The organism is Pseudoalteromonas sp. SWXJ133, from assembly GCF_015864365.1.
GTDB lineage: Bacteria > Pseudomonadota > Gammaproteobacteria > Enterobacterales > Alteromonadaceae > Pseudoalteromonas > Pseudoalteromonas arctica.
In genome coordinates this window covers 57,672-115,342 of record NZ_JADYXJ010000006.1, presented here as the reverse complement: position 1 = coordinate 115,342, position 57,671 = coordinate 57,672, and the positions used below count along the sequence as shown (strand labels likewise).

General features: G+C 39.0%; 50 protein-coding genes (2 of these 50 cut by a window edge). 20 read left to right on the top strand and 30 right to left on the bottom strand.

The genetic code is table 11. The features are described from left to right. The 3 genes in view from metH to I6F40_RS06420 are tightly spaced (at most 9 nt apart) and all read right to left on the bottom strand, a layout consistent with a single transcriptional unit that may run on beyond the window. Nucleotides 1–1,168: the 5' portion of a methionine synthase gene (gene metH / locus I6F40_RS06430; RefSeq protein WP_197192672.1), read on the bottom strand. The gene continues 1,463 nt to the left of window position 1, outside the view; 1,168 of the gene's 2,631 nt are visible here — the first part of the coding sequence; the start codon lies at nucleotides 1,166–1,168; its stop codon lies off the left edge, out of view. Nucleotides 1,169–1,177: 9 nt separating this feature from the next. Further along, entirely contained in the window at nucleotides 1,178–2,251 is a 1,074-nt protein-coding gene (locus tag I6F40_RS06425; protein WP_166378502.1) for a homocysteine S-methyltransferase family protein, read from the bottom strand. Beyond that, nucleotides 2,241–3,188: a homoserine O-succinyltransferase gene (locus I6F40_RS06420; protein WP_007376156.1), complete on the bottom strand. Its 948-nt coding sequence runs from the start codon at nucleotides 3,186–3,188 to the stop codon at nucleotides 2,241–2,243. Before I6F40_RS06420 ends, I6F40_RS06425 begins: the two co-directional genes overlap by 11 nt. A gap of 222 nt (nucleotides 3,189–3,410) precedes the next feature. Here I6F40_RS06420 and ettA point away from each other — a divergent pair, with 222 nt between their 5' ends. The 4 genes from ettA to I6F40_RS06400 all read left to right on the top strand — a co-directional run bounded on the left by ettA (nucleotide 3,411) and on the right by I6F40_RS06400 (nucleotide 7,137). Beyond that, a complete protein-coding gene (gene ettA / locus I6F40_RS06415) occupies nucleotides 3,411–5,084 on the top strand; it encodes an energy-dependent translational throttle protein EttA (RefSeq protein WP_197192671.1) in 1,674 nt (557 codons plus the stop codon). A 156-nt stretch (nucleotides 5,085–5,240) separates the two neighbouring features. Further along, nucleotides 5,241–5,609, top strand: a complete 369-nt coding sequence (locus tag I6F40_RS06410; RefSeq protein WP_024593523.1) for a PilZ domain-containing protein — start codon at nucleotides 5,241–5,243, stop codon at nucleotides 5,607–5,609. Between the two features lie 53 nt (nucleotides 5,610–5,662). After that, a complete protein-coding gene (locus I6F40_RS06405) occupies nucleotides 5,663–6,571 on the top strand; it encodes a histone deacetylase family protein (RefSeq protein WP_197192670.1) in 909 nt (302 codons plus the stop codon). 62 nt (nucleotides 6,572–6,633) lie between these two features. Beyond that, the gene (locus I6F40_RS06400; RefSeq protein WP_024610672.1) at nucleotides 6,634–7,137 is read left to right on the top strand and encodes a TlpA family protein disulfide reductase; all 504 of its coding nucleotides are present in this window, start codon (nucleotides 6,634–6,636) and stop codon (nucleotides 7,135–7,137) included. A gap of 1 nt (nucleotide 7,138) precedes the next feature. Here I6F40_RS06400 and I6F40_RS06395 read toward each other — a convergent pair whose 3' ends face one another. After that, nucleotides 7,139–8,140: an AraC family transcriptional regulator gene (locus I6F40_RS06395; RefSeq protein ID WP_081473423.1), complete on the bottom strand. Its 1,002-nt coding sequence runs from the start codon at nucleotides 8,138–8,140 to the stop codon at nucleotides 7,139–7,141. Next, nucleotides 8,124–9,044: a GGDEF domain-containing protein gene (locus I6F40_RS06390; RefSeq protein WP_197192669.1), complete on the bottom strand. Its 921-nt coding sequence runs from the start codon at nucleotides 9,042–9,044 to the stop codon at nucleotides 8,124–8,126. Before I6F40_RS06390 ends, I6F40_RS06395 begins: the two co-directional genes overlap by 17 nt. Nucleotides 9,045–9,341: 297 nt before the next feature. On the opposite strand from I6F40_RS06390, the gene I6F40_RS06385 reads away from it, so the two are divergent. From I6F40_RS06385 to I6F40_RS06370, 4 genes are all read left to right on the top strand, one after another. Continuing rightward, nucleotides 9,342–11,645, top strand: coding sequence for a TonB-dependent receptor plug domain-containing protein (locus I6F40_RS06385; RefSeq protein WP_166378510.1), 2,304 nt, complete (start codon nucleotides 9,342–9,344; stop codon nucleotides 11,643–11,645). A 61-nt stretch (nucleotides 11,646–11,706) separates the two neighbouring features. After that, the gene (locus tag I6F40_RS06380; RefSeq protein WP_166378512.1) at nucleotides 11,707–12,681 is read left to right on the top strand and encodes a metallophosphoesterase; all 975 of its coding nucleotides are present in this window, start codon (nucleotides 11,707–11,709) and stop codon (nucleotides 12,679–12,681) included. Nucleotides 12,682–12,693: 12 nt separating this feature from the next. After that, a complete protein-coding gene (locus I6F40_RS06375; protein ID WP_166378514.1) occupies nucleotides 12,694–14,676 on the top strand; it encodes a phytase in 1,983 nt (660 codons plus the stop codon). 184 nt (nucleotides 14,677–14,860) lie between these two features. After that, complete coding sequence (locus I6F40_RS06370; RefSeq protein WP_166378516.1) at nucleotides 14,861–15,523, top strand: hypothetical protein; 663 nt, start codon at nucleotides 14,861–14,863, stop codon at nucleotides 15,521–15,523. Between the two features lie 101 nt (nucleotides 15,524–15,624). Here the strand turns inward: I6F40_RS06370 and cyoE are convergent, their stop codons facing one another. From cyoE to I6F40_RS06340, 6 genes are all read right to left on the bottom strand, one after another. Further along, the gene (gene cyoE, locus I6F40_RS06365) at nucleotides 15,625–16,509 is read right to left on the bottom strand and encodes a heme o synthase (RefSeq protein WP_007581172.1); all 885 of its coding nucleotides are present in this window, start codon (nucleotides 16,507–16,509) and stop codon (nucleotides 15,625–15,627) included. Between the two features lie 9 nt (nucleotides 16,510–16,518). Next, nucleotides 16,519–16,875: a cytochrome o ubiquinol oxidase subunit IV gene (gene cyoD / locus I6F40_RS06360; protein WP_166378518.1), complete on the bottom strand. Its 357-nt coding sequence runs from the start codon at nucleotides 16,873–16,875 to the stop codon at nucleotides 16,519–16,521. Then, a complete protein-coding gene (gene cyoC / locus I6F40_RS06355) occupies nucleotides 16,875–17,501 on the bottom strand; it encodes a cytochrome o ubiquinol oxidase subunit III (protein ID WP_007581168.1) in 627 nt (208 codons plus the stop codon). The genes cyoD and cyoC overlap by 1 nt, the downstream gene beginning before the upstream one ends. Beyond that, a complete protein-coding gene (cyoB, locus tag I6F40_RS06350; protein ID WP_007581166.1) occupies nucleotides 17,498–19,486 on the bottom strand; it encodes a cytochrome o ubiquinol oxidase subunit I in 1,989 nt (662 codons plus the stop codon). The genes cyoC and cyoB overlap by 4 nt, the downstream gene beginning before the upstream one ends. A gap of 2 nt (nucleotides 19,487–19,488) precedes the next feature. Then, nucleotides 19,489–20,448, bottom strand: coding sequence for a ubiquinol oxidase subunit II (gene cyoA / locus I6F40_RS06345; RefSeq protein ID WP_024608764.1), 960 nt, complete (start codon nucleotides 20,446–20,448; stop codon nucleotides 19,489–19,491). Nucleotides 20,449–20,768: 320 nt separating this feature from the next. After that, nucleotides 20,769–21,188 carry a hypothetical protein gene (locus I6F40_RS06340; protein WP_007581161.1) on the bottom strand — a complete coding sequence of 140 codons (420 nt, stop codon included), beginning with the start codon at nucleotides 21,186–21,188 and terminating at the stop codon, nucleotides 20,769–20,771. Between the two features lie 766 nt (nucleotides 21,189–21,954). Between I6F40_RS06340 and I6F40_RS06335 the strand changes: the two genes are divergently transcribed. Further along, on the top strand, nucleotides 21,955–23,517 hold the full coding sequence (locus I6F40_RS06335) for an alpha/beta hydrolase-fold protein (protein WP_197192668.1): 1,563 nt from the start codon (nucleotides 21,955–21,957) through the stop codon (nucleotides 23,515–23,517). A gap of 954 nt (nucleotides 23,518–24,471) precedes the next feature. Here the strand turns inward: I6F40_RS06335 and nqrM are convergent. From nqrM to I6F40_RS06280, 11 genes are all read right to left on the bottom strand, one after another. Beyond that, nucleotides 24,472–24,684, bottom strand: coding sequence for a (Na+)-NQR maturation NqrM (gene nqrM, locus I6F40_RS06330; RefSeq protein WP_007376137.1), 213 nt, complete (start codon nucleotides 24,682–24,684; stop codon nucleotides 24,472–24,474). A 101-nt stretch (nucleotides 24,685–24,785) separates the two neighbouring features. Next, complete coding sequence (locus I6F40_RS06325; RefSeq protein WP_197192667.1) at nucleotides 24,786–25,817, bottom strand: FAD:protein FMN transferase; 1,032 nt, start codon at nucleotides 25,815–25,817, stop codon at nucleotides 24,786–24,788. 109 nt (nucleotides 25,818–25,926) lie between these two features. Next, the gene (gene nqrF / locus I6F40_RS06320; protein ID WP_007584893.1) at nucleotides 25,927–27,156 is read right to left on the bottom strand and encodes an NADH:ubiquinone reductase (Na(+)-transporting) subunit F; all 1,230 of its coding nucleotides are present in this window, start codon (nucleotides 27,154–27,156) and stop codon (nucleotides 25,927–25,929) included. A gap of 19 nt (nucleotides 27,157–27,175) precedes the next feature. Then, nucleotides 27,176–27,784: an NADH:ubiquinone reductase (Na(+)-transporting) subunit E gene (nqrE, locus tag I6F40_RS06315; protein ID WP_007584892.1), complete on the bottom strand. Its 609-nt coding sequence runs from the start codon at nucleotides 27,782–27,784 to the stop codon at nucleotides 27,176–27,178. A gap of 10 nt (nucleotides 27,785–27,794) precedes the next feature. Beyond that, entirely contained in the window at nucleotides 27,795–28,427 is a 633-nt protein-coding gene (locus I6F40_RS06310; RefSeq protein ID WP_007584891.1) for an NADH:ubiquinone reductase (Na(+)-transporting) subunit D, read from the bottom strand. Further along, nucleotides 28,427–29,179: a Na(+)-translocating NADH-quinone reductase subunit C gene (locus tag I6F40_RS06305; RefSeq protein WP_024604967.1), complete on the bottom strand. Its 753-nt coding sequence runs from the start codon at nucleotides 29,177–29,179 to the stop codon at nucleotides 28,427–28,429. Before I6F40_RS06305 ends, I6F40_RS06310 begins: the two co-directional genes overlap by 1 nt. Beyond that, the gene (locus I6F40_RS06300; RefSeq protein WP_166378526.1) at nucleotides 29,172–30,374 is read right to left on the bottom strand and encodes an NADH:ubiquinone reductase (Na(+)-transporting) subunit B; all 1,203 of its coding nucleotides are present in this window, start codon (nucleotides 30,372–30,374) and stop codon (nucleotides 29,172–29,174) included. Before I6F40_RS06300 ends, I6F40_RS06305 begins: the two co-directional genes overlap by 8 nt. A 4-nt stretch (nucleotides 30,375–30,378) precedes the next feature. Beyond that, nucleotides 30,379–31,722 (bottom strand): Na(+)-translocating NADH-quinone reductase subunit A, encoded by a 1,344-nt coding sequence (locus I6F40_RS06295; RefSeq protein ID WP_166378528.1) that lies wholly within the window; start codon nucleotides 31,720–31,722, stop codon nucleotides 30,379–30,381. A 363-nt stretch (nucleotides 31,723–32,085) separates the two neighbouring features. Then, nucleotides 32,086–33,279 (bottom strand): enoyl-ACP reductase FabV, encoded by a 1,194-nt coding sequence (gene fabV / locus I6F40_RS06290; protein WP_197192666.1) that lies wholly within the window; start codon nucleotides 33,277–33,279, stop codon nucleotides 32,086–32,088. 104 nt (nucleotides 33,280–33,383) lie between these two features. Beyond that, complete coding sequence (locus I6F40_RS06285; protein WP_197192665.1) at nucleotides 33,384–33,695, bottom strand: BolA family protein; 312 nt, start codon at nucleotides 33,693–33,695, stop codon at nucleotides 33,384–33,386. A gap of 62 nt (nucleotides 33,696–33,757) precedes the next feature. Further along, a complete protein-coding gene (locus tag I6F40_RS06280; protein ID WP_024589283.1) occupies nucleotides 33,758–34,369 on the bottom strand; it encodes an alpha-ketoglutarate-dependent dioxygenase AlkB family protein in 612 nt (203 codons plus the stop codon). 42 nt (nucleotides 34,370–34,411) lie between these two features. Between I6F40_RS06280 and I6F40_RS06275 the strand changes: the two genes are divergently transcribed. Genes I6F40_RS06275 through I6F40_RS06260 form a run of 4 tightly spaced genes read left to right on the top strand, consistent with a single transcriptional unit; the run spans nucleotide 34,412 to nucleotide 38,167 of the window. Continuing rightward, nucleotides 34,412–35,554 (top strand): methyltransferase, encoded by a 1,143-nt coding sequence (locus I6F40_RS06275; protein WP_197192664.1) that lies wholly within the window; start codon nucleotides 34,412–34,414, stop codon nucleotides 35,552–35,554. Further along, a complete protein-coding gene (locus tag I6F40_RS06270) occupies nucleotides 35,555–36,115 on the top strand; it encodes a YajG family lipoprotein (protein WP_166378536.1) in 561 nt (186 codons plus the stop codon). It begins immediately after the preceding gene. 2 nt (nucleotides 36,116–36,117) lie between these two features. Beyond that, nucleotides 36,118–36,738: a peptidylprolyl isomerase gene (locus I6F40_RS06265; protein WP_165721273.1), complete on the top strand. Its 621-nt coding sequence runs from the start codon at nucleotides 36,118–36,120 to the stop codon at nucleotides 36,736–36,738. Nucleotides 36,739–36,787: 49 nt separating this feature from the next. Further along, complete coding sequence (locus I6F40_RS06260) at nucleotides 36,788–38,167, top strand: AmpG family muropeptide MFS transporter (protein ID WP_007584875.1); 1,380 nt, start codon at nucleotides 36,788–36,790, stop codon at nucleotides 38,165–38,167. A 70-nt stretch (nucleotides 38,168–38,237) separates the two neighbouring features. On the opposite strand, the gene I6F40_RS06255 is transcribed toward I6F40_RS06260, so the two are convergent. After that, nucleotides 38,238–38,477 carry a helix-turn-helix domain-containing protein gene (locus I6F40_RS06255; protein ID WP_007584874.1) on the bottom strand — a complete coding sequence of 80 codons (240 nt, stop codon included), beginning with the start codon at nucleotides 38,475–38,477 and terminating at the stop codon, nucleotides 38,238–38,240. 452 nt (nucleotides 38,478–38,929) lie between these two features. On the opposite strand from I6F40_RS06255, the gene I6F40_RS06250 reads away from it, so the two are divergent. Then, a complete protein-coding gene (locus I6F40_RS06250) occupies nucleotides 38,930–39,118 on the top strand; it encodes a hypothetical protein (protein ID WP_197192663.1) in 189 nt (62 codons plus the stop codon). 48 nt (nucleotides 39,119–39,166) lie between these two features. Here I6F40_RS06250 and erpA read toward each other — a convergent pair whose 3' ends face one another. Then, nucleotides 39,167–39,505 carry an iron-sulfur cluster insertion protein ErpA gene (gene erpA, locus I6F40_RS06245; protein WP_002958911.1) on the bottom strand — a complete coding sequence of 113 codons (339 nt, stop codon included), beginning with the start codon at nucleotides 39,503–39,505 and terminating at the stop codon, nucleotides 39,167–39,169. A gap of 322 nt (nucleotides 39,506–39,827) precedes the next feature. On the opposite strand from erpA, the gene I6F40_RS06240 reads away from it, so the two are divergent. From I6F40_RS06240 to I6F40_RS06220, 5 genes are all read left to right on the top strand, one after another. Continuing rightward, nucleotides 39,828–41,510, top strand: a complete 1,683-nt coding sequence (locus tag I6F40_RS06240; RefSeq protein WP_007584866.1) for a chloride channel protein — start codon at nucleotides 39,828–39,830, stop codon at nucleotides 41,508–41,510. Between the two features lie 15 nt (nucleotides 41,511–41,525). Next, nucleotides 41,526–41,960, top strand: coding sequence for a CopD family protein (locus I6F40_RS06235; protein WP_007584864.1), 435 nt, complete (start codon nucleotides 41,526–41,528; stop codon nucleotides 41,958–41,960). Nucleotides 41,961–42,073: 113 nt separating this feature from the next. Continuing rightward, nucleotides 42,074–43,090, top strand: a complete 1,017-nt coding sequence (locus tag I6F40_RS06230; RefSeq protein WP_007584862.1) for an aspartate carbamoyltransferase — start codon at nucleotides 42,074–42,076, stop codon at nucleotides 43,088–43,090. A gap of 33 nt (nucleotides 43,091–43,123) precedes the next feature. Further along, a complete protein-coding gene (gene hemL, locus I6F40_RS06225) occupies nucleotides 43,124–44,404 on the top strand; it encodes a glutamate-1-semialdehyde 2,1-aminomutase (protein WP_166378544.1) in 1,281 nt (426 codons plus the stop codon). Nucleotides 44,405–44,582: 178 nt separating this feature from the next. Continuing rightward, the gene (locus I6F40_RS06220) at nucleotides 44,583–46,424 is read left to right on the top strand and encodes a methyl-accepting chemotaxis protein (protein ID WP_166378546.1); all 1,842 of its coding nucleotides are present in this window, start codon (nucleotides 44,583–44,585) and stop codon (nucleotides 46,422–46,424) included. A gap of 72 nt (nucleotides 46,425–46,496) precedes the next feature. Here the strand turns inward: I6F40_RS06220 and I6F40_RS06215 are convergent, their stop codons facing one another. The 5 genes from I6F40_RS06215 to I6F40_RS06195 all read right to left on the bottom strand — a co-directional run bounded on the left by I6F40_RS06215 (nucleotide 46,497) and on the right by I6F40_RS06195 (nucleotide 55,492). Beyond that, nucleotides 46,497–49,517 (bottom strand): TonB-dependent receptor, encoded by a 3,021-nt coding sequence (locus I6F40_RS06215; RefSeq protein WP_166378548.1) that lies wholly within the window; start codon nucleotides 49,515–49,517, stop codon nucleotides 46,497–46,499. A 457-nt stretch (nucleotides 49,518–49,974) separates the two neighbouring features. Next, nucleotides 49,975–52,320 (bottom strand): penicillin-binding protein 1B, encoded by a 2,346-nt coding sequence (gene mrcB, locus I6F40_RS06210; RefSeq protein WP_197192662.1) that lies wholly within the window; start codon nucleotides 52,318–52,320, stop codon nucleotides 49,975–49,977. A 150-nt stretch (nucleotides 52,321–52,470) separates the two neighbouring features. Further along, nucleotides 52,471–53,700, bottom strand: a complete 1,230-nt coding sequence (locus I6F40_RS06205) for an ammonium transporter (RefSeq protein WP_197192661.1) — start codon at nucleotides 53,698–53,700, stop codon at nucleotides 52,471–52,473. Between the two features lie 9 nt (nucleotides 53,701–53,709). Then, entirely contained in the window at nucleotides 53,710–54,048 is a 339-nt protein-coding gene (locus I6F40_RS06200; protein ID WP_004587162.1) for a P-II family nitrogen regulator, read from the bottom strand. Between the two features lie 220 nt (nucleotides 54,049–54,268). After that, a complete protein-coding gene (locus tag I6F40_RS06195; RefSeq protein WP_166378554.1) occupies nucleotides 54,269–55,492 on the bottom strand; it encodes a response regulator in 1,224 nt (407 codons plus the stop codon). A 367-nt stretch (nucleotides 55,493–55,859) separates the two neighbouring features. On the opposite strand from I6F40_RS06195, the gene I6F40_RS06190 reads away from it, so the two are divergent. Further along, nucleotides 55,860–57,377 (top strand): S10 family peptidase, encoded by a 1,518-nt coding sequence (locus I6F40_RS06190; protein WP_166378556.1) that lies wholly within the window; start codon nucleotides 55,860–55,862, stop codon nucleotides 57,375–57,377. A 39-nt stretch (nucleotides 57,378–57,416) separates the two neighbouring features. Here the strand turns inward: I6F40_RS06190 and I6F40_RS06185 are convergent, their stop codons facing one another. After that, a protein-coding gene (locus I6F40_RS06185) for an ATP-binding protein (protein WP_197192660.1) crosses the window boundary here: on the bottom strand, nucleotides 57,417–57,671 show its end. 1,977 nt of this gene lie beyond the right edge of the window; 255 of the gene's 2,232 nt are visible here — the last part of the coding sequence; its start codon lies off the right edge, out of view — the gene reads right to left on this strand; the stop codon is at nucleotides 57,417–57,419.

Here is a 57,671-nt window from a genome sequence, read left to right as displayed (position 1 = left end):
TTTCAAGCTCAATGTATGGGTCTAGGTAGGCTACGGCTCGCTTCATTACGCGCGCCGATTTAACAACTTGTGGTAAAAACATTTTACCTGCGCCAAATAAATCACCTACCACGTTCATGCCGTCCATTAACGGCCCTTCAATTACGTGGATAGGTTTAGCTGCTGCGGCGCGGCATTCTTCGGTATCTTCATCTATGAATGTAGTAATGCCTTTTACAAGCGCATGCTCAAGGCGTTTTGCAACAGGCCATGTGCGCCACTCTAAATCTTCTACTCGCTCGGCTTGCGCCATACCTGAGTATTTTGGTGCAAGCTCTACTAAACGCTCGCCTGCGCCTGAGTCGGTGTTAAGTATTACGTCGGTAACGGCTTTACGTAGTTCTTCTGGTATATCATCGTAAACGGCTAGTTGCCCCGCATTTACAATACCCATGTCCATACCAGCTTGAATAGCGTGATATAAAAACACCGAGTGAATGGCTTCACGTACGGGGTTATTACCCCTAAACGAAAACGATACATTTGATACACCGCCCGACACTTTACAGTGCGGCAAATTTTGTTTAATGCGGCGTGTGCCTTCAATAAATTCTACGGCGTAGTTATCGTGCTCTTCAATACCGGTGGCTACGGCAAATATATTAGGGTCGAATATAATATCTTCTGGCGCAAAGCCAATATCTTCTACCAATATTTTATAACTGCGCGCACATATTGCGAACTTACGGTCTGCCGTGTCGGCTTGTCCGTCGGTATCAAATGCCATTACAACAGCGGCTGCACCAAAGCGTTTTATTATTTTAGCTTGGCGAATAAACGGCTCTTCGCCCTCTTTTAACGATATTGAGTTAACAATTGCCTTGCCTTGAATACACTTTAAGCCTGCTTCTATTACTTCCCATTTTGAGGAGTCGACCATAATTGGTACGCGAGAAATATCAGGCTCTGAGGCTATTAAGTTTAAAAACTTAACCATGGCGGCTTTTGAGTCCAGCATGGCTTCGTCCATGTTTATATCAATAACCTGTGCGCCGTTTTCTACTTGTTCGCGTGCCACTGTTAGCGCGGCTTCAAAGTCTTCTTCCATGATTAAACGTTTAAACATGGCAGAACCCGTTACATTGGTACGTTCGCCGACATTAGTAAATACTGCTATTTGTTTGGTCATGCTGGCTCCTTAATTTAAGTTACAGGCTTCAAGGCCTGATAAACGCATGCGTACTTCAAGCTCCGGTAGTTGGCGTGGTTTAACGCCCGCTAAACCTTTTGCAAAAGCGCGAATATGCGCAGGCGTGGTGCCACAGCATCCGCCTACTATATTAATAAAGCCCGATTTACCCCAATCGATAATTTCAGTTGCCATATCGCCCGCTTCTAAGTCGTATTCACCAAACTCATTTGGTAAGCCTGCATTAGGGTGTACCGATGTAAAGGTTTCGCACACGCGCGATAACTCTTCTACATACTGGCGCAGTAAATCAGGACCAAGCGCACAGTTTAGACCAATTGAAATAGGCTTAATATGGCGAATAGAATTATAAAATGCTTCGGTTGTTTGCCCCGAAAGCGTACGGCCAGAGGCGTCGGTAATAGTCCCCGAAATCATAACTGGTAATTTACGCCCTGCTTGCTCAAAGGCTTCTTCTACGCCAAACGAGGCGGCTTTTGCATTAAGGGTATCGAATATAGTTTCGATTAGTATTAAATCGGCGCCGCCTTCCATTAATGCAAGTGTTGATTCAATATACGCAGTAACCAGCTTATCAAAGGTGACATTTCGGTAACCCGGATCGTTTACGTCTGGCGAAATTGAACACGTTTTAGATGTCGGCCCTAAAACACCGGCTACGTAACGCGGTTTTTCTGGCGTTTTAGCCGTAAATTCATCACAAATGGCGCGTGCTAATTTAGCCGACTCTAGATTTATTTCACGACTTAGGCTTGCCATGTCGTAATCTTCCATCGAAATAGTGGTCGAGTTAAACGTATTGGTTTCGATAATATCGGCGCCCGCTGATAAAAAACCACGATGAATATCAGTGATTAAATCGGGCTTGGTTAGGCTTAATAAATCGTTATTGCCTTTAATTAATACATGCCAGTCTTTAAAACGCTCTCCGCGATAGTCTTCTTCTTCTAGCTTATGATCTTGGATCATGGTGCCCATAGCGCCATCTAAAATTAAAATGCGTTCTTTTAATGCGGCGCTTATTTCGGCTTGCTTATTATTTGTAGGAGCGTTATTCGGCATAGTTGTTAGTCCTCACGTCTTGGCTAACTAAATTAATATCATACGGTGTGGTTTGGTACACGTAGTAATTTAACCAGTTCGAAAAAAGTAAAAAAGCATGGCTTTGCCACGTTTTTGAAGGTTGTTTGGTTGCATCGTCATCCGGAAAGTAATTTTCGGGTTTTGGTGCATTAGGGCTTTTTTTACAATCGCGCTCGTATTCTGCTTTTAGCGAGTCGGCGTCGTACTCTGGGTGGCCGGTTATAAACACTTGGCTACCCGATTTATTTTTAAGTAAGTAAGCCCCTACTCGCTCAGAACCAGCCAGTACAACTAGCTCATCACAAGCGTTTATTTTATTTATATCAATGTGGCCGTAGCGTGAGTGCGGTACCAAAAAGGTGTCGTCGAATCCGCGAGTCAGTGCGCCGTGATCAAAGTAACATTGGTGGGTAAATACGCCACACAGTTTGTCGTCTTTTAAATCGCGCTTTAAATTGTAACGGTGATATAACGCTGCATGTGCTGCCCAACACGAAAATAACGTAGAGGTAACGTGTTGCTCAGCCCAATCAATAATGACTTTTAGCTCATCCCAATACGCTACATCGTCGTATTCTAAATGCGCAAGTGGCGCGCCAGTTACTATTAATGCATCGTAATTGTTGTCTTTAACCTCAGAAAAATAACGATAAAAGGTATCAAGGTGCTCTTCTGAATTACTGCTACTGCGGTGGGTGTCGAGCCGCAGTAGTTCTACGTTTACTTGCAAAGGCGAGTTGGCAAGCAAGCGAATAAACTGTACTTCGGTTTCTACTTTATTAGGCATTAAGTTTAAAATAGCCAAACGCATTGGGCGTATTTCTTGCGTTTTTGCACGTGTTTTTGGCATTACAAATACGTTTTCTTGACGTAAACGTGCAATTGCCGGCAACTCGTCTTTTACTGTAATTGGCATACTTTACTCCTGCTCATAAAAACCGAAGCTTAATTATGAACTGAAAGTAAAAAATATCAACCTCTAGATGTATAGATGTCTAAATGAAATTTATTCATGATTTTATACTTTACTTACAAGCATGCTTTAGTGCTTTAAAACCCGCCATTCGTTGACTGTTTCACCTGTCAGCCACTACAATACAACATTGAAATTTTTATTATTATTTGAAGGCTTTCCTCCATGGTTTTACCTGATAAATTTATATTCTCGATGAGTCGAGTATCTAAGGTTGTGCCACCTAAGCGCACTATCTTAAAAGATATTTCGTTACACTTTTTTCCTGGCGCTAAAATTGGTGTGCTTGGTTTAAACGGTTCTGGTAAATCTACGTTGCTACGTATTATGGCCGGTGTTGACCAAGATTTTGAAGGTGATGCACATCCTCAGCCTGGTACAAAAATTGGTTATTTACCGCAAGAGCCTGTTTTAGACGAAAGCAAAACAGTTCGTGAAATTGTTGAAGAAGCTGTTGGCGAAGTAAAACATGCACTTAAACGTCTTGATGAAGTGTATAACGAATACGCCATGGAAGACGCTGACTTTGACGCACTTGCAAAAGAGCAAGGCGAGCTTGAAGCTGTTATCCAGGCGCACGATGGTCACAACATTGATAACGTTTTAGAACGTGCTGCTGATGCACTTCGCCTACCAGAATGGGATGCTAAAATTGAGCACCTTTCAGGTGGTGAGCGTCGTCGTGTTGCTATATGTCGATTATTGCTTGAAAAACCAGACATGCTTATTCTCGATGAACCAACTAACCACTTGGATGCTGAGTCGGTTGCATGGTTAGAGCGCTTTTTACACGATTACGAAGGCACTGTTGTGGCGGTAACGCATGACCGTTACTTCCTTGATAATGTAGCTGGTTGGATATTGGAGCTTGACCGTGGTGAAGGTATTCCATGGGAAGGTAACTACTCTTCTTGGCTTGAACAAAAAGATGCGCGCTTACAGCAAGAACAAAAATCTGAAAAAGCACGTCAAAAATCAATTGCGCAAGAACTTGAATGGGTTCGTTCAAATCCTAAAGGTCGTCAAGCTAAGTCAAAAGCACGTATGGCTCAGTTTACTGAAATGCAGCAGTCTGATTACCAAAAACGTAACGAAACTAACGAGATGTTTATTCCACCTGGCCCGCGTTTAGGCGACCAAGTGCTTGAAGTAACTAACCTTCGTAAGAGTTTTGGCGATCGCGTTTTAATTGACGATTTAAGCTTTAGCATGCCAAAAGGTGCCATTGTGGGCATTATTGGTGCTAATGGCGCGGGTAAATCAACGCTGTTTAAAATGATCAGTGGTGAGCAAAAGCAAGACAGCGGTAGCATTACCGTTGGCGAAAGCGTACACCTTGCTACTGTTGATCAGTTCCGCGATGGTATGGACGAAAGCAAAACTGTTTTCCAAGAAATATCAGACGGTCAAGACATACTAAAAATTGGTAACTTTGAGTTCCAAAGCCGTGCGTATGTAAGTCGCTTTAACTTTAAAGGTAACGATCAGCAAAAGTTTGTTAAAGACCTATCAGGTGGTGAGCGTAACCGTTTACACCTTGCTAAGTTATTAAAAGCTGGCGGCAATGTGTTACTACTCGATGAGCCAACCAATGACTTGGACGTTGAAACACTACGTGCACTAGAGAACGCTATTTTAGAGTTCCCTGGTTGTGTAATGTGTATCTCGCATGACCGTTGGTTCCTTGACCGTATTGCTACGCACATTTTAGATTACCGCGACGAAGGTCAAATTAACTTCTTTGATGGTAACTATACTGAATACGAAGAGTGGCTTAAAAAGACACTAGGTGCAGCAGCAACTGAACCTAAACGTATTAAGTACAAAAAAATTGGTTAATATTTACTGTAGCTAATTTATTACAGTAAAACTAAGCCCTGCATTTATGCGGGGCTTTTTTATGCCACCAGCATTACAGGAGCATATCCTGCTAGCATGTAGAGAATTACCCGCTATGCTTAATTTATTATAAAAATAGTAAGGCTAAATTAGGTTATGCAAAATCGTCGTCAGTTTTCTCGTGTTTTATTTTCAACCGATGCACAAGTGATTTTTAATGATCACCAATACCCATGTAAATTACTTGATGTATCTTTGCATGGCGCATTAATCACTAAATGTGATGCTTTTATAAGTAACACTAATTCTAATGCAATACTGCGTTTTATACTTCCTCAAAGCGAAATAGAAATAAAAATGGAGGTTGTAGTGTGCCATATAGAAGCCGATCATATTGGTTTAAAATGCCACCATATTGATATAGACAGCATTACTTATTTAAAGCGTTTAATAGAGCTAAACTTAGCTGATGACGAACTATTACATCGCGAACTCGCTATGTTGATTCACGACACACAAGAATAGACTCATTTGGATTAGTTGATTACCATAGTGCAAACTTTTTAACTTGTGCAAACATGACTTTAAATCCACGTTTACCTTTGGTGTATCACCCTAACTACTCGTTTAATTTCGATCCAAAGCATCGTTTTGCAATGAGTAAGTTTGCACATTTATATCAGCATGTAGCAGAGCTGGGCTTGATTGGCGATAACCTGGTTGAGCCAATATTAGGCACGCCAGAGCCACTTGAGCTAATACACTGCGAAAATTACATACACGATTTGTGGAATAACCGCTTAGATGAAAAAGCAATGCGTCGCATTGGCCTACCTTGGTCAAAAGAGCTTATGGCACGTACCTTTACAGCTCCTCAAGGTACGTTACAAACAGCTCGTTTAGCACTTAAACATGGTATAGCGTGCCACTTAGCCGGTGGTACACACCATGCGCATACCGATTTTGGCTCAGGCTACTGCATGGTTAACGATTTAGCCTTTACCACGCAAACTTTAATTGAATCGGGTGAAGTAACTAACGTACTTATTTTTGATTTAGACGTGCACCAAGGTGATGGCACAGCCGCAATGTTAGAGCATCAAGCATACGCTTATACCTGCTCTATACATTGTGAAAAAAACTTCCCCTTTAGAAAGTCCGCTAGCGATTTAGATATTGGCTTAGCTGATAATATGAAAGACGACGAATACCTTGCCGTAGTTGACGACACCTTGAGTTATTTACTTAAAGAGCTAAACCCAAGCTTGGTACTTTACGATGCTGGCGTTGATATTTGGCAAGGCGATGGCTTGGGTAAATTAGATATCAGCTGGGATGGCATAGTTAAGCGCGACCATTTAGTGCTAAAACGCTGCCTTGAACACAATACACCCGTTGCTACAGTAATAGGTGGTGGCTACGATAAAGACCATCTTCGCCTCGCTAAACGCCATGCTATTGTTGTTGAGCAAGCCGCTCGCTTTTAGTTTGAAATAAAAATGTTAAATTCTCGTTCTTATTTAATATGTAAAATAAGAACGAACATATTATGAAACAACTATTTATTGCCATCGCACTAATTTTTATAAGCTTTACAAGCTATTCGCAAGAAGAAAGTACGCAAGAAACATACCCTAAGTTACCTACATTAAATTTACAAATGGCTGATGGGTCTGCACTCAATACTCAAGATTTATTAGGTCAACCTTACGTTTTACACTTTTGGGCAACGTGGTGTCCGTACTGTAAAAAGCTGCAGCCAGCACTTCAAAAAATTGATGATATGGGCTTAAAAGTTATTGCCGTGAGCTTTAAAGAAGATGACGATGCTACTCCCGCTAAAGCGCTTAGCGATAGAGGTTATACTTTTAAAACAGCCGTAAAAGCCGATGCAATAGCACAGCAATTAGGTATACGAGGCACACCTACTACATTGTTTGTAAATAAAGAAGGCAATGTAATTTGGCTGACTAATACGTCAAACCCAGAGGACGCAAATCTACATTTAAAGGCACGAACATTGTTGCACTCCATCGACATGGCAACTGAGTAACTTATTGCGCTTTTAACTGATTAGGTGTTAAGCCTGTCCAGCGCTTAAAGGCGCGCCGAAAGTTAGGTATATCGTAAAAAGCTAAATGCTCAGCGACTTGTTCGTTATGTTTAGCGCACAGAGTAAGTAGGTAAATAGCTTTGTGCTTATTTTGCTCATCTATTAACGCTGAAAAGCGTACCCCATTGAGTTTGAGTCTGCGCTTAAATGTAGCTGAGCTCATAGCAAAGTGCTTTGCGGTACACTCTAAATTAGCACTTGGGTGAGAGTATAAGTATCTGCAGACGGCTTCAATAAAAGTCATGCTAACTACGCTTTTATTATGTAGCTGCGACTGCGCTTGCATAAATCGTAATTGACTCGCATGCGGGTTTTTAGCCCTTAACATGGTTTTATTTAATACCCAGCGAGTACATGGCTTATCAAAACTTACCTTTAGCCCTAAATTTTGTTCGTATTCTTGAATATGCCGAGGGCGTTTAAAAGCAAAGTCGAACTGACAATGCGGGTAACTTTCGCTCACTCGTTTAAGTAAACTATAAAATGCAGTGCTGTATATCTCTAGCACATAGTGGTAAAGGCTTTCATCAAGCCCATGTGCTGGCTGAATATAAATATAAACATTATCGTTTTTAATATACGTTTGGCTAAACAGCAAAGGCGCTAATTGCATTCTTAAAAGTGATAATTGCTTTAATACTTGAGCTAAATTATCGCTATATATTAATGCCTGAGCTTCGGCTCGCGTGTCGTTAATAAGTTGGCTACCGAGTAAAAAACCACTGTCAGTACTTTTCATCAACAACTTAAATTGAGCTAATAAACGCACCTGCTGAGACACACTAAATGTATGCTGAAAATTAAGTAAGTCTTGTTCAAAAATACCGGTACCGCGTAGCAGCTTATGTAAATTTATGTTTCGGCTTTGAGCAAGCTCTACAGCTGACGTAATAAGCCCTTGAGCGCTTAAATATTTATCGTCTTGGCTAACAAACATGTGCACGGTGCGCTACTTTTTGTTGATGCTTTTTTTGTTGTAATTGACTATGCAGTTGGCTTGTTAGTTTACCTGTACTGCTATGCTTATTACCTTGTATTAAGGCGGTAGTGACATATTGAAACTTTGCTTTTTTAGATGCTTCAACTTTAAATGCACAATGCTTTAGAGCTCCTTTAATTTGTGCCATCAACTCTTTAGCTTGCTGCTCTGTAGTGGCTGGCATTAGTATCATAAAGCAATCTCCTGCGTAGCGGCACACTACATCACTTAGTCGGCAATTCATTAACAATAGCTCGCTAATTTCACGCAGTAACCGGTCGCCCTCACTAAAACCAAACTCACTATTAAAATGCGAAAAATCACGAATATCAATAGCCCCAAGCCAGAGTGGTTGTTTGCTCGTAAGTTGCTCTTTGATTGCTGAATCTAGGTACTGCGCCTTATAAAGACCTGTAACTGAGCACACCTTATCGTGCTCACGTAAATGTGCTTCACGGCGGCGTAGCTGACGATTTAATACGTACTGCTCTTGATGCCAATAATACAAACCCACACTCGTTAACAACATACCTAAAGGTGCTGGCAGAGATTCAATCCAACTGAGCCATTGATGGGCGGGATGCATTAGCCATTCATCAAGTAAATCTAGGGTTGCCGAGAACATAAATAGCCCAACACCTATCACTAAGTAAGTGGTTACTTTACTCGGTGGTCTTGAAATTAATAACGCGGCAATCCATACAAGGGTCATTAATACAATACCGCCCTCCCCCATAATATCGAGCCACTGAATACTGGCGTAAGTTTTTAATACACCTAAGTAACTACTTAAAAACACAGCGCTAAAAAACATCGCAATAATAGCGTTTATTAATAATCGGTGGCTGATAAAGGGGTTAAATCGCATGTGCGGTATCTCGTTTATAAATGAGTTTTAAAGTTAGTTCATACAAGCTTGTGTTAGCAGGGTCATATTAGCTCAGCTATATGACAACGAGATGATACCTACTTTAAAAACAGCCCTGCACGGTACATAACACCTGACTTTACAAGGAGTGATAAAAGCTCAGTACGCTCTACATATTACTCAAATACCTCTAAATACATGTATTTAAACTAAACACTGTCACATTTACGTAACCAAATATCTTTAGCTTGCTCGCCATACCAAGAAACAACCCAGTAATAACCAAGAGCAAATACAATGAAACATTTTAAAATAAAAGTACTGGTAGCCGCATTAACCTTATGCAATTTAACGGCTTATGCAGAAGATGATGCAAAAGAAACTACAAAAAAAGATATCGAAGTTTCTGACAAAATTGTTGTATATGGTGAAATTGGTTACAGAAACCGTTCAGACGAACTCGCACCAACCTTAGAATATTCACAAGAATACTTTCAACGTTTTGAACCTTTAACCGCAGGCGATGCATTAAAACGAGTACCCAGTGTTACATTTTTATCGGATGTACTTGAATCGGATGGTGCACGTATGCGGGGGTTAAGCCCTGCTTATACAAAGGTGCTTATAAACGGTGAAGAAGTACCTGGCGCTGGTGCCGATCGTTCATTTTTTGTTGACCGAATTCCGGCTGAGTTAATTGAACGCGTTGAAATCATTCGCTCATCAAGTGCTAACCGCTCAGCCGATGCTATTGCGGGCACATTAAATATTGTATTGCGCGATGGTTACAGTTTAGATGGCGGTTACTTGCGTGCTGGTGGCTTGTTTTATGATGATGGTGAATTTAAAGAAAGCTTAGCTGCAGTGTACGGTACTGAATTTGCTGGTGGGCGCTTATTACTTGGTGCAAATTTACAAGGCAGATATAACCCAAAACAAAAAACTAGTTTGCGCTACGGCGATAGCCCTGAAAACAATATAAATTTTCAAACAGAAGAATTTGATAACCGCGAAGACCAATCTGACACTCGCGATGGCGACGACACGTCACTTAACTCCAGCTACGAAATTGTTTTTGACGACGATAGTCAGTTTAATATTAGCGCTATGTGGGTTGATACAGAGCGTACTGAGGATGAACGTTCATTTGAATACAACGACCCAACTGCAACCAATAACGATATTGTAAATGGCGGTAACTTAGAAACAGATAATGCCAATGTTAAATATATTGACCAAACTAATTACAACATCAATACCGCTTATGAATTTCCACTACTAAGTGGCACAAGTAAGTTTAAATTTGGCTTTGCTAGGTTTGAAGAGTCTGTTTATGAGGAAGAAGTCGAATTAGATACCTCAGAGCTGCCCATGATATTTGAAGAAGAGCAAACTAAAAGTGAAATAGATGATAAAGAATGGACTCTACAGTGGCAACACAGCCAACCTTGGGGTGACAGCAAAGAAATTCAGTTTGGTGCATTTTTACAAAATAAAAAACGCGACAGTGAAATTTTAGAATCGCAAAACGAATTAGAACTTGCACTTACCAGTTGGGATCAATACGCAGCAACACCTTTAACGCTTGCTGCATTTAATAGCGAGTACGAAGCGGTTACTGGTGGTGTAAATACTTTAGAAGAAGATCGCTTTGACTTATTTGCCCTTGTTAAGCACAAAGATGATTTATTTGCTTGGGAGCTGGGCGTTCGCTGGGAGTCTACCGATTCTGAAATTAATGATAAAACAATTGGCGTGACCGAAAATAATAGTTACGACTTTATCCTCCCCTCGGCACACTTTCGTTATAACGTTAGCGAAAATGGGCGTATAAGTGCATCGATTGCGCGTAGTTTACGCCGCCCTGAGTTTGATTTTTTAACGCCGGCACTTATCGAAAAAGAGCTTGGCGATAACGACCAACTAGGGAACCCTGAATTAAAACCAGAATCAGCTTGGGGTATGGACTTAGGCTACGAGTATCGCTTAGGAAAAAGTGGCGTTGTAGGTATTAATTTATTTTATCGCAAAGTAAATGACCTAATAGAAATAGCAAATACAGGACAAGAAGGCTCTGAGGGCGAAGGTACATTTGTACTGCAACCACGCAACACAGGCGATGGTAATGTTAAAGGCGTTGAGCTTGATTTATCTACTCCACTTGGCACATTTAGCATGCCTAATACGGGTGTATTTTTAAACTACTCATGGCTTGATAGTGAAGTAACCGATTTTTTTGGAACTCGCAAATTTAACGACCAATCAGACTACGTTTATAACGTTGGGTTTATTCAAGACTTACCCGAACTCAAAGCTGCATTTGGCGTAACTTACCGCAAGCAAGGTGATGCATATGGACGTATTGTAGGTGAAGAAATCACTACATCTTACAGTGCCGACTTTGAAGTGTTTTTAGAAAAACGTTGGGAAGATGTAACGCTACGCTTGGTGGGCTCAAACCTACTTGATGCAAGTAAAGACGAAACCTTTAATAAATTTGATACCGTTGAGGATCAGTTTAGTAGAAGCTTTGATGAGTACGAAATTGAATCTGAAGAAGCGGGACCGGTTTATCAACTTATGCTGCGTTACGCGTTTTAAATAAGTTTATGAGGTAGTGCTAATCACTTTATTTAGCGCTACCAAACATGGGAGAACAATAATGATAAAAAAAACATTACTGCTAATAACACTTGGCTTATGCAGTATACAAAGCGTATTGGCAAACGTAACGTACACCGATGTATTATACGAGCAACAAAAAATTGCCAACTTGACGGTGCTGCCTAAGAGCTTAAATTTTACGGTTATTGGTGATTGGGGTCATAACGGGCATTTTTATCAAAAAGACGTAGCACACCAGTTAGAAATAGCGATGTTTCAAACGGATGGTGATTTTACTATTTCAACTGGCGATAACTTTTACCCCAATGGCGTGGCAAGTGTTAACGACCCGCTTTGGCAAAGTGCCTATGAAGATATTTACCATGGTCCACATACATTTGAGCCTTGGTATGTAGTACTGGGTAATCATGATTATTTAGGTAATGCGCAAGCACAACTTGATTACAGTAAAAAAAGTCAGCGCTGGAATTTACCTGCACGCTATTACAGCAAAACCTTTACTTTAAAAGGTGGCGAGCAGATATTAATGGTGTTTTTAGACACTAATACTTTAAATCCTGAATACAAAACACGCGAAAAATACAAAGTAACTCAAGGGCAAAACAGCCAAGCGCAATTAACATGGTTAAATAGCCAGCTCGAAAATAGCCAAGCACGATGGAAAATAGTGGTTGGTCATCACCCGCTTTATAGCAGTGGAAAACGTTACGGACTTACTGAAGATTTACGTAATTTACTCGAGCCCATATTTGAGCAAAATGGTGTGCAAGCATACATAGCAGGACACGAACATGACCTGCAACATAACCAAATAGATGGCAGTAAACTCGACCACTTTGTATCTGGTGGCGGTAGCGAAGCGCGTTACGTAAGACAACGTGAATTTACCCGTTTTGCAGAAGCTACACCAGGATTTTTAAGCTTTTCGATTAACAATGAAGCACTAAAAGCAACGGCTATTAACTATAAAGGCGAAGTGCGTTACAGCACTCAAAAGCGCTTTGACCAATAAAGGGTAACAACTATGAATTTTAAATTAAAAACATCTCTTAGCTTAATTGTAAGTAGCTTAGTGCTCAGTACATTAAGTGCGTGTAGCAATAGTAACATGGCTACAAATACGGCAGTAAAAAACACACCCGATAAAGTAGTCATTAATAGTACTGAATTTGGTCCAACAGATAACATGCAAGGCTCACAAGCGGCATGGTTAAATAATAACAATTGGTTGCTAGCAAGCGAAAGCAAAGGCTTAGTGTTAGTTGAAAGTGAAACGCAACAAAGCAGCATTATAAAAAAAGGTAACTTTGAAGCACTTTCTATCACTAAGCTAACAGCACACTCATTTTTGGTTGCAACTATTGATAACAATCAAGATAACGTTGTTATATTTAATCTTGAACACACTCAAAGTGGCTGGAATACAACTGAACTAACACGTATTAATCCACCACAAGCACAACCCGATACAGTGTGTTTATTTGCTAATAAAGCGAGTGAATCAATATCAGCATTTGTACCTGATGTACGCGGGCTAATTACCGAAACTATTGTTTTTGATACAGCGAATGATAAAGCGGTTAACGTAAATGTACGTGAATTTTCTGGCGTTAGTGAGGCGTCGGGTTGTGCTGTAAGTACAACAACAAATACCTTATATGTAAGTGAAAGCGAAGTAGGCATTTGGGCAATAAACGCGAACGCTGAATCGCAAGCAGATAAAAAACCGATTGCTTTAGTCGCCCCCTTTGGAGAGTTACACAGTGAACTAGGAGCTATTTCGGCTTCGCAAGATGGTATGATTTGGTTTACTAGTACCAAAAACAATACTGTGTATGCTTATGATCCAATTGGCAAAGCGTTTAATAACTGGATGTTAAATGGTGACTTGAGCTTGGAATCGGTAGCGGTAAATTACACAAGTAACAACGCGGCAACGGCAGTGCTGTATAACGACAAAACAGGCGCTTATATTAAAAGTACATTACCTGTAACACCTATCAAAAAACCATTAAAAACCAGCACCCAATCAATTACTCAAATAAAGGCAAGTGCACAAACAGCCCCCGTTCAAGCATTTGGTGATGCAGCAGACGATCCGGCAATTTGGGTTAACCCTAAAAATGCAGCAAACAGCTTAATTTTAGGCACTGATAAACGCCGTGGACTAATGGTATACAACCTAAATGGCAAGCTTGAACAGTCACTTGAAGTTGGTCGTTTAAATAACGTGGACCTGCGACAAAATAGCACAATTAAAAACAGTACCAATACATTAATAACCGCCAGTAACCGAACACTTAACGGTATTAGTGTATTTACAGTACAAGCTAATAATAATGTGAAGTACATTACTGATATTCCTACTAATCTTGATGAAATTTATGGCTTATGTATGTACTCGTCAAATACGGGGAACTATGTATTTGTAAATGATAAATCGGGGCTGTATCAGCAATATAAAATCAGTGAGAATAACGAAAAAACAACAGGCAAACTTGTTCGCGAGTTTAACCTACCAAGCCAACCAGAAGGCTGTAGTGCAGATGATGAACTAGGACAATTATTTGTAGGCGAAGAAGATGCCGGTATTTGGTTTATAGGTGCAGAGCCTACGGCAGGAAGTATACCGGTTATGCTACAAGGCATAAATGAGCAACTTGTTGATGATGTTGAAGGTATGGAAATTTACCACAGCGACAAAATACGCTATTTGGTTGTTTCGAGCCAAGGTGATAACAGCTACGTACTGTATAAAATAAAGAATGGTACTCAAGGCATTAAAACACCTAGCTTAGAGTTTGCAGGTAAGTTTAGTGTAATAAGTGATTTGGTTAATGGTATTGATGGCTCATCAGAAACCGACGGGTTAACAGTAACAGCTAAGTCTCTTCCGGGTTATCCTGAAGGTATTTTAGTTGTACAAGATGGTTATAACCGTATGCCACAGCAGCCTCAAAACTTTAAAATAATAGATTGGCGAGAAGTAAAAAAAGCAATTAAGTAGTGCTTATTTAGTCGCTATTACTTTAATGTCACTTTGAGATTACCTTGAAATTACCTTGAAATTGTATAAAAGGCTCACTTGAGCCTTTTATACAATCCTTTGCAGTTAAGTGTTAAGTGTAATTAACTCAATGTAATATATATTTTTATACTACAATTTAAGCTCATAAATTATCGAGGTCGTTATGCGCTTATTTGTTATATTATTTTTTGCACTAAATAGTTTGGGTTTAGCTATAGCTGAAGAAGTAGAGCTTTCAGAAAAAGTCCCTTCATACAACACAGAGCATACGATGATACTGCTCAACCGAGGCTCAAGCATTTTTGCTATTAACTTGCCAACCTATAACCCGCCTCACGATATGCAAATAGTCTATAAAGTAGAAAACCCTGATATTGCTTTTTTAGAGCTGATACGTAATGCTGAACTTATAACTATAAAACCACATCCATTTGATATTCAAAACTTAATAGATGGGGCCGAAATAACCATTACTGCAGATGTATACGAGGGTGATTATAGGCAAAGTGGCAGTTTAATTTACTCAAATAGAGAAATAATAATGAGTGAAAAGCTCTACTCAAGAAAGTTAAACGATCTAGCAGAGTCATCAAGATGGCAAGACTACGACTTAATTAATCTAGGTGGTACTGAGCGTATTTATATTCATAAAATTCAAAAAGCGCCGAGCTATAACCATCTTATTTTTGTTGATTTAGTCAATGCGTGTATACAAAAGCTTCGTACCTCAAAACGTGTCCCAGCTGAAAATGAGCTTACCTACAAATTTATTAATTGCGGTACGCTTAAGCCACTTTATTACAACGCTGATGATTTTAAAAAGTAAAAGAGCGAGTATACGGATGCTAAATTATTTTAATATTTAGGCATAAAAAAAGGCTCTTTCGAGCCTTTGGATTAACTTTGGAATAGTTAAAAATTTTTAAATTAGGTCAGCGTTAATAGCTGTGGAGCAACGCTATGATAATCAACAGCCATAGCAATACTTAACGCTGTAATATTAATAATTGAAAATGCGAACACTTTACGTGCCCAGCTACTCATATCAATATTACGACGATAACCACGTAGCGCCATTAGCAACCACCAAAAGCTGGTAATACAAGCAACAGCCATAAAAGCAGCACCTGTGTAGCCAGTAATTGGCAGTAACATCACAACTAAGGCGTATACAGCAATATAAAGCACAATGTGGCGTTTTGCTTTGTCGATACCTTGCGCCACGGGTAATACAGGAATACCTGCAGCTTGGTAATCTTTAAAGCGAAAAATAGCGATGGCGTAAGAGTGCGGCATTTGCCACAAGCTAAACATAACTAGCAGTATTAATGCGCCCATATCGAACTGCCCTGTTACGGCGCAGTAACCTACTACTGGCGGTACAGCGCCAGAAAGGCTGCCAACAAAAGTGCCATATACTGAGTTACGTTTCATGTAGAGGCTATAAACCCCCACATAAATTACGTAGCCAAAGGCTGCAAAAAATACCGCGGCTTGAGTGGTATAGGCGATAAGTAAACCAAAGCCAATAACGCCCAATAAAACACCGTGGCTAAGTGCAGCGAAGGCCGACATTTCGCCTGTTACTGTTACCCGTGTACGAGTACGTGCCATGGCTACATCTATGTCTCTATCTATAACATTGTTGATAGCACAACCTGATGCAACAACTAGCGACAAACCAATTAATGTGGCAATCATTAACCATGGATCTATATCACCGCGCGAGGCAAGTAAAAACCCACCCGCTACGCTGATCAAATTGCCCATAATAATACCCGGCTTTGTCACTGATAAATAACGACGAAACATCTTCAACTCCTAGTACATCATCATTGCGTTAGATTCATAAATGATCCAAACAGATAACCCAACAACCATTACGATGATCAGAGCACTGAATAGGAATGAGAAAGTACTTGCACGGCCATTTTCGGTCGTAAAATTAAGGTGTAAAAAGTACTTTAAATGCACCCAAATTTGTACGATTGCAAAAATAACAATGCTCCAAAGCGTTGTTGCTTTTGAGAAGTCACCTTCCATAACCATATAAAACGGTATAGCAGTTAAAATTACCGATAACACAAAGCCAATTAAGTAAGTTTTAACACTGCCATGAGATTCATCATGATGATCACTTTGCGTTTGTTTTAACGCATGCGTTTCGCTGTGGCTCATTACATTGCTCCCATCAAATAAACAACGGTAAATACACAAATCCAAACAATGTCTAAGAAGTGCCAAAATAGGCTTAAGCAGCTTAAGCGCGTTACGGTTGCTTTACCTAAGCCACGTTTAGCAACTTCAATCATCATTATGGTCATCCAAATTAGTCCAGCCGTTACATGTAATCCATGTAAGCCAACTAATGAGAAAAACGATGTTAAAAAGGCACTTTGTTGTGGGCCATTACCATGCACAATTAGGTGATGAAATTCGTATACTTCCATACCAATAAACACAGCACCTAAACAAAACGTAACAAATAACCAGGTCAGTGTTAGTGCCTTTTTTTGCCCTTGAGCGGCAATCATGGCAAAGCCAAAGGTAATACTACTAATAAGTAGTGCAGCAGTTTCTACTGCTACAAAGTCGAGTTCAAAAATATCTTTACCCGATACACCACCCGCTGTGTTCATAAATAACACAGCGTAAGTGGCAAAAAACGAGGCAAACAATAGGCAATCGGTCATTAGGTATAACCAAAAACCGAATATGGTGTCACCCGATGTATCGTGATGATCATGCGCGTGGGCATGATCATCGTGCGATACTGATTCTAAATTTGCAGAAAGTGTACTCACGCTTTTAGCTCCTTAATGCCACTTGAATTATACGCAGCTTCAGTGCGTGCAATTTCATCAGGTTGAATATAGTAATCAACATCGCTGGTGTAACAACGTTTGATAAAGATGGCAATTGCGCCTACTAGCCCAACAACAGCTAACCACCAAATATGCCAAATCATTGCAAAACAGAATACTGTTAAGCTTGCTGCCATTAACACGCCAGCTGATGTGTTTTTAGGCATATGAATAGGGCTATAGTTTGCTTTATCTTGGTATGCTTGGCCTTTTTCTTTCATGTCGGTCCATGCATCAATATCATCGATGTGTGGAATTGTTGCAAAGTTATAAATTTGCGGAGGTGAACTTGTAGCCCACTCAAGTGTGTGGCCGTTCCACGGATCGCCTGTTGTATCGTCAAGCGCTTCACGGTCTCTAAAGCTCACATATAATTGAATTACTTGGCTAACAATACCAAACATAATAATTACAGCACCGCCTGCGGCAATGTATAACCATATGTTCCAATCTGGATTATTAGTGTGATTTAAACGACGTGTCATACCTAAGAAACCAAGTACGTACAACGGCATAAATGCAACGAAGAAACCGATAATCCAACACCAGAATGATGCTTTGCCCCATTTTTCGTTAAGTTTAAAGCCCATTGCTTTAGGGAACCAAAATACAAAACCAGCAAGGTAGCCAAATACAGCACCACCAATAATGGTGTTATGAAAATGTGCAATTAAGAATAAGCTGTTATGCAGTACGTAATCGGCACCAGGAATAGCAAGTAATACACCAGTCATACCGCCTACGGTAAAGGTAACCATAAAGCCAAGAGTCCAAAGTACCGGTACGCTAATACGCAAACGACCTCGGTAAATGGTAAATAACCAGTTAAACAACTTAACTCCAGTTGGTACGGCAATAACCATGGTCATTACCCCAAAGAACGCGTTAACGTTAGCGCTCGACCCCATCGTAAAGAAGTGATGTAACCAAACAATAAAGCCTAAAATTGAGATTGCACCGCTGGCGTAAACCATCGATTTGTAACCAAATAAACGTTTACCGGCAAAGGTCGAAATAATTTCAGAGAAAATACCAAATGCTGGTAATACTAATATGTATACCTCAGGATGACCCCATGCCCAAAATAGGTTGATGTACATCATGGCGTTACCGCCCAATTCATTGGTAAAGAAGTGGAAATCGAGATAACGGTCAAGCGTTAGCATTGCAAGTACAGCAGTTAAAATTGGGAATGATGCTGCAATTAAGATGTTTGCCCACGTACATGTCCATGTGAAAATTGGCATTTTCATTAGGGTCATACCTGGTGCACGCATTTTAAACACGGTTGCTAAAAAGTTTACTGCTGTTAGAAGTGTACCGAGCCCGGATATTTGCAAGGCCCAAATATAATAATCTACCCCCACCCCAGGGCTAAAGGTCAACTCCGAAAGCGGTGGATAGGCCACCCAACCTGTTTTAGCAAACTCACCAAACACTAGCGACATATTAATTAAAATGGCACCGCTGGCTGTAAACCAAAAGCTTAAGTTATTTAAAAATGGGAATGCAACATCGCGAGCACCAATTTGCAGTGGTAAAACAATGTTCATTAAACCAATCATAAATGGCATAGCCATAAATATGATCATAATTACGCCGTGGGCAGTAAATATTTGGTCGTAGTGTTCAGGTGGTAAATAACCGGGCGCACCACTGGTAGCAAGCGCTAACTGAGCACGCATCATAATGGCATCAGAAAAACCACGGAACAGCATTATTAGTGCTAAAAGAATATACATTACGCCTAAGCGTTTATGATCAACAGACGTGATCCAGTCGCGCCAAAGCACGCCCCATTTTTTATACTTTGTAATAAGCCCGGCAATAATAAGCCCAGCTATAGCAATAACCGACATCGTGAACACAAGAATTGGCTCATGAAACGGAATTGCGTCTATTGTTAGTTTACCTAATAACGACATTATTATTCCTCGCCCTGGCTGTGAGATGATGGCATTGAGTGTTCATCCATTGCTTGATGCTTCTTACTCATTTGCCCATGTTCGCCCATCGCATGTTGCTTTTTGTTCATATCGCCATGTGCCTGCATGTATTTCATAACGATGGTATGAAATAAGCCGTCATCAACTTTACCGTAATAAGCAACTGGGTTATTTTCGCTTGCTTTTGCAAGCTCAACATAATTTGCATGAGTAAGATTATTAGCGCTTGAATTCGCTTTTACATCACTCACCCACTTATCAAAACCAGCTTGAGTAGGTGTAGCAATGGCATTAAACTTCATACCAGTAAAGCCTGCACCACTGTAATTTGCCGAAAAGCCTTTAAATGTACCTGGCTCATTAGCAATTAAGTGAAGCTTGGTTTCCATACCGGCCATTGAGTATATTTGACTACCCAATTGCGGAATGAAAAACGAGTTCATTGTGCTCTCTGAAGTGATTTTGTATTCAACAGGTACATTAGCCGGAAACACTAATTCATTAACCGTAGCAATACCTTGCTCAGGATAAATAAATAGCCACTTCCAGTTTAATGAAACCACTTCAACAGTAAGATGCTTACCTTTACCTTCAATTGGTTTGTAAGGGTCTAGCTCTTGGGTAGACACCCAGGTAATAACACCTAAAATAATCACAATAACAATAGGGACAGCCCAAACTGCGGCTTCAATTTTATTTGAATGAGCCCATTTTGGAGCGTAAATTTCATGAGTTTGCGTGTCTCTATATTTCCATGCGAAATACAAAGTCATCACAATAACGGGAACGACTACAAGCAACATAAGCACGGTTGCGATGATGATTAAATTTTTCTCATCTATGCCTATCTGCCCTTTTGGATCGAGTATCCCGCCTTTACAGCCTGACAACGCCAGCACTGTACTAGCTAAAGCAATATTACAAAGGTTACGAATTAACAAGGGAGTATCCTACAAACCTAAAAGTTCTAATTTGCTGCTTTAAATAAAAAACAAAGCAACGATTTTTCGGTAAAAACCCAAGTTAACTGGAATTAAATTATAAAAAATAAGGGGGCTATTCAAAACCTAAAGCTCATGCCAATAATGACCTAGCAACAAACCCAGCTTTCTAAACGCATTTATATAACGTAATAAAAGTTAACTTGGGTGAGTGGTGGTTGGCTGAAATGTGTTTAAAAAACACTGAGCTACTTTGTTTTAGCTAACCTTAATTATTTACAGCAAGAACAAATAATTAAAACCAGCAACAAAATGCAGCCTTACAGACAACCTGTAAAGCTAGGTGGAGCACGACAACCGTGTGCAACTTGCACTGGCTGAAGAACTTTAGCCTCGCTAAAAGCAAAGGCTGCTTTACGGAGGATAATTCCAGCACGACGCGCTGGAAAAATATGGAACAATAGCCAGCAAAGGCCAATAAGTAACTGACTTGATATGATCGGATGAGCTAAAAATTGCACAATAGTAAGTAACAGCGGCTCTACAATAAACCCATCACTTAATAGCGCTTCAAGCTTGAAGGCATCCTCTAGTGCACCACTTAGCAACATTACAGTATTAAACACTAATAAAGTTATAGCTACACACACGCCCTTGCCTGCTTTATTCAAGCGCTCACACGTCTGCGGCTCGCCAGAGGCAAGATCCGTATTTGTATGATGCAAAGAAAGTGTGTTCAAAAACATTAACCTACTAAAATGACTATAACAAAATTAGAGTAATACAGTTTGCAATGGAAAAATTTAAAAAACATTGCTGCTGTAAGCCCAAAATACCGGTGCTAAATACAATCAAATCTAGCTAGCATATATTTGCCTAGTGAAAATTGATCCGTATCAATCGAACTTTCAAAACTTATTGAAAGTTCGAACCTGAGTATAACAAAGAGAATTTTCTGTTCAACTAAAAATCAATTAATTTGGGTTAAGCTTTCGAAGCTATTTTGTTAATAAAAAATAACAAAATAAAAACAACAACTTAGCCATTAAAAATATTTCAAATTCACATTGAATTTATTATAAATAAAGTAGCTATGATAAACTCAATGAACATAAATAGCTTGATACATACAATAATGAATATTATCACTTAAGCGATAATGGTCATTGTCATAAAAACCCTCTATTTAAAAATTTTAACTTACCTTTTATTTCTACTACACGAGCTTCCCCAATACGCAGGCACCATAATCATCACCTACACTAAAAAACTATCTATAAAAAGCAGGCTTTGCTCATTAACATCAATAGTTAGAGAGTAATTAGCATGCGCGTTAGTGGAATGAAAAAAATAAATAAAAATCAAAAAATTCGTTTCATTTGAGTCCCCTACCGCTAATCACATTAAATAAGGCTTAAAATGTGGCATTATTTGCATTACTTTAGCAATCAACACATAATCGATACAAATAAAAAGCATTATCATTAGCATTATAAAAGGACACTTATGCGCTCAAGCATTTTATTAGCAATTTCAATTTCCCTCTCGTTATCAAGTGGTGTTTACGGACAAGAAAAAAGTAAAGTAACACTCGATAAAACAAACAAAACGTATACATTTTTGGCAGATAAAGGAAGCTATATTAGTGCGATTGTTGCTGCTAAAAATGATACTGAAATTTCTTTAATAGACCAAAACTCCCAACCTATACGAGAGGTATTAAATGTAAATTTAAAACAATCTAGGCTTCATTTTATTGCTGATTACGACAACCCAAAAATGATTTATTCTGGACCAATCCCAAACGTTACAATTAACAGGATTGTTAGTCAGAGTGAGCAAAATAACTATATACAAAAAACTGATAGTAAATTAATAAATCAAGCATTTTCAATGCTTGAATCCGGAGAAAAAACTGACGATGTATGGGACATTTTAATTAAGAATAACTCCCCTTTAATAGAGTCCCTTGATGATAATAGCTTACTAACATTTATTTACAGGGGAGCAAAAAATAATGTACTTATTTTCGGAGCTCCTGCTAATGATCATGGTTGGATGGAACGCCTCGGGAAATCAAACATTTGGTATAAAAGCTATAAAGTACCTAATGATACACAACTGTCTTATAAATTAGCGCCAGATGTACCCCAATTTACTGGAGAGCGTTACGAAAAAAGAGTTGCATTACTTGCAACGGCCCAAAGAGATGCTAATAACCCATATTACTTTCCAATTGCAGCTAAAACTAAATTCGAACAAAGTTCTGTTATAGATTTAAATAATCTCTCGAACCAATATTTAAAAAATGCACAGAGCAACTCCATTGTGCCTGCATTATCATTTGAATTAGATAGTAATATATTAAAAAATAAACGTAATATAAAAGTATACCGTTTTGGTGATATAACAAAATCAAATGCTATTCAGATTTTTATGTTTGATGGGCCTAAATATCTAGAAAAAGTTAACTTAGACTCTAAACTCAATACCTTGGTGAATAATAAACTTCTTCCCCCAATAGAAGCTATATTTATCGACAACTTAGACAATAAGACTAGGGGAAACGAGTTACCAGATAACCCAAATTTCACTAAAATGCTAACATCTGAATTATTACCTACCATAGAAAAAAACTCTCCTGTTAAATTTTCTGCAAAGCAAAGAGTTTTAGCCGGTTCTAGCTATGGTGGTATTGGTGCGACTACAACCGCTTTTAGACGCTCTGATATTTTTGGTAACGTTATTTCTTTAAGCGGTTCTTATTGGTGGGCTCCTAAACATAAAAAATCGTTAAATACATATTATGTATCCGAAAACTTTATGATTAAAGATCTGTTACCTATCAACTTTTTTATTACTGCAGGACTCTTTGAAGGAAGTCGAAATGGTGGAAAAGGAATTCTTGATGGTAGCAGACACTTACGCGATATCTTAAGAATGAAAGGCTACGGTGTTCACTATAAAGAATACGCTGGAGGACACGATTATTACGTGTGGCAAAGTGCAATTATAGATGGCTTAATAGCACTATTTGCAAAAGATAAAGTAAGTATAGCTGATAGTTAAATTACTCAAATAGACGTTGGCTATTTTTTAAGTGCAATTAATAGCCCTCTATTTTATTAGTTTATGGGCGAGCATAATTTAAAAAAATATTTAATATTAGAAATACTTGAAAGTTGAGGGATATATAAATGGAGTTAAATTAAAACAACTCAAGTGATCCTTTATGGAAGTAAACCCACCGAACTTGAATTGCCTTTCATACTGAAAAAATCTTCACATAGAATATAAAGATTTATTATTTACACTATGTGAAGGTGAAAATAAAAACAGCCCAAATTCAGTCACCACCGAAATTGAGCTGCTTTTCACACTGACAACATCTTCACACACAATATAAAGATTTTTGGTTTAAACTGCGTGGAAATTGTAGGAAATAAAAACAACTCAAACCCAGTCACCACCGAATTTGAGTTGCCTTTCACACTGACAACATCTTCACACACAATATAAAGATTTATGGTTTACATTACGTGGCATTGAAAGGAAATAAAAACAACTCAAACTCGTTCTTTATGGAAGTGAATCCACCGAATTTGAGTTGCCTTTCACACTGACAACATCTTCACACACAATATAAAGATTTATGGTTTACACTGCGTGGCATTGAAAGGAAATAAAAACAACTCAAACTCGTTCTTTATGGAAGTGAATCCACCGAACTTGAGTTGCCTTTCACACTGACAACATCTTCACACACAATATAAAGATTCTTTTAAGCGAGACTAACTTGCCTCAAGCTTATGACTAGAGCCTTGCTCTATGTCTGTAGTTAAACTTTAGAGTGTTAGCTCCAATTTGACAAACGAGAAAAATAAACCTAATAGGTGAAAAAAACTAAACTATAGACGTTTGTCTAATACATTAAGATTGGATTACTTTAGAAGCTATCGAGTTAAGCAGTTTTACAGACACAAAAAAAGCGCTATAAAGCGCTTTTTAATATTTAAGGCGGACTTAAATAATTTGGTTTTCTTTCCAGGCTTGCTCTTTAGCTAAACGGTTTTTGCGTTTATCACATGGATCATCGCAATCACAGGCTTTATCAATACCAACCGAACCTAAACCACCACAGCTGCTTGCCATAGATTTTTTTTGCACGATCATACCAACGGCCATAGCCGAAACTATCAAAATTAGTAAGCCAAAAGTAAGAAGAAAAAGTGACATTGCTTAGCCCCTATTGATCAGCAATTAATTAAACTCAAACATTTTTGAGCGACTGCTATTATATACCCAAATAACGCGAAAATAAACAAGCCAGCACCATACTACAAATAAGGTTTAAATGCAGGGCTTGAATAAGTAACTAAACCCTCATTTGATTTACCTATTAAGTATACCGGTAAATCGTGCTGCTGAGCGTATGCTTGCGCTTTTTCCATACCCATCACAGTAAGTGCAGTCGCTAAACCATCTGCCGTCATAGCGCTTGGATGAAGCACAGTTACCGACACTAAGTCGTGCTTAATAGGCATGCCGGTCACGGGATCAATTAAATGAGTATAGATCTCGCCATCCATTTTATAAAAAATACGGTAATCACCTGACGTAGCAATACCGTTTGTACCTGGCGATAAAACACGGTGCACCTTTCGCTCTCCAGGTTGCGCATCTGGTTGCTCAATCGCAATTTTCCAATCCTGATTATTTGGCTTTTCACCTGCTATACGCAGCTCTCCACCAATCTCAACCATGTAATTGGTAATACTGTGGCTTTCTAATAACTGCGCTACCTTATCAATACCATAGCCTTTAGCCGTTGCCGAAAACGAAAGCTCTAACCCATTAACTGTTTTAGACAGTCCTTGCTCATCTAAAATAAGTTTATCAATACCTATTTTTTCGACCATACTTGCAAGCTCTTCATCACTTGGGCGATTTGTTGGTTTTTTATCAGGACCAAAGCCCCATAAATCAATTAAAGGCCCCATAGTGACATCGAGTGTTTTAGTTGATTCGCCTAAGCGAATAGACTCGCTGATAACAGCCCTAAAATCTTCACTAATTGGCATAACTTGATTTGCTGGTAATCTGTTAAATGTATTTATTTCAGAGCCTTCTATGTAAGTAGACATAGACTGATTCACATCTTTTAAAACAGCGTCTATTTGCAGCTGTAATTGTGAAGCTGATAGCTGGCCCTGCTCATCGTAATATTTAATATGATAAGTGGTGCCCATAGTCTTACCTTCTATAAAGGTTTCCCTCGACTCTGATTTTTCACCACACCCAGACAGTAATAAGGTCAGTGTGATTAGTAAAAAGGCCATTATGCCTTGTGAAGTACTTACTCGATTCATAGCAGCTCTACTTAATAGATTGATAAAATTAAAGAATAAAAAAAGCCTCGTAACACAAGTGCTACGAGGCTGGTATTTTAACCAAAACTAAACTGTTTTGGTATTAGTGTTAGCCACCGAAGTCATCTAGTAAGATATTTTCGTCTTCAACACCTAAATCTTTAAGCATAGTAATAACTGCCGCGTTCATCATTGGAGGACCACACATGTAGTACTCACAATCTTCCGGCGCTTCGTGATCTTTAAGATAGTTCTCAAATAACACGTTATGGATAAAGCCAGTATAGCCTTCCCAGTTATCTTCAGGTTGTGGATCTGAAAGTGCTGTATGCCATACGAAATTAGGATTTTCAGCGGCTAGGCCGTCAAAATCTTCTACGTAGAACATTTCACGTTCAGAACGTGCACCATACCAAAAGCTCATCTTACGTTTAGAGTTCAAACGTTTAAGTTGGTCAAAGATATGTGAACGCATTGGCGCCATACCAGCACCACCGCCAACAAAGATCATTTCTGCATCTGTGTCTTTAGCAAAGAACTCACCAAATGGACCTGAAATAGTTACCTTGTCGCCTTTTGTAAGTGACCAAATGTACGAAGACATTTTACCACATGGCAAGCTTAGGTTTCTTGGAGGCGGAGCAGCAATACGCACGTTAAGCATAATGATGCCCTCTTCTTCTGGGTAGTTAGCCATTGAGTATGCACGAATTGTTTCTTCGTCTACTTTTGACTCCAGATCGAAGAAACCAAAATGGTTCCAATCGCCACGATATTCTTCAGGAACATCGAAATCTGCATATTTAACATGATGAGGTGGCGCTTCGATTTGGATGTAACCACCCGCACGGAAAGGCACTGACTCATCACCAGGGATTTGCAGTTTAAGTTCTTTAATGAACGTTGCTTTGTTATCGTTAGAGATAACTTCACAGTCCCACTTCTTAACACCGAAAATTGACTCTTCAAGTTCAATTTCCATGTCGTTTTTAACATTTACCTGACACGCTAAACGACAGCCTTCACGGGCTTCACCTTTAGAAATGTGATCAAGCTCAGTTGGCAGAATATCACCACCACCTTCTTTAATGTGTACACGACATTGACCACAAGAGCCACCGCCACCACAAGCAGATGATACAAATATACCTGACTCAGATAATGCACTTAAAAGCTTATTACCTGCTGATGTAGTAATGGCTTTGTCTTTATCGCCATTAATACCGATGATGATGTCACCGCTTGCAACTAACTGAGATTTAGCACCAATGATCACTAAAACTAGTAGTACAACGATAGCGATAAAAACACCAACGCCTAAGAAAATCTGATAATCCATGATTTATCCTCGCTACCCTTTACAGTGAAATACCAGAGAATGACATAAAGCCAAGTCCCATTAAACCAACAGTGATGAAGGTAATACCTAAACCACGTAAGCCATCTGGTACGTCTGAATATTTCAGTTTCTCACGGATACCTGCAAGTAATGTAATTGCAAGCGCCCAACCAACACCAGCGCCTATACCATAGACAACAGACTCGCCGAAGTCATAGTTACGCTCAACCATGAAAGATACCGCACCAAATATTGCACAGTTAACTGTGATAAGTGGCAAGAAGATACCTAATGCGTTGTATAGTGCAGGGAAAAACTTATCCAATGCCATTTCAAGAATTTGCACAAGTGCTGCAATAACACCAATGAAAGTTAAGAAACGTAAAAAGCTAAGATCCGCATCTGGATAACCTAACCAAGTAAGTGAACCTGGTGCAAGTACCGCATGGTAAACCAAGTTGTTAACAGGTACAGAAATACCCAATACAACTATAACCGCTATACCTAGGCCAATTGATGTAGTTACTTTTTTAGATACTGCTAAAAAAGTACACATGCCTAAGAAGAATGATAACGCTAAGTTCTCAATAAAAACGGCTTTTACAAATAAACTAATATAATGTTCCACTATTTGCCCCTTACGCTTTAGCTTCTACTTGGTCTTTCTTATAAGTACGAAGTACCCATATGAATAAACCAATTATGAAGAATGCACTCGGTGGTAAGATCAATAGACCCATAGGCTGATACCAACCGCCATCTTGTACTAATGGGATAATATCAACACCGAATAGTGAACCCTTACCGAATAGCTCACGAATGAAACCAACTGTAAGTAGTACTACAGAGTAACCTAAGCCATTACCAATACCGTCAAGGAAAGACATAATTGGTGGCGACTTCATCGCATATGCTTCAGCACGACCCATTACAATACAGTTAGTAATAATTAGACCAACGAATACAGAAAGCTCTTTTGCCGTAGCGTAAGAGAATGCCTGTAATACTTGGTCAACAACGATTACCAACGATGCAATAATTGTCATTTGTACGATGATACGAACAGATGATGGGATCTGGTTACGAATAAGCGAGATAAAGAAGCTCGAAAATGCAGTTACTAATGTCAATGCGATTGACATGATTAACGCATTTTTTAAGCTAGACGTTACCGCTAGCGCAGAACAAATACCAAGTACTTGTAGTGCGATTGGGTTGTTAGCTAAAACCGGACCAAATAGGACCGCCTTCATTTCTTTAGTATCAGCCATTATTTCAATGCTCCTTTACGTACTTTCGCAAGGAAAGGACCAAAGCCATTTTCGCCAGTCCAAAAGTCAACTGCATGATCAACACCGTTAGACGTTAATGTAGCACCTGAAAGACCATCGATCTTATGCTCATCATTGCCCGCAGTACCTTTAACAATTTGAATTGGAAGTTCTTTACCTTCCCATGTAGCAGTCCACTGTGGATTTTGGATTTCGCCACCTAGACCTGGGGTTTCATTATGCTTGTAAAAGATAATGCCTTTAACTGTTTCACCATCGCTTTCAAGCGAGATAAAACCGTACATTAAGCCCCATAAGCCGTAGCCTTGGATAGGAAGAATAATTGCATCAACTGAGCCATCTTCTTTTTTAGAGATATACACCGGCGACTCTTTAGTCACACGTTGAATACCAGCAATATCTTTAACGCCTTTCTCTTTAAGAGAAACACTTAGCGCTGCATCATATTTGCTTTTTTCAAAGTCAAAGATTGTTGGGTCTGTATCTACAAACTCACCTGTAGTCATGTTTACAACGCGCGCTTCGATTTTTGCATCAAATGTTTCTAAAACATTTTCAACTTTATCGATACCCGCAGCAGCCAAGATATTGCTTTGAATATCTTTGTTTTTATTAGCTTGCTGTAAAGGACGAAGCTGTACAGAAGCAAACGATACAATGATTGCACACACTAAACATAGTGCTACAACAACTGATAACGTTTTACCGATTGATTCGTTATTACTAGACATTACGTGCCAACCTCCGCTTAATATTAGCCTGCACTACAAAGTGATCGAACAGTGGAGCGAATAAGTTAGCAAATAAGATTGCTAGCATCATACCTTCTGGGAAAGCAGGATTCACAACACGTATCATAACCACCATAAAGCCAATCAATAGACCATATGCCAATTTACCTTTGTCAGTAAATGCAGCTGATACAGGGTCAGTAGCCATAAAGAACATACCGAACGCAAAGCCACCAAGTACTAAATGCCAATACCAAGGCATGGCAAATACAGGGTTAGTTTCTGAGCCAACAGCATTTAGTAAAAATGCAGTTGCTACCATACCTAGGAATACACCTAGTACGATGCGCCAAGAAGCGATACGAACATAAATTAAGAACAAACCACCTACTAATAATGCAAGTGTAGATGTTTCACCTACAGAACCTTGAATGAAACCGTAAAACGCATTCCACCATAATTCCATGTTTGCAAAATCAAGTGTGCCAGCAAATGCTTGGCCTAGCATAGTTGCACCAGAGAACGAATCTACTGCTGTCCATACTGTGTCACCTGAGATTTGAGCTGGGTATGCAAAGAACAAAAATGCACGGCCGGCTAAAGCAGGGTTTAAGAAGTTACGGCCAGTACCACCAAAGATTTCTTTAGCGATTACTACACCAAACGTAATACCTAACGCAACTTGCCATAGAGGAATCGTTGCAGGCAAAATAAGTGCGAATAATACTGAAGTAACGAAGAAACCTTCGTTAATTTCATGCTTACGCACAGAAGCAAATATAACTTCCCAAAAGCCACCTACTGCAAATGTTACCGCGTAGATAGGTAGGAAGAAACATGCTCCATAGAACATCTTAGCGCCCCAGCCTGCATCAGCGGTTAATTCACCACCGAATAACTGGAACAAACCAACTTGCCACGTATTTGCTAGTTCAAAACCTTGTGCTAAAGCACCTACGGCCTGATGACCGATATTGAACATACCAAAAAACATAGCTGGGAACGTCGCCATCCACACTAAAATCATCATGCGTTTTAGGTCGATGTTATCGCGTACGTGTGTCGCGCCTTTATTTACGTAGCCTGGTGTATAAAAAATAGTTGCAGCTGCTTCATACAGTGCATAAAACTTTTCATATTTACCACCGGCTTCAAAATTCGGCTCGATATCTTCTAGATATTTTTTTAAACCCATCTCTCTAGCCTTCCTTCTCGATCGTAGTTAAGCAATCGCGTAGGATAGAACCATACTCGTATTTGCCTGGACAAACGAAGGTACATAACGCTAAATCTTCTTCATCAAGTTCAAGCGCGCCCAATGAAATTGCACTGTCTAGATCGCGTGCAATTAAGTCACGTAATAATAGAGTAGGCAAAATATCTAGCGGCATTACGCGCTCGTAGCTACCAATTGGTACCATGGCACGTTTTGAACCACCTGTTGACGTTGTCATTTTAAATAAACGACTCGGCGCAAGGTGAGAAAGGAATGTACGCGTTACAGAGAATTTATCACTACCTGGTGCAATCCAGCCAAACAATTCTTTTTCGCGACCTTCAAGTAAAACAGATACTTGAACGTGGTAACGACCTAAGAATGCATGAACACCGTTTGAAATAGAACCTGATAGAACAGAACCAGAAATAACGCGGTTATCTCCGTCTTCTAGCTCACCAGCCACTAAATCATCCAATGAAGCACCTAATTGTGTTTTCACTAAACGTGGGTTTTTAACGCGGGGACCTGCAAGCGAAATAACACGATTTGTGTAAATTTCACCAGTAAGGAATAGGTGACCATACGCAATAACGTCTTGGTAACCAATATGCCAAACTTGTTTGCTAACAGAAACTGCATCAAGATGATGGATATGAGTGCCAACGAGGCCAGCCGGATGCACACCACCAAACTCATGTACTTCTACTTGAGCTATAGATGAGCTAGGAACTTGGCTACCTGCTTTTTTACACACAAATACTTTACCATCGGTCAAACGCGAAATAACAGCAAGACCCGCTTCAAATGCTTGCGCATTTTCGGCAATTATCACTGCAGGATCTGCAGCTAATGGGTTTGTGTCAGTTGCGGTCACGAAAATAGAACTAGGATTTGCATCCACAGCCGCTACTTTACTAAATGGGCGAACACGAAGTGCTGTCCATTGACCAGACTGGATAAGTACTTCTTTGGCTTTTTCACGCTCTAAGCTCGCAAGCTCGTCTGCTTTGAAAGAGTCAAAGGTGATTTGCTCACTGCCGCTAACTTCAATAACAACAGATTGCAGCACACGTTTAGCACCACGATTTATTTCTTTTACTGTGCCAGAAGCTGGAGCAGTAAATAGGACGCCTGGGTTCTTTTTATCTTCAAAAAGTACCTGGCCTTTTTTGACTTGGTCATCCACACGAACATGCATGGTTGGACGCATACCGATAAACTCTTCACCAAGCACAGCTACACGTTTGACAGCAGAACCGTCATGTATAACTTGCTGTGGCGCGCCCTCTAAGGGTAAATCCAGACCTTTTTTTATATTGATCATACGCACTTGCATTACATTAAAGGAAAGAAACTGAAAAATCGTATCAACCACGTCGCCATTTGAGTTATTCCAAGTTATATCAAGGTACAAAAGAGCAGCTTGCTAGAAAAGTCAAACAAGCAACGTAGTAAAACTCATCACATATTGTTGAGATTTTAACATCATTTTAGATGACTATGCGAGTGTATTTGTGAAAATTATACGACAGAAACACTTATTTAGTTTTGTTAAGTGGTTTAAATAAAAATCAAGGTAGACCAAAGTAGTAGCCTAAGCAATTATCGTTCCTGATTCCATCGTAAATTAAACAAATCGCATAATACAAAAAAAGCCGCTATAGCGGCTTTTTATGACTAAATTCTGTTAGTCAATCATATTGGCAATTGGCTTAACTGAATCAATGTCTTGATCGTAGTCAACACCGTCTATACCAAAACCAAATAAGCGTAAAAACTCATTATGATATCCAACATAATCTGTTAGCTCATCTATGCTGCTTGTATCAACACTATCCCATACAGCTTGAACGCGTGCTTGCACATCGTCTTCTAGCTCTTTGTAGTTTTGGAATAAATGTCCACCGTCGTCAAAGCGAGGTGATTCACCATACAAGTTTTCACTAAATAATGCATGGATTTGCTCAATGGTGCCTTCATATGTGCCATCTGCTTTCATAACTTTGAATAAAGCAGAAATATATAACGGCATAATAGGAATAGCAGAACTTGCTTGTGTCACTACTGCATTAAGTGATGAAACATACGCCTCACCATTTAAATCTTTTGTTGATTCTTTAATAGCAGCCGTTGCTCGGTCTAAATCTTCTTTAGCTTTACCAATAGTAGCGTGACCGTATATTGGCCATGTTAGCTCTTTACCAATATAAGTATACGCTGTGGTTTTAAAGTTATCGGCTAATACATCCGCTTCTTTTAATGCGTCAATCCACATTTCCCAATCTTCACCACCCATTACTTTAATCGTGTTGTCGATATCGTCTTGATTTGCAGCTTCAACAGTAATTTCATCAATTTCACGCTTTGATGTATTTAAATTTTTTGTTGTTACGGCATTACCAATTGGCTTAAGTGTAGAAGAAAACACTTCACCGGTATTTGGATCAGTACGACGAGGAGATGCTAGGCTGTAGATAATACAATCTACTTTGCCCAAATCAGCTTTAATGGTGTCGATTGCTTTTTGCTTGATTTCGTTAGAAAACGCATCGCCATTAATATTTTTAGACCAAAGGCCCGCTTCGTCTGCTGCATCTTGAAAAGCAGCGGTATTGTACCAACCAGCAGAACCTGTTTTACGCTCTGTACCTTCTTTTTCAAAGAAAATACCTAATGTTTTAGCACCACCACCAAACGCAGCAGTAATGCGCGATGCCAAGCCGTAGCCTGTTGATGCGCCAATAACTAATACATTTTTTGGTGCGTTTTCTAATGCACTCTGTTGTTTTACATAGTTAATTTGATCTTGAACATGCTCTGCACAACCAGCTGGGTGTGCGTTTGTGCAGATAAATCCACGAATTTTAGGCTTAATGACCATTGATCATCCTATATCTTTTACAATAAAAATTAGCGCTAGTTTAAAGGCTAATACTAAAAACACTGATCTGATCAGTTAAACACCGATCAAATTCCCTATTTATTTTAGTTAAGCTTTGAGCCGCCCATACAATTAGGAGAATCAGGCGCTTCACCGCCCTGCTCTGTATACTCGTCTGGTGTATATGTATGAATAGCGAGTGCATGAATATGATTTGCTAATTCATCTTTTAAAATTTCGTTAATTTCACGATGGCGTTGTAATAAGCGCTTACCCGCAAACTCTTCGCTAACCACTATAACTTTAAAGTGTGATTCAGTGCCAGCACTGTGCATATGGCTTTCGTTAATCACGTTTAAATGTTTACACGCAATAGCGTTGCTTATTTTTTCTTGGATCTGTTGCTGCATTGACATAAAAAGACCGTTTTAATTAGCTAATTTATACACTTACTATAACAATTTAACGCAGCGATTGGCTAACTAAATTGCTTTTGCTTAATGTGCTTTATAAATCGGTAAGTTAAACTTATTCGCGGATGCGCAAGTGTGGTTTGCTTAGGTATTGCATGTTGATAATCTCGTTGGCTATGTCCATTCATTATTAAACAGCTGCCACTTTGTAATTTTAAGTCGGTTACTTTATTGCTCGCCTTGTGCTTTAACTTTAAAACCCGATCAGCTCCTAGAGAGACACACACAATTGTTGGTTTATCACCAAGCTCTATTTCATCATCACTGTGCCATCCCATCGTATCATTACCATCTCGGTAATAATTAACGAGCAATGAGTTTAGAGGCTGGTTTAAATGTGCTTCTAAACGCTTTCGCATATTGAGTAACAATTCATCCCATGGTTCTACTATTTGCTTACTACTCGAATAGCCGTATTCAATATTTAAATCACTCATGAAACATTGCAGTCGTGGAATAGGCCCCGTTTTGCCATAAACGGTTACATCGGGTTGCTGCCAACGTAGATTTTTTTGCAAATAATAAAATAGATCGAGGCTTTTTTGTGCACTAAGTGCCCTACTTTGATAAGAAAAGCCATTTGGTAACTGTTGGGGGTTGGCGTTTTGCCGTTGCATGTTAGAATTTACCTACATTAGATTACTGATCAACGAACCATTATGACGACGCAAGCCCAGCTAGGCGATAAAACCTTTACTCTTGAACGCTTTCCATTGGATCAAAAAAACCGCAGCTTACAAGCGTGGGATTCGGCAGATGAGTACCTTATCAATTATGTTAACGAACATCACCCAGATTGTCGCTCATTGCTTATTTTAAACGATAGCTTTGGTGCACTTGCTTGTTATTTTAATAAGTTAACGGTTTGTTCAGTTAATGATTCTTATATTAGCCACCAAGCTGCGGCTTATAACTTACAAGAAAACAAGCTGCCTACAGCAGAGTTTACGCAAGTAGATAGTTTGTCGGCATTACCAGAGGATGTAGATTTAGTACTTATTAAAATCCCTCGTAATGTAGGTTTTTTACAGTTCCAATTAAGTGAACTTAGTGAAGTACTTGCACCTGGTACACCAGTAATTGCCGCAGGTAAAACAAAAGAAATTCATAATTCAACAATAAAATCATTTGAGCAATTTATTGGTGAAACAACAACAAGCCTAGCAGTTAAAAAATCTCGTCTTATATTAAGTACAGCTAAAGGCGGATATAAAGCAGCAGACTTCCCTACAACATGGGAACTTGAAGGTACTGAGTTTAATATAACAAATCATGCAAATGTGTTTTCGCGTGATTCGTTAGATATTGGTGCGCGCTTCTTTTTTAACTACTTACCAGAAACACCTAAAGCTAAAAGCATTATTGATTTAGGCTGTGGTAACGGCGTTGTTGGATTAATGACGCTTGCTCGTTGCCCCAATGCATCAATCACCTTTGTTGATGAGTCTTACATGGCAGTAGAGTCAGCCCGGTTAAATGTAGAAATTAACCTAGGCGATAAGTTTGATAACTGTGAATTTATCGAAAACGACTGTTTAACAGGCTTTGAAAGAGACAGTGTGGATATGGTGCTTTGCAATCCTCCATTTCACCAAGCTCAAGCTGTTACCGATCACATTGCTTGGCAAATGTTTAAACAAGCAAAAGATACTTTAAAAGAAGGCGGTGAGCTGCGTATTATTGGTAATCGTCATTTAGATTATCACGATAAATTAAATCGTATGTTTGGTAACTGTAAGCTGCTAGGTTCAAACAAAAAGTTTGTCGTTTTAAGCGCAACTAAAAATAGTGGAATGCTATAAATGAAATTAACAAACATTATAATTGGGTGTTGTGTATTGCTACTACTTGGTGGCTGCGCTAATCAGCCTAGCCAAGTAATACTCAATCCTGTTTATAAAAGTGGTCAAATAAGCACTATAAATAGTAGCTTAAGCACCAGTGTAATTGATTTACGTGGCGATTCATCAACACTTAAACTTATTGAATCAGACAAAACTAAAACCTTTGCAAGCCAAGGTCTTACTGAATCAGTTAAAAGTGTTTTAGACAGCGCCCTTAGCCGCAATGGCGCCAGCATTTCTAATTTAGCGTCTGTACGCTTTGAAGTAGATATTCATGCACTACAAGCGGTGGTAACCGAAAAACTAGTGAGCCATACCAGTGAAGCGCATATAGAGCTTGGTGTAAGAGTTATTCGCGCCTCAAGCAATTTTAGTAAAGTGTATAGAGGCAGTGCGAATTTAGAAGGCCCGTTTAGTCACGAGCGAGCAAAAATAGAAGGTCAGCTCAATAAGTTGACTGAGCAAATTATTACCCGCATTGTATCTGACCCTGAATTAATAGAATTTTTAGAAGGTTAACTATGAAACGACTTTTTTTAATCTGCTTAGGCCTATTTTTTAGTGTAAGTAGCTTGGCAGCCCAAGAAGGCCGCTTTGTTCAAAAAGATAATATTTTTCCACGCGTCGAAATCGTAACGACAATGGGCAGTATTGTTGTTGAACTCGACCGTTCGAGAGCGCCTATTACGGTCAATAACTTTTTAACTTACGTGTCAGATAAAAGCTATCAAGGCAGTGTTTTTCATCGTATTGAGCGCGATGTGGAAAATGACCGCGACTTTGTTATTCAAGGTGGTGGCTACGATAAAGATTACGACGGCTTACACGAAAACGATCCTATTTTTAATGAAAGCGGTAACGGTATGAAAAACGATATGTATAGCATTGCTATGGCGTATCAAGACCGTGAACCGCACTCTGGTACTCGTCAGTTCTTTTTTAATATGGATAACAACGATCACTTAAACCCAGGTAAAGATTGGGGTTTTGCTGTTTTTGGTAATGTGATGGAAGGCTACGAAACATTAGATAAAATTATGGCGGTTGAAACAGGGTTTAATGAAAAAATTGGTTACGATTTTGTTCCTAAAAAACCAGTGGTCATCTTAAATATTAAAATGCTTGAACAAGTTCCACTGTAATTTTTTAAGAGCAGCTTAGCTGCTCTGCATCTAAGCCAATGAAGGCCCTATGAGCAAATCTCTCTCTATTAGCGAATATTTTTCTTACTTTAAAGACAAACGCTTAATCCATATTTTTATATTTGGTATGAGTAGCGGTTTTCCGTGGGTATTAATTGGCTCTGTTATGTCGGCTTGGCTAAAGGATGAAGGGCTAAGCCGCAGTATGATTGGCCTATTCGGCATTGTATTTGGCGCTTACAGTATCAATTTTTTATGGTCACCGCTCATTGACCGTACAAAACTCCCTATTTTATATAAATGGCTAGGCCAACGTCGTAGTTGGATACTATTTTGCCAGAGCTTTATTTTTATTGGCACCTTATTATTAGCTGGGCTTGATTTAAAAGCTAATTTAGCAATTGTTGCTGCAATTTGTTTGTTAATCGCCATTGCTTCTGCAACGCAAGACATTGCTATTGATGCATTCAGAATAGACACACTTAAAGCAAACGAATCTCACAAAGCAACAGCGGCAGCCGCTATGGCAACATCTGGTTGGTGGACAGGTTATGCGCTTTTAGGTGCAATTCCATTTTATATGGCTGATATCCCCTCGCTCGACTGGCCACAAATTTATTACTTTTTAGCTGCTGTAATGTTGCTGCTAATGAGTGGAGCATTGTTTGCAAAAGAGCCTGAATCAAATAGAGAAGCGGTACATGCCGAACTTGAACGTGTGTACCTTGAAAAACTGTCCTCTACAAAACAAACCCCTCTAACAAAAACTGTTGCGTGGCTCGCGGTAACCGTTATTGATCCCTTTAGAGCTTTTTTTACTAAAAATGGCGTTAAAACGGCACTGGCTTTACTTGCGTTTATTTTCTTATTTAAAATAGGCGAAGCGTTTTTAGGGCGAATGTCGATTGTTTTTTATAAAGAAATTGGTTTTAGCAATAGCGATATAGCTACATTTTCAAAGGTAGGTACTGCCGTACTTACAATCATATTTACCTTTGTTGGCAGTTTATTTAATCAAAAATATGGCATTGTTAAGGGTTTATTTGTTAGTGGCATTGCGATGGCGGCCTCAAACTTAGCCTTTTCGTGGATTGCTTTAGTTGGCCCTGATTTAAGACTGTATGCCTTTGCTATTGTTATTGACGGGTTTACGCAAGCATGGTCGCTGGTCGCTATGGTGGCCTTTATATCGATGTTATGCGATAGAGCATTTAGTGCAACACACTATGCATTACTGGCGTCATTAGGGAATTTAGGACGAACATTACTTTCGAGCTACAGTGGTGTAGTAATTGATGATTGGTTAATGGGAAATTGGTCGCTGTTCTTTGTTTTAACAGCCTTGATGGTTATACCTTCGCTGATATTTTTATACCTGATTAGGCATAAATTATATGAGCTTGAGAAAAATTATCATAAAAATATTTAATGCATCCCTGCATTAACATATTGCTTAGCACTATCAAGTGCCCCTTAAAGTGTACTAAGCAATGTTTGAGTTAATCTACTTTTAGCAAGCTAAGTGCTTCATGTGGATCAACTTCTAGAGCTGTACAATAACGAACAAACTCAATCACATCTAAACGGCGTTCTTGATTTTCAATCTTGCCGATAAACGAATGAGGCGTTCCCAGCACTTGTGCTAGGCTTCGCATTGTATGACCCTTTTCGTGGCGCTTACTTTTAAGCCACTTTGTTAGCTTTGCATTTTCTTCAGAAGAAACTGTTTTGCCCATCATTTTACATCTCCTACTAGATGATTTGACGTACCTATTAAAGCAGTAGTCTCTATCAATAGCTGTAGGCAAGTAAGCAGTCATACTTACATTCAATAGCAAGCTATTGCTTAACAAAGCATGTGTTGCTACTCACTCCACCAATATAGCTAAAAGTACTACGCTAATAATGTGGTAAAGATTTGTTTTTATTGAGAATGAAATTTTGCCCGTCTCATTCTTGGATACATTATATACTATTAACACTTTGGTTAAATAACTAATTACATACTCGGTACAAATATGAACACGAGTGAATATTTATAAACGCTGAATATTGACCTAAGTACTCAAAAAGTATTAATAAATTAATTTCTAGTTATAAAATATTTAAATGAATTTTTATAACAATTTTGTTCCAATTTATCGTCACATGTTTATGATTAAGCAATAATTAGCACCAAAAAGGCCGAATAATGTTCAGACTTCTTTTTTTATTACCGATTGTATTGTGCTTGGGTTGGTACTTTTTTTTGCGCCACAACGGCGTACCAATTAAGCAAGGCAAAAAAGGCTTCATATACATTTTAGCGTTTTCTGCATTTGTACTTGGCTTTTTTGTATTAATAATGCAAATAACCGAATATGCACCAAGCGATTTGTAGGCATTAAAAAAGCCGCAAAGCGGCTTCATTCTATTTAGCGTTTGGCTGTTAAACGCTAAAGCTTGCACCACAACCACAGGTTGTTGTTGCATTAGGATTAGATACAAAAAAGCGTGCGCCTTCTAATCCTTCAGTGTAATCAACTTCACCGTCAACCAAATATTGAATGCTCATTGGATCAATCACGAGTGTTACACCATTTTTTACAATTTCTAAATCGCCAGGATTCGCTTTTTCATCAAAAGTAAAACCATATTGAAAACCAGAACAACCACCACCTGTTACATAAACACGCAGTTTTAAATCTGGATTTTCTTCTTCGTCGATTAACTGTTTAACGCGAACAGCAGCTGCATCGCTGAACTTAATTGGTAATTCTTCAGACATTTTAAAACCCTCAATATCGCAATGGCGTGATTATCTAATACCCGAGTGTTTTAATCAAGTATAGTAAAACAACTCTTTACTCTAAGTTATACCTATAAATTAGTAAAAAAGTGGCTAAACATTAGCTCACTAAAATAATACTTAAGCAAACTAAAAGCGACCCTTGTAAACTATAAATTCATTAAAAATTTTAGTTATAAAAAATAGGTCTTAATCTTTACTGCAAATTGTTAATATAAGTTACGAAAAATTCAAAATCACAAGGACTTAACTAAACTCTTTTGCTAAAATGCTGCTGAAAAATGCGGCGAGGAAATAATGCATGTGGCTTGAGCAACTCAGGCGTCGACTGGCAAAACCTAAAACATCTGTACAATTATGCTTATTAGGCGTAGTTGCCGGATTAATTGCTGCATTTTTTATTATTTTATTTCGCTTAACTATTTTGTTTTTTCAAAGCTTATTTTTGGAAACACCTGACGACTTTACTACCCTACCCACTCTTGAACGCGTTTTAATGCCATTAATAGCCGCATTTTTAATTGCGTGCTTTGCTGCATTTACTGGCTTTAAACATTACCGTTTAGGCATTCCTTTTGTTATTCATCGTATTAAACGCCATTACGGGCAAATGCCTTTATACAATACGGTTAATCAATTTGTTGGTGGCGCACTTGCACTCATTAGCGGTTTTTCGGTTGGCCGAGAAGGGCCTTCCGTACATATGGGCGCAACAGGTGCGAGTATTTTAGCGGATAAACTACATTTACCGCATAACGCCATGCGTACTTTAAGTGGTTGCGGCGTTGCAGCAGGTATAGCCGCTTCGTTTAATACCCCACTTGCAGCCGTTATTTTTGTAATGGAAGTGGTACTTCGAGAATATAAAGTACACATATTTGTGCCAATCATGCTTGCTGCTGTTACTGGTGCACTCGCTACGCAGTTTGTTTTTGGTGAAGGCTCTGAACTTGCACTCATTACAATAGCGCCATTAAGTGGTTGGCATTACCCTTATTTAATATTATGCGGTATGGCGCTGGGCGCTATAGCATTTAGCTTTAATCAAAACTTAATGCTAATTATTAAAACATTTAAACCTTTAAGTATGTTTCCTCGTTTACTAATCGCAGGCTGTATTGCCAGCTTGATAGCTTACGCGGTGCCTCATGCTATGGGTTCTGGTATGAGTGCGATTACTATCGCGGTTGAATCGCCTGATAACGTAAAGCTGCTTACTACCATTTTAATAGCTAAACTACTTGCCACATTGTTTGCTATTGGTTTGGGTATTCCTGGTGGTTTAATTGGTCCGGTAATTGGGCTTGGTGTATTAATTGGGACATTAATGGCCTTTTTTGCTCAATATATTAGCCCGGGTACTGATATTGCGGGTACGTATGGGGTTTTAGGTATGGCTGGATTATTAGCGGCTACACTGCATGCACCACTTGCTGCATTAACAACAGTAATGGAGCTTACATCATCACCTGAAATAATCGTTCCTGCGATGATAGTTATAACCACTGCATATGTAACTGCATTACAATTTTTTGGAAATCGCTCCATATTTTTGCAGCAATTAGATTTTCAGGGATTGCCGTACCATGTATCTCCCGCTACCGAAGCATTACAAAAAGTGGGAATAATGGATGATATGGATGAAGACTTTAAATTGCTTTACTCAGACGATAAAGAGCAAATAAAAAATACGCTTGATGCCATGGATAGCCAAACACCCTTGATTGTTTTTGACGAAGAAAATGGCTATCGCCTCGCTGAATACGATTTAACGCTAATGTCTGATGAAGCAATAAATATAAATTACATTAGCTTGCAGGGCATCAGCAGCCAAGCCACCCTAGCCGATGCATTCGATATACTAAAAGATAAAAGAAGTGGCGCGCTTTACGTTTATAACCTTTTAGATAATCAACAAATTATGGGGCTATTACGCTGGGATCAAATTCATCATATTTTAACCATTCGTAACAGCTTACTTTAAGCAATAAGGACTATTATGAGCGCATTATTGATTTATAAAACACTCCACATATTTTTTATGATTGCGTGGTTTGCCGGTATTTTTTACTTGCCTCGATTATTTGTATATCACGCAATGAGCGAAGAAAGATCATGTAACTCTATGCTTAAAGTTATGGAGCGCAGACTACTTTATTTCGTAACCCCATTTGCTGTTTTAACGGCTGTATTTGGGGTGTTAACCATTGTTGAATATGGTCGTGATTGGTTTAAATACAGTATGTGGCTACATTACAAACTTGTACTGGTAATTATTTTATACCTATACCACGGCTACTGTTTTAAGTTATTGAGTGACTTTAAACATGACCGAAACACTAAAACAGACCGCTTTTACCGTATTTTTAATGAGCTCCCTGTTATTGCGCTGCTCATCATAGTGGCACTTGCGGTAATAAAACCTAATTTATAAGCGTTTCGGTGCATGTTAAACTGCGCTGCAATTTACAATACTTACTATAACACGCGCGATTGCGTGCTCCATTTATGGATTATCGCGCCCATTTGATTGATTAGGAATACCCCATGTTAAGTTTCCAAGGCGAACATATACTGTCTGTAAATCAGCTAGACAGAGACTGCATTGAACGTATTTTTGCAGTAGCTAAAAAAATGGAGCCTTATGCTAAAAAACAAAAGCAAACAACGGTGCTTAAAGGCGCTATTTTAGCAAATTTGTTTTTTGAACCAAGTACTCGCACGCGAGTTAGCTTTGGTACAGCCTTTAACTTACTAGGCGGGGGTGTACGTGAAACTACAGGTATGCAAAGCTCAGCGCTTGCAAAAGGTGAATCACTTTACGATACCGCGCGCGTTATTTCAGCTTACGCAGATGCTGTTGCTATGCGCCACCCCGATGCAGGTTCAGTAAGTGAATTTGCTGATGGCTGTACTGTGCCAGTTATTAATGGCGGCGACGGTCCAAATGAGCACCCGACTCAAGCATTACTTGATTTATTAACCATTGAGCGTGAATTACACCGTTTTGATCAAAATATTGATGGCATGCATATAGCGCTTGTGGGTGATTTAAAATATGGTCGCACAGTGCATTCTCTATCAAAACTATTGTGCCATTATAAAAACGTAAAATTTTCGATGGTCGCGCCTGATGGCCTACAAATGCCAACGAGCATTTTAGATGCCGTAGAAAATGCAGGACACAAAATTGAGCTAGTAAACAAGATGGAAGGTAATTTAGCAGCCGATATTGTCTACCAAACACGTATTCAAGAAGAGCGTTTTCCTTCACAAGAAGAAGCAAATAAATACCGTGGCGGTTTTAGAATTAGCCAATCTATTTACAGCGCTCATTGCAAACCTAACTCTGTGTTAATGCATCCGTTACCACGTGATAGTCGCTTAGAAGCCAACGAGCTTGATAACGACTTAAACAGTAACGACAATTTAGCAATATTCCGCCAAGTACAAAATGGCGTATTAATTCGTATGGCACTGTTTGCTTTAACACTCGGCGTAGAAAATAAAGTCGATAAGTATGAAGTGGACGTACCTTGGTTTAGCCGCAAACGCGACAGCTAAACCCTCTTTAAGTGACAATTTATAGGATTTTTCATGACAATTAGCCAAGACTTATTTGAACGCGCTCAAGCCTCTATTCCAGGTGGCGTAAACTCGCCAGTTCGTGCTTTTAATGGTGTAGGCGGTACGCCGCTATTTATTACAAAAGCAGAAGGCGCGTTTACATTTGATGCCGACGGTAATCGTTACATTGATTATGTTGGCTCTTGGGGGCCTATGATCATGGGCCATAACCACCCTGCAATTAAACAAGCCGTGCACGAAGCAGTAGAAAATGGCCTTAGCTATGGTGCGCCAACTGAAGCCGAAATATTAATGGCTGAAAAAGTAAAAGAGCTGGTTCCATCAATCGAAAAAGTACGCATGGTTAGCTCAGGCACTGAAGCAACAATGAGTGCAATTCGTTTAGCACGTGGCTTTACCGGCCGCGATAAAATATTAAAATTTGAAGGTTGTTACCACGGCCATGCTGACTCGTTATTAGTTAAGGCAGGCTCTGGTGCACTAACAATGGGCGTACCTAATTCTCCTGGTATTCCTGAGGACTTTGCTAAGCATACACTTACTGTATCGTTTAATAACCTAGATGAAGTAAAAGCTATTTTTGCAAAATACGCTGACGAAATTGCCTGTATTATTGTAGAGCCAGTAGCCGGTAACATGAACTGCATTCCACCAGTGCCAGGCTTTTTAGAAGGTTTGCGTGATGTGTGTGACGAATATAAATCAGTACTTATTTTTGATGAAGTAATGACGGGTTTTCGTGTTGCACTTGGCGGCGCTCAAGCGTATTACAACATTAAACCAGACCTTACGTGTTTAGGTAAAGTCATTGGCGGCGGCATGCCTGTTGGCGCATTTGGTGGTAAAACCGAAATAATGGATTACATTGCGCCTGTGGGCCCTGTTTACCAAGCGGGTACTCTTTCTGGTAACCCTATTGCGATGGCTGCAGGTTTAAAATCACTTGAGCTATTATGTGAGCCAGGTCTACACAATAAGTTAGAAGCAACGTCTAAAGCAATTTGTGAAGGCTTTGAAGCTGGCGCTAAAAAAGCAGGCATTGCATTAACAACTAATTATGCTGGCGGCATGTATGGATTCTTTTTTACTGATGCTGAAAAAGTAACGACATACAAACAAGCTACTGAATGCGACCTAGAGCGCTTCAAACGTTTTTTCCACCTTATGCTTGAAGAAGGTGTGTACCTTGCTCCATCAGCATTTGAAGCTGGTTTTGTATGTGCTGCGCATACTGAGCAAGAAGTAAAAGAAACAATAGCGGCAGCAGAGCGCTCGTTTGCTAAACTTTAAGTTAAAATTACTTTTTATATTTTATAAGCGCTTGTTTTTACAGTGTGTAATTAAGACTAAAGATTGAAAAAAGCCCGAAAGGGCTTTTTTTATTTGTAAAGTACTATAAATGAATGATAATTAAGCATAACAAGGTCTATTCACCTTTACCCTAATTACAAAAATACAAGAGAGCCTTATGTCAGGATTACGCCAATTTTCTTTTCCCGCTATCCAGCTAATGGCAAATTTAAAATACAAAACTAAAATCAGCTTAATGTTTGGAATTTTACTCGTTCCTCTTGCACTTAGTTTGTTTTTTTTAGTCTCATTATTAAGTGAAAGTATCGCTGTTTCAAAAATGCAGCAACAAGGTTTAAAAGGCTACAGGTCAATACTCTCAAATCAAATGCAGGGGGAAGCAAATCAAAATATAAAAATAGCTCGCTCACTCGGTTTTGATATAAAAGACGATCAAGCAAATGATGTACTTGAACTTGTTTCTATTCAGTCTAACTTAGCATTAGATAGCCAGTTAGCTAGTGCTTATGTAAACCGCTCTTTAGTCACGCCAATTCCTGCACTTATAATGCAAATAAACTCGACAGCGCAAAGCGCAAACACTGTTTTGGCAAGTAATCGTTTTACGCCAAATACGTTTATAGCACTTTCAAATTTTAGTAAGTCACTTCCTTTATACGAAAAACAACTCGATAAAATACTCAATGTAGCCACCAATGCAGATAAATCAGTAAATAAAGCGCTCATGCCCTCGTTAAATAATTTACACAGTGCTGTTGGTGCATTCAAAAAAGCGATAGATGAAAAACTACTTGAGCCAGACGATATTTTATTAACTCAATCAGAATTTACTAAACTAACAAACAATGTTCACAGCAGCATTAGTCAACTTGTTAATAAGAGTATTCCAACTCTTGAGAGCCTTATTGAAGCAAAACTGCAAACTCAACAGTGGACTCGAAATCTTGTTTTAGCCGCTTCATTGATTAGTTTGTTGTTTGCATTTTATTTAATGATTGGTTTTTATTTTGCGGTTGTTGATACCATTAATCGCTTTGCTGATGCGGCAAATAGAGCCGCGAATGGCGACTTAAATGCCACTATCGATTCGAATACTAATGATGAAATGGGAATTATTGCATCGCGCTACAACGCATTACTTAATGCATTTTCACATTTATTATTTGATGTTAAAGCAAGTACAGAAGAGCTATGTGGCGCAACTAAATCGCTATCGCATGCGAGTAGCCAAACAAGCAATGATGTTTCAAAACAGCAAATTCGAGTAAATGCCATTTATAATGCACTAAGCGAAATGGCTCAAAACGCACTTGCAGTTGAAGAGTCAGCCCATCAAGCAACGCTTACCGCGCAAGATGCTGCTGCACATGTAAAACAAGGTTCAGACAATACAATGGAGCTTGCTAAATATATGCAAGATCTACAAATTGAATTTGCAGAGAGCCAACAAGCGCTCGATAAGCTAGCACAAGATAGCCAAGAAATTAGCAAAGTTAGCAAAGGTATTAGTGAGATAGCCGATCAAACAAACTTGCTTGCACTCAATGCCGCTATTGAAGCTGCACGAGCTGGCGAGCATGGCCGAGGCTTTGCCGTTGTAGCTGATGAAGTAAGAACTCTTGCTCAGCGTACCCAAACACAAACTCAAGAAATTCACCAAATTATTAGCTCCTTACAACAAGCATCTGACGACACTCAGCAAAAAATGCGCTCAAGTGTTGAAAAAATGGAGCAATCAGTAAAAGCAGCCAATCAAACTAATGATGTATTGCAAAGCGCAGAGCAAAGTATGGGCGATATTAAACATCAGGGCGAAGTTATTGCAGAGCGTGTTAAACAGCAGTCAAATGCGACAACACAAGCATTAAATGATTCGCAAGAGGTGAGTAATTTAGCAGTTCAAACGCTAACATCAGCACAATCAACACTGCAAGATGCGCAGCAGTTAAGTCGCTTATCCGATGATTTAACTAAATCGATGCAGTTTTTTAAATCTTAAGAGTTAATAAATAAATTCAAATAAAAAAACCCTCCTAATCAGAAGGGTTTTTAGTAAAGATAATTAGACTTATTAGAAGCGAGCTTCAAAACCTAAGCGTACATACCTAGGAGTCTGCCAAGAATAAGCAGCATCATGATATGCATTAACAACACCCTCACTTTGCTCATAGTGCTCATTCATTGAGTACTCAGATTGCGTATTCAATATATTGAAAATATTTACCGATGCACGCATGTCAATATCTGATACCGTAAAGTCATACGCAGCAGATAAATCTAAATTAAATACCCAAGGTGTACGACCATTTGTACCACGATCGTGTTTTTCATAGATTTTTTCATCTTGCTCACACTCGCCATTGCCATTAGTGTCAGGGCAATCGTTAGTGTAAATGTAGAATTTATCACCCCAGCCACCATTTAGATTTGGATCTGTAGATGGGTAACCTTGACCAAATAAGCTTTTTGGACGACCGCTTTGCAAAGTTGCGTTCCAACCAACTGTAAGATCTTCCATAGGCTCCCAGCTACCAAAGAACTTAAAGGTATGACGTCTGTCATTTGGTTGATAACCTTGTGAGCCATCCATAACTGCAGGGAAGTCAAAATCTTGTGTAATACCGGCATCAGCTTGACCAATATCTGATTTAACCGCACCTTCAAAGTTACCTACACTCCTTGCCCACGTATAGCCGAACTGGTAACGAATTGTATCGGCCTTGTAATCAAGGCTAAATTCAACCGCTGTATATTCATTATTAGCTTTCGGTAAACCGATTGTCTCTGCTGAGTAAGTAGTTAATGAATTTGCATCTGGGATGCCATCGTTTATTTCTGTTGTAGGATCATTACTTGTACCATTCCAATACACACCGTCTTTATACCAACTTGCTGAAGAACCTGGATTAATCATTACACAAAATGGATATGCATAACGACCACAGTAATCATCAAGCGCTGTAGCTACCTCACGGTATACACCTTTTACACCAACAGTATATTCATCATTAAGTGCCTGTTGAAAGCCTATGATATATTCGTCTTTAGAGAATGGGTCTGCCTCTTGCGCTTGAAAGATATCTTTTTCAGGAATAATTGGTACACCACTCACTTGCTGAGAATTAGCAAGGCCACCAGAGCCTAATGTATCTGCAAGTGGCGATAAACCTGTAGGAGCACCAGTTTGGCCATCAACACCAGAGTAAGTATAAGCTGTCGTTATATCACTCACACCAGATGCAGCTCTAAAAATAGTATTATTAGCAACTGGTAAGTAATAGCGTCCATATGTACCATAAATTTTAGTATCGCCAGTACCTGTTGGATCCCATGTAAAACCCAATCTAGGAGCAATATCTGTTTCAAAACTAGTTAGGAGCTTACCGGTCGTACCCCAGCTATCAAATTCATCAATACGTAAGCCAACTTTTACTGAGAAATCCTCTGTTACTTGCCATTGATCTTCAATGTAGTAAGCGGTTAATTCTGACTCAAAGCTACCACCTCCATCGAAAACACGATCTTCAACGTATTGTAAAACATTACCTGTATTATTCGTTAAAGCTCCATTATCTGCTTGAAAAGTTCCGTTTGCAGCAAGTGTTTTATAATCATAGCTATGGCCTCCAATTGGGCGATCGATACGCACCGACTCACGTTCTTGGTAATCAATACCAAATGTTATTTCATGGTCATTCCAGACATATTCAACATCTAAACGGTATTGAGTGTTTTCATCATTATTGGCACCAAAACTACCGCCTGCGCCACAACCTGTAATTGGGTTAGCTGTGCCGCGCGAATCTGTAATTGAAGGGCAAACTAAATTCTCAGATTGCGTTTCATATTCTGTTTTAATATTACCGGCCATTGCCGTCACTACTAAGTTTTCAGTTAACACACCCGTGTAACTTAAACTTTGTGCTTCACCACCACGCTTGAGGATAGCGCCATCAATACGATCACCAACGGATCCATTATCATACTCATAAACAGAACGCTCAATATCTCGACGATTAGAGTACGCAAAGTAGCTTAATCTGTGATTTTCATTAATATCCCAATCAAGCTTACCACCCCAGAATAAATTATCACCACCAGAAGCTGACTCGTTGCGATATTGGTCATTTGGCGAGAACTCATCTCCACCCCAAGTATATGTAGACTCTGTATCCCTAGGGTTTATCAAGCCGTAGAAAAATAACGTATCTTCGATTAGTGGACCACCAGCAGAAAACGTAACATCAGTTTTGCTATCTGAATCTAGGCTTTCATCTCTGAAAATTTGGCCAGCGCCATTATTACCACGAGATATGCTACCCTCTTCTTGTAAAGAGTCAGGTTGAAATTGTACGACTGCCGCAAATTCCCACTCATTTGTACCACTTTTAGTAGTTGTATTAATCGTACCACCAGTTGCACGACCGAACTTCGCGGAATAACCGCCTGTTTTAACTTGAAATTGGTCGTAAAACTCGAAAGGCACTTCACCGCAACCAAGACCTTGGCGAGTATTAGTAACTTCTAACCCGTTTATATAACATGCGTTTTCAGCTACCGATGAACCACCAAAAGAAGCTGTATTTCCAAATGCACTATCACCTTTAACCGCTCCTGGCGCTAATAGCGCAACAGATGTAAGGTCTCTGTTTATAGGCATGCGATCTATTTCAGCATCAGTAATAACTAACCCCGAGTCAGCTGTAGTTAAATCAATTGAAGATATACGAGCACCTAACACTTGGATTACTTCAGGCCCTGAGTCACTAACTTGAGCTAAATCAAAACTAGCTCTTGCATTTGCCCCTAGCGAAACTCGAACATTATCTTCTGCAACAACAGCACCATTTTTAATTATTTGTATTTGATAACTACCAGAAGGTAAAGATGCAAAACGAAAAGATCCATCATCAGAAATACTTAGTGTTCTTTCTAACCCTGTTGCTGGGTTTTTAACTTTTACTGTATACCCCGCAGTAGTAGAAACATTATCGATAGACCCTACAACATCAGATGCAGCTGCTGGGAGAGTAACCCCGAGAGAAGCAAGTACCGCTATTGCTGTAAGATTTTTTTTGAATATATTTTTCATACTCTTATCCCTGTTAAGTTTATAATTATTTTTGCACTTTAAACAAAATGCGAACAGAGAGTAACAAAAGAGTACAAATTGTAAATATGTTAATTAATCTAAGATGAAATTAAAATTAAAAATAAATAAAAACAAAAAAAAAAACTTAAAATGATTTGAGCATACTTATTTGTAAAATATAAAATTAAAAATGTTAATTTAAAGAAACGAAGATAGAACGCGAACCAATAACTATCAAAATAAAAGCAACGTTAACACTTTTATTACAAAAGGCTTTTTTAATCTCGAATAATGCTATTTTTATTTTAGTTATACTCACTACTTTTTAAATAATTTCTAAAAAACAAGGTAATGAAACCAATTGAAATTTATTTAATTGCTGATTCGAACTACTAAATAGTTAAGCTAAATATAATAAAACCGCTGAGTTAGCGGTTTTATTATTAAGGGCTCTGTTTTATTGACGTATGCATTGCGGCCTAGGCTCAAACTCACTGGCTCTCAGTGGTAACTGAATGACTTTTCCGCATCCAGGCGGTGCCTGTAAACCCGTTTGCTCATTTACAAATGCCCAGCGTATTGATGGTGGACGCGTATCGGCTATTGCTTGTGGATTAAGTGGCTTTAAGTAGCGAATATATGCTTCTAATGCACCTACGCTGCCCGTTAAACCCGTGCTTTTGTTGTCGTCTCGACCAAGCCAAGCTACCGTCACTGTATTTTGATCAAAGCCTGCAAACCAACTATCACGTAAATCGTTACTAGTGCCAGTTTTGCCTGCAAGTTGGATTGATGGGAAGTGTAAATTTAAGCGTTTAGCAGTGCCGTCTTTCGTTACGCGTTTCATCGCGTATTTAGTCATATACATTGCAGATTTATCAAAACGAGGCTCTGCATTTACTTTATGCTTATAAAGTACTTTACCAACCGAGTCAGTTAATGCCGAAATTGCAGTAAGCTTTTTATATTCGCCATCTGCAGCAATTGTCGTATAAAGCTGAGCAACTTCAAAACTCGACATTTCAACAGCCCCTAAAAGCAACGATGGGTATTCGTTTATCGCCCCTTTAGCGCCTAATCCTTTTAGTGTATTCGCGACTTTATCAACACCTACATCGAGGCCTAAATTAACCGCTGGAATATTAATACTGTTACTAAATGCTTTATAAAGAGGTATTGCACCACGGTATTGATGATCAAAATTTTCTGGTTGCCACACTTTTCCCTGCTCATTTGTAACCTGTACTGGCGAGTCATCAAGCAAAGTAGCTAAATTATAATGTGGTAATTGCAATGCGGTTAAATACACAGCAGGTTTTACCAGCGAGCCAATATTACGTTTTGTATCTAAAACACGGTTAAACCCTGAATAACGAACATCGCGCCCTGCAACAAGTGCAGATACACCGCCCTTTTCTACATTAACAGAGATCATGGCTGCTTCTAGTTTTTCGGTTCTAGGACGATTTTCCAGGTACGGTAAGCTCTTTTCAATAGACTCTTCCATTGCTGTTTGCTTTTGCAAATCAAAATAAGTAAATACTCTTACACCTGCATCAAGTGTTTGCTGATCTGGCAATAATTCATTTAATTCTCTGTTTACTAACTCTAAATAGCCTGGATATGATTTTTGTAAACTCGCTTTCATTGGCGCAATATCAATTGGGCGATTAAGCGATGCACGGTACTCTTTTGTGCTAAGTAGCTTATTTTCAACCATAAGGCGAAGCACTAAGTCTCGGCGCTCCATTGTGCGCTCTTTATAGCGACGTGGGTTGTAATAAGATGGACCTTTAACCATTGCCACCAGCAAAGCAATTTGATCGTACTCAAGCTCATCTACCGGCTTTGAAAAGTAAAAGTCAGCAGCAAGCCCCATACCATGTACACCTTGGTTGTATGACTGCCCTAGGTATACTTCATTTAAGTAAGCTTCTAATATCTGATCTTTTGAATAACGATAATCTAAAATAAGGGCAATAAATGCCTCATTTATTTTTCGTACTAAAGAGCGCTCACGCGTCAGGTAAATATTTTTAGCTAATTGCTGAGTAAGCGTACTGCCACCTTGAACGGTGCGCCCCGCTTTAATATTAGAATAAAGCGCGCGTAAAATAGAAAACACTGATACACCATGATGTTCGTAAAAATCACGGTCTTCGACTACCAATAGCGTATCTTTTAGCATTGCTGGAAACTTATCTAGTGGTACAAATTCTCTATCTTGTTTAGAGTCATTACCAATACGCGCTATTTGCACAGGCTCTAGACGGGCAGAGTTTAAGCGTCTGCCAAATTTATCTTTAATGGTCGCAACTTTTTGCCCTGCAAAGCGAAGTTCAATAATATGTGATGCCTCAAGGCCATCATAAAATTCAAAATCACGACGATAAATCTTGATGCTATCTGCTGTTTTAACAAACTGCCCTGTGCGGCTTAATCTATTAACCGGTGAGTAATTTAAACGCTCCAGCTCAAACACTACTTCCTGGCTTGATAAAAACTGCCCCGGATAAAACTCCATAGAACGAGCATATACTTGCGCTGGAAGCTGCCATTTATTACCTTCAAATATACGCGTTGTTTTTGAATCTAAATAAATGAAGTACATTGCCATTGCAATAAAAACAGCCAAGCTTAATTTCCAAAACACTGACCATGTTTTTCTCATAAAAGAGCGTTTAACAGTAGTCTTCACTGTTTTTTTACTGCCCTTTGAGGTGCTTTTTTTTGTCTTTCTTGGCGATTTACTTGCACGTTTAACTGCAGGTTTACTGGTAGGTGTTTTTTTATTGTCGGCCATTTAAGTGTAATTTATTCCAAGGGTTATTCACGAGTGTGAGCTTAGCATATTGGATATATCCTAACATCCGAAAAGTTAACCCCCCCTGAAACAAAAAAAGCCCTACCGAAGTAGGACTTTGTGTAAACACACTATTATTTAAATAAACTATTAGCTATTTCGAACAGAAACAAACTCTGGGTAGGCTTCAATACCACAATCGTGTTGATCCATACCGTTTAGTTCTTCTTCTTCGGTTACTCGTATACCCATTGTTTTGTTAAGCACAGTCCAAACAATAAATGATGCTAAAAATACAAAGGCAATAATACATACTAGACCCGTTAACTGATTAACAAAGCTTGCGTCACCATTTGTTAGCGGTACTAACATAATACCTAATGCGCCACACGTACCATGAACAGAAATAGCACCCACAGGATCGTCAATCTTAACTTTATCAAGTGCTATGATACTAAATATAACAAGTGCACCACCAAGTAGACCAAGTAAACATGCCATTAATGGTGATGGTGATAGAGGGTCTGCTGTTATAACAACTAAGCCAGCTAATGCACCATTTAAAACCATGGTTAAATCTGATTTACCCCAAAGTATTTTACATACAAACAGTGCGGCAATAGCACCCATTGCAGCTGCTGCATTGGTGTTAAGTAATATTTGGCCTACTGCAGTTGCGTTTTCTTTATCCGAAAGTAGTAATTGAGAACCACCGTTAAAGCCAAACCAGCCCATCCATAAAATAAATGTACCTAGTGTAGCAAGTGGTAAGTTTGAACCAGGAATTGGGTATATTTCACCGTTTTTACCGTATTTACCTTTACGAGCACCTAGGATTAATACACCAGCTAGTGCAGCGGCTGCACCTGCGCCATGCACAATTGCAGAACCTGCAAAATCAACAAAGCCCATTTCAGATAAGAAACCACCACCCCATGTCCAGTAACCTTCAATAGGGTAAATAAAACCAGTTAGTACTACGGCAAAACCTAGGAAAGCCCACAGTTTCATACGCTCAGCAACAGCACCCGATACAATCGACATAGCGGTTGCAACAAATACTACTTGGAAGAAAAAGTCAGATTCTAAAGAATGGTCAGCATCGGCAGCTTGTGTACCAATTAAAGCGCCTATTGAAGGAATAAAACCACCTTCGGCATTGTCTACATACATAATGTTGTAGCCAACTAATAAAAACATCGTACATGCAATTGAATATAGCGCGACATTTTTAGTTAAAATTTCAGCTGTGTTTTTAGAGCGAACTAAGCCCGCCTCTAACATGGCAAAACCTGCTGCCATCCACATTACTAATATACCTGATATTAAAAAATAGAAGGTATCGAGTGAAAACTTTAGTTCTATTATTGTATTTTCCATGAGACCCCCTTAAATTGCTTCTTCGTCAAGTTCGCCAGTACGGATACGAACAATTTGATCCAAGTCGTACACGAAAATTTTACCGTCACCAATTTTACCTGTTGATGCAATTTTAGTGATTGCTTCAACAACGCGTTGACAATTTTCAGTACGAGTTGCAATTTCAAGTTTGATCTTAGGAATAAAATCTACTTGGTATTCTGCACCACGATATAACTCAGTATGACCTCGTTGACGTCCAAAACCTTTAACATCAACTACTGTCATCCCCTCAATTCCTAAATCAGCGAGTGCTTCACGCACGTCGTCTAATTTAAATGGTTTTATGATTGCACTAATCATTTTCATAGCGGCCCCCTCGGACTCTTTATTGTTATCCTATTGGGTTAAACAATCCAACCTTTGTGCCACTATTTTTATATTTTTAAAAACAACAAGTTAATACAAAACACAAACTCAAGATTAAAAAAAACGCACCAATTAGGTGCGTTAATTTAACAAGTCAGCTACATTGGTGCGTGCTATATCTCTATATATTAATCACGTACCTAGCTTTGTTTAAGAAGGGTTATACCACGCAGTTTCTACCTTGGTTTTTAGCTTCGTATAATGCTTTGTCAGCAACACGCATAGCCTGCGTTAAGCTAGTGTCTTGAAAGTCAGCCAAGCCTATACTGGTGGTAATTCTAATTGATTTATCGCTAATAGAAAAATCGTAACTAGCCATCTTTTTCCTAAATGCTTCAAAGTATTCACGACCGCGTTCTAGCTCTATTTCAGGTAATATTATGGCAAACTCTTCTCCGCCAACCCGTGCTACCGTAAACTTTGAAAACGTAGATCGTATTAATGAACCAACCTGCTTTAAAGCCTGATCGCCGCCTTCATGGCCTAATGTATCGTTAATGTTTTTGAAAAAATCGATATCAAGCAATGCCAAAGTATTTTTCTGGTTTTTACTTTTAAGGAGCTTTTCTGCATATTGATAAAAGTAGCGTCGGTTATGAAGCCCTGTTAAGTGATCCCTATGTGCGCTTTCTTTAATATCTGAAATTAACGACAGTTGCTCCATTGTTTGAAGTACTCGACAATGAAACTCTTCATTCATAAATGGCTTTGTTAAAAAATCATTGGCGCCATATTTAATAAATCGTGCTGATAGGCCATGCTTCCCCGCGCCCGACAAGCCAATAATTGCTAAGTCGTCTCGGCCTCTAAAATTACGTACCGCTTTGACTAGTTCAAAGCCATCCATAGAGGGCATAGCGTAGTCGGTCATAAGTAGCTTTATATCAGGATTAGCTTTTAATATTTCGAGTGCTTGTTGTCCATCGTGGGCATCTGTTACATCAAACAATTGCTTTTCTAGCATTTGCTTCATTAACGAGCGACTTAGTAATGAGTCATCTACTATTAGTGCTTTACAGCCTTGATTTCTGAGTAATTGCGCAACGAGCTTAACGGCATAATGGTAAGAATCGCGATTATCTTTAATAACATAATCAACTACGCCCAATTCAAGCATTTGTTGGCGCTTGTACTCATCTATTTTTGAGGTTAAAACAACCGTAGGAATTTTTTTAGATAAAGTATATTTTGCAACTTCACCGTGCGGAGCATCTGGCAAAGTTAGATCAACTAACGCAAGCGTATAATCGTGCTTTTCTACATAGGTTACGCATTCTGCTAAAGACCAAGCAAAATCGACAGCTACATCAAGGTATTGTGCAGTTAAGTGGCGAAGTACCTGCTGCACTACTTTACTGTCTTCAACCACTAATACTCTTTGCATAAAGCTTCTCTTTACCTTTAAATAATTTTATAACAAAACGACAAATACGACGCTATTACTGCAATAGTATTAGTCTATAAACATCCGGTGTAGAGTGCACTTATGTGCTTGAAAGCGTAATCCATTAGATTTTTTTTGGTGGTAGCTTGTATATAAAATCAATACAAGTAGGCGCGCAATATACCTGAATTCTGTCATTAACTAAATAAGGAAACCAAATCCCAAATAACTATAAAAGTGGTTAGTACGCGTCTCTAAGCTTATTAAGGCCTTACTTAACTAGTATTATCGGCCACTAGTCTCAATACTTTTGTTATTTAACTCATTAATGTCTTTAATGGTGTATCAACAATAATAAGGATACCTAATGAAGCTTAGTCGTATTATCAGTTTACCGATAACTGTTATTGCATTAATAATCAGTACAAGCACACTTGCTGATAACCAACGTCGTATTGATGTAGACAGCAAAGTTGTTACTCAGCATAAAGCTAAAATCAATGGTCAACGCTTTAATTACACTGTTGCCACAGGCACACAACCTGTATGGGATGATAAAGGAGACGCGGTTGCTACATTGCAATACACCTACTATACCCGCGACAAAGTTGACGACAGGACAACTCGCCCATTACTTATTTCATTTAATGGCGGACCAGGTTCGGCTTCTGTATGGATGCACCTTGCTTATACTGGTCCTCGCGTATTAAAAATTGATGACGAAGGCTATCCAATTCAACCTTATGGTGTAAAAGACAACCCATATTCTGTACTTGATATTGCCGACATTGTTTACGTAAACCCTGTAAATACAGGCTACTCTCGCGTACTTGAAAACGAAAAAGGCGAACTTCCTTCTAAAGCAAAACAAAAAGAGCTATTTTTTGGTGTTAATGCCGATATTAAATACCTTGCTGAGTGGTTAAATACTTTTGTAAATAGAGCAGAGCGTTGGCGCTCGCCTAAATTTTTAATTGGTGAAAGCTACGGTACAACACGTGTATCGGGTCTTGCTCATGAGCTTCAAAATAGTCAGTGGATGTACATAAACGGTGTTGTTCTCGTATCACCTACTGATATTGGTATTAAGCGCGACGGCCCGATTAAAGCTGCTAACCGCCTACCTTACTTTGCAGCAACTGCTTGGTATCACAAAGCACTTAAAGCCGATTTACAAGCTAAAGATCTAGATGAGTTATTACCTGAAGTTGAAGAGTTTACTGTAAACGAGTTAATCCCAGCGCTTGCTAAGGGTGGCTTTATTAATGCTGAAGAAAAACGTCGAATTATTACAAAAATGGCACACTACGCTGGCTTATCAGAAAAGTTTGTTGAACAAAATAACTTGGATATTCCAACTCAATTTTTCTGGAAAGAGCTACTACGTGAACGTGGTCAAACTGTGGGTCGCTTAGATTCTCGTTATTTAGGAATGGATAAACGAGGCGCAGGTGAATCCCCAGACTATTGGGCTGAACTTACCTCTTGGTTACACTCTTTCACTCCTGCAATTAATCACTACTTACGTGAAGAGCTAAACTATAAAACAGATGTAAAATATAATTTATTTGGTAATGTTCACCCATGGGATAGAACCGGTAATAATACGGGCGAAAATCTACGTTTAGCAATGGCGCAAAACCCTTACTTAAATGTGATGATTCAATCAGGATACTTTGATGGTGCAACCAATTACTTTGACGCTAAATATACGTTATGGCAATTAGACCCAAGTGGTAAAATGAAAGACCGTTTGAGCTTTAAAGGCTACAGAAGTGGACACATGATGTACCTTCGCCACGCTGACTTAGAAAGCTCTAATAACGATTTACGTGACTTTATACAGGACGCTTTACCTAAGAAAGGGGAAGCGGCTAAATACTAAAATATTTAAAACATAAAATGGCTCTTTATGAGCCATTTTTTATGTGCATTTTTCATATCGTAAACAATAGCTTTTAAGTTGCGTTACTACATCGTTGAAGCATACTTCAAGCTGCTGTATATATTCATTTTTAACTGTTTCGTTTTCTGCCTGTGTTTCTATCTGCTGGCATATATTTGCCAATTCAATAGCCCCTACCGATTTTGACGACGACTTTAAGGCATGAGCCTGAAAAGCCAAATCAACATAATTTTTACTCTTAGCATACGCATTAGCTAATTTAATTTGCTCCCC

Excerpts from the sequence above, each read along its gene's own strand:
- I6F40_RS06200 (WP_004587162.1), bottom strand. The coding sequence starts at position 54,048 with ATGAAAATGATTAGTGCAATCATAAAACCATTTAAATTAGACGACGTG.
- I6F40_RS06205 (WP_197192661.1), bottom strand. The coding sequence starts at position 53,700 with ATGGAAAATACAATAATAGAACTAAAGTTTTCACTCGATACCTTCTAT.
- I6F40_RS06325 (WP_197192667.1), bottom strand. The coding sequence starts at position 25,817 with ATGAATCGAGTAAGTACTTCACAAGGCATAATGGCCTTTTTACTAATC.
- I6F40_RS06255 (WP_007584874.1), bottom strand. The coding sequence starts at position 38,477 with ATGATGGGCAAAACAGTTTCTTCTGAAGAAAATGCAAAGCTAACAAAG.
- I6F40_RS06280 (WP_024589283.1), bottom strand. The coding sequence starts at position 34,369 with ATGCAACGGCAAAACGCCAACCCCCAACAGTTACCAAATGGCTTTTCT.
- I6F40_RS06400 (WP_024610672.1), top strand. The coding sequence starts at position 6,634 with ATGAAACAACTATTTATTGCCATCGCACTAATTTTTATAAGCTTTACA.
- I6F40_RS06295 (WP_166378528.1), bottom strand. The coding sequence starts at position 31,722 with ATGATCAATATAAAAAAAGGTCTGGATTTACCCTTAGAGGGCGCGCCA.
- I6F40_RS06310 (WP_007584891.1), bottom strand. The coding sequence starts at position 28,427 with ATGGCTGATACTAAAGAAATGAAGGCGGTCCTATTTGGTCCGGTTTTA.
- erpA (WP_002958911.1), bottom strand. The coding sequence starts at position 39,505 with ATGTCTGAAGAATTACCAATTAAGTTCAGCGATGCAGCTGCTGTTCGC.
- I6F40_RS06420 (WP_007376156.1), bottom strand. The coding sequence starts at position 3,188 with ATGCCAATTACAGTAAAAGACGAGTTGCCGGCAATTGCACGTTTACGT.
- I6F40_RS06215 (WP_166378548.1), bottom strand. The coding sequence starts at position 49,517 with ATGAAAAATATATTCAAAAAAAATCTTACAGCAATAGCGGTACTTGCT.
- I6F40_RS06410 (WP_024593523.1), top strand. The coding sequence starts at position 5,241 with ATGCAAAATCGTCGTCAGTTTTCTCGTGTTTTATTTTCAACCGATGCA.
- I6F40_RS06275 (WP_197192664.1), top strand. The coding sequence starts at position 34,412 with ATGACGACGCAAGCCCAGCTAGGCGATAAAACCTTTACTCTTGAACGC.
- I6F40_RS06405 (WP_197192670.1), top strand. The coding sequence starts at position 5,663 with ATGACTTTAAATCCACGTTTACCTTTGGTGTATCACCCTAACTACTCG.
- I6F40_RS06375 (WP_166378514.1), top strand. The coding sequence starts at position 12,694 with ATGAATTTTAAATTAAAAACATCTCTTAGCTTAATTGTAAGTAGCTTA.
- I6F40_RS06385 (WP_166378510.1), top strand. The coding sequence starts at position 9,342 with ATGAAACATTTTAAAATAAAAGTACTGGTAGCCGCATTAACCTTATGC.
- I6F40_RS06250 (WP_197192663.1), top strand. The coding sequence starts at position 38,930 with ATGTTCAGACTTCTTTTTTTATTACCGATTGTATTGTGCTTGGGTTGG.
- I6F40_RS06370 (WP_166378516.1), top strand. The coding sequence starts at position 14,861 with ATGCGCTTATTTGTTATATTATTTTTTGCACTAAATAGTTTGGGTTTA.
- I6F40_RS06300 (WP_166378526.1), bottom strand. The coding sequence starts at position 30,374 with ATGGGTTTAAAAAAATATCTAGAAGATATCGAGCCGAATTTTGAAGCC.
- ettA (WP_197192671.1), top strand. The coding sequence starts at position 3,411 with ATGGTTTTACCTGATAAATTTATATTCTCGATGAGTCGAGTATCTAAG.
- fabV (WP_197192666.1), bottom strand. The coding sequence starts at position 33,279 with ATGGTCATTAAGCCTAAAATTCGTGGATTTATCTGCACAAACGCACAC.
- I6F40_RS06285 (WP_197192665.1), bottom strand. The coding sequence starts at position 33,695 with ATGTCAATGCAGCAACAGATCCAAGAAAAAATAAGCAACGCTATTGCG.
- I6F40_RS06305 (WP_024604967.1), bottom strand. The coding sequence starts at position 29,179 with ATGTCTAGTAATAACGAATCAATCGGTAAAACGTTATCAGTTGTTGTA.
- hemL (WP_166378544.1), top strand. The coding sequence starts at position 43,124 with ATGACAATTAGCCAAGACTTATTTGAACGCGCTCAAGCCTCTATTCCA.
- I6F40_RS06230 (WP_007584862.1), top strand. The coding sequence starts at position 42,074 with ATGTTAAGTTTCCAAGGCGAACATATACTGTCTGTAAATCAGCTAGAC.
- mrcB (WP_197192662.1), bottom strand. The coding sequence starts at position 52,320 with ATGGCCGACAATAAAAAAACACCTACCAGTAAACCTGCAGTTAAACGT.
- I6F40_RS06235 (WP_007584864.1), top strand. The coding sequence starts at position 41,526 with ATGAGCGCATTATTGATTTATAAAACACTCCACATATTTTTTATGATT.
- I6F40_RS06265 (WP_165721273.1), top strand. The coding sequence starts at position 36,118 with ATGAAACGACTTTTTTTAATCTGCTTAGGCCTATTTTTTAGTGTAAGT.
- I6F40_RS06390 (WP_197192669.1), bottom strand. The coding sequence starts at position 9,044 with ATGCGATTTAACCCCTTTATCAGCCACCGATTATTAATAAACGCTATT.
- I6F40_RS06380 (WP_166378512.1), top strand. The coding sequence starts at position 11,707 with ATGATAAAAAAAACATTACTGCTAATAACACTTGGCTTATGCAGTATA.
- I6F40_RS06260 (WP_007584875.1), top strand. The coding sequence starts at position 36,788 with ATGAGCAAATCTCTCTCTATTAGCGAATATTTTTCTTACTTTAAAGAC.
- cyoE (WP_007581172.1), bottom strand. The coding sequence starts at position 16,509 with ATGTTTCGTCGTTATTTATCAGTGACAAAGCCGGGTATTATTATGGGC.
- I6F40_RS06220 (WP_166378546.1), top strand. The coding sequence starts at position 44,583 with ATGTCAGGATTACGCCAATTTTCTTTTCCCGCTATCCAGCTAATGGCA.
- I6F40_RS06195 (WP_166378554.1), bottom strand. The coding sequence starts at position 55,492 with ATGCAAAGAGTATTAGTGGTTGAAGACAGTAAAGTAGTGCAGCAGGTA.
- I6F40_RS06270 (WP_166378536.1), top strand. The coding sequence starts at position 35,555 with ATGAAATTAACAAACATTATAATTGGGTGTTGTGTATTGCTACTACTT.
- I6F40_RS06240 (WP_007584866.1), top strand. The coding sequence starts at position 39,828 with ATGTGGCTTGAGCAACTCAGGCGTCGACTGGCAAAACCTAAAACATCT.
- nqrM (WP_007376137.1), bottom strand. The coding sequence starts at position 24,684 with ATGTCACTTTTTCTTCTTACTTTTGGCTTACTAATTTTGATAGTTTCG.
- cyoD (WP_166378518.1), bottom strand. The coding sequence starts at position 16,875 with ATGAGCCACAGCGAAACGCATGCGTTAAAACAAACGCAAAGTGATCAT.
- nqrF (WP_007584893.1), bottom strand. The coding sequence starts at position 27,156 with ATGGATTATCAGATTTTCTTAGGCGTTGGTGTTTTTATCGCTATCGTT.
- cyoB (WP_007581166.1), bottom strand. The coding sequence starts at position 19,486 with ATGTCGTTATTAGGTAAACTAACAATAGACGCAATTCCGTTTCATGAG.
- I6F40_RS06190 (WP_166378556.1), top strand. The coding sequence starts at position 55,860 with ATGAAGCTTAGTCGTATTATCAGTTTACCGATAACTGTTATTGCATTA.
- I6F40_RS06335 (WP_197192668.1), top strand. The coding sequence starts at position 21,955 with ATGCGCTCAAGCATTTTATTAGCAATTTCAATTTCCCTCTCGTTATCA.
- I6F40_RS06425 (WP_166378502.1), bottom strand. The coding sequence starts at position 2,251 with ATGCCGAATAACGCTCCTACAAATAATAAGCAAGCCGAAATAAGCGCC.